This is a genomic window from Cedecea davisae (assembly GCF_044095835.1).
GTDB classification, from domain to species: Bacteria; Pseudomonadota; Gammaproteobacteria; order Enterobacterales; family Enterobacteriaceae; genus Cedecea; species Cedecea davisae.
On sequence record NZ_CP172054.1, the window covers coordinates 171,969 to 229,639 of the forward strand.

The following is a 57,671-nucleotide window of genomic DNA, read 5'->3' on the forward strand; positions in this document are numbered from 1 at the left end:
ATGGGGACTGAATGCCGGAGTGTGGCATAACATTACGGCGGAACTCGGCTCGCATTTCCGGCTTCACCTTGTTGATTTGCCGGGCTACGGCAGGAGCAAAGGTTTTGGCTCGTTAACCCTGGAGCAAATGGCGGAAATCGTGTTGGCTCAGGCGCCGGAGCGTGCTATCTGGCTGGGCTGGAGTCTGGGCGGGCTTGTGGCAAGCCAGATTGCGCTTTTACAGCCGGAGCGAGTGCGGGGTCTGGTGACCGTAGCTTCCTCTCCCTGCTTCACCGCCAGCGGCGACTGGCCGGGGATCAAGCCTGAGGTGCTGGCCGGTTTCCAGCAGCAGCTTAGCGAAGATTTTCAGCGCACGGTCGAGCGCTTCCTCGCGCTGCAAACTATGGGTACGGAAACGGCTCGCCAGGACGCGCGCCTGCTTAAATCGGTGGTGCTTGAGCAGCCGATGCCGGAGGTTGAAGTATTAAACGGCGGGCTGGAGATCCTGAGAACGGCCGACCTGCGAGCCGCTCTGGCTCATTCAACCATTCCACATTTACGCCTGTATGGTCGCCTGGACGGGCTGGTGCCGCGCAAAATCGTACCTTTGCTCGACGAACTTTGGCCGCAGTCGCGTTCGCAGATATTCGCTAAAGCGGCTCATGCGCCGTTTATCTCTCATCCGAATGAGTTTTGCCAGACGCTACTTGAGCTTAATCAACAGCTGGAGGAGTAACCTGTTCATCCGTGGCGAAAAAATCATTTTGTGCCAATACTCAATTATTCACCGTGCAAAGGGTGAATAATTAACCGTTACGGGGTGAATCCCGGTTGAAAAAAACAGATACCTACGGAGAGTGCTGGCTATGAAATTGATAACAGGCATCGTTACGACATTGTTGGTTAGTGCTGTTTCCTTTGGCGCTTTTGCGGCTAAAGAACTTGAAAAAGATAAAGTTGCAGGCATGAAGTTAACTAAAATCGGCACTATCGTGACGGATAAAACCTCCGCGCCGATGGACGCAAGAAGAGATCTAACCAAAAAGGCCGATAAGCTGGGCGGGGACTACTTTGTCGTGACCAGCGCTGAGAAATACACCAAAAACGTGCATGCCACTGCGGACGTGTACAAAATAGCGAAGTAACAAACTCAGGAATGAAGCAAGGCGGGGATGACCCGCCTTTTTTTATCTAGCGTAAGGCCCAAAGCTCCCGCACGCATTTCTTTCCTTCCGGGCAACTTTTGCAGCTCCCCGTCAGGCAGCTACTCGGGTCTTCGCTGATGCGCATCGCTTTGCCCATGGCTTCAAGTCGCCCCAGCATGGCGGTAACCATTGGCAGGGGCGTAGCGAGCTGCTGGCTTATCTGCGAGGCTTCCAGGCGGCCCTGGAGCGCCAACGCGTTGCGGATATCAATCAGGCTCGCCATGATTCGCTCCTTAATGGCAGTCGCCCGCGCTGCTCTGGCAGCAGGTGGACGGCGTTTTTCTGGTTGCCAACAGCGACACGTCAACCCGGCTGCGGGCGCGGCGCAGGCCGCCAAGCAGCAGCACGTTGAAGAGCACCACCGCAAGAATACAGACCAGGCTAAACCGAGGATGGGCGCTGAAGGTGACGCTCTGGTAGTACAGCGTGGAGAGCGAATAGGCGATGTTCAGCCCCCAAAGCACCGAGAAGGTCATCCAGCCGCGGCTGGACTCACGGGCAATCGCACCCATTACGGAGATGCACGGGATATAGAGCAGGACAAAGATAAGGTAGCTGTAGGCCGCGGCTTCGCTGCCAAACTTGCTGCTCATCACGCCCATCGGGCCGGAGGACATCTCCCCGTCGCCTTTGCTGGCCTCTATCGGGTTTGCCAGCACGCTGAGGCTGAAGGTATTTTTCAGGCTCTGCCAGGTTTCATCGGCGGCGGCACCGAGTTCGTCAACCAGATTAAAGCTGGCAGCGTCGAACTCTTCGTTATGAATATCTTCGGCGGTGTAAAGGGTGTTCAGGGTACCGACCACAACTTCTTTTGCCATCGCGCCGGTAAACAACCCAACGGTAGCCTGCCAGTTGTCTTCATGCACGCCGATAGGTTTCAACAGCGGGGTCAACACACGGCTGACGGATGCCAGAGCCGAGTCGTTAATGTTATCTACCGCTTTGCCGCTGAACGAAAAGCTGTTCAACGCGCCGATGAAAATACTGACGATGACAATCACTTTACCGGCACGCAGTACAAAGCCTTTCAGGCGTTGCCAGGTTTGCAGCAGCAGGCTCTTAAGGTGCGGAACGTGATAAACCGGCAGCTCCATAACGAAAGGGGTCGCCTCGCCGCGCATGATGGTGTGTTTCAGCATCAGGCCGGTGAGAATCGCCATCACGATGCCGAGAATATAAAGGGAGAACACAATCAGCGCGCCCTGTTGGCCGAAGAAGGCAGCGGCAAATACCGCGAAAATTGCCAGCCGAGCGCCGCAGGACATAAACGGTGCCATCATGATGGTCATCAGGCGTTCGCGTGGGGCATCCAGAGTTCGTGCGCCCATAACCGAAGGCACGTTACAGCCGAAGCCAACGATTAGCGGCACGAATGATTTGCCCGGCAGACCGAGAGACTGCATCAGGCGGTCCATCACAAATGCGGCGCGAGCCATGTAGCCGGAGTCCTCCAGGAAGGAGAGGAACAGATACATCATGCCGATTTGCGGCACCAGCGGCAGCACGGTGTTGATCCCGCCGCCCACGCCCTGAGCCAGGAAGACGGTGAGCCAGTTTGGGAAATGCAGCGTGTACCCCAGCCACTGAATGCCGTGGATAAAGATAGCGACCGAGCCTGCGTCAAATATTGGCTGTAGCGCGCCGCCGATATTAATCGCCAGCAGGAACATCAGATACATCACCAGCATGAATACCGGCAGCCCGAGATAGCGGTTGAGGATGACTTTGTCCATCGCTACGGTCAGGCGATTTGGCTCCGCCGTCAGGCTGTTGCTGACCGCCTCGCATACCGAAGCAATGCTCTGATAACGCGCATCGGCAATCAGCAGGGCCGGATCTTCAATCGTCTCCGCGAGATGGGCGCGAGCAATTTCCAGCTTGTCGGAAGCGTTGCCAGCGTAAGCCTGGCTGTAGATATCGCCTTCCAACATTTGAAGCGCCAGCCAGCGGCGCTGTTTGGCGGGCATCTCCTGCGGCATGTCTGCGGCCAGGCTGTCTGCCTGCTGCAACAAGACCTGCGGATAATGCACCAGGTCACTTTGTTGGTTGGGCTGTTTGCGGTCGATGGCGAGCTTCAGGCTTTCGATACCGCGACCGCGGGTTGAGACCAGCGGCACGACCGGGCAGCCCAGGCGAGCGGCGAGGGCATCGATATCAATACGGATGGCCTGCTTCTCGGCGATGTCGAGCATGTTAAGCGCGACCACGCACGGAATGCCCAGCTCCAGCAGTTGCAGGGTGAGGTACAGGTTGCGCTCAAGGTTGGAAGCATCAACCACGTTTACCAGCAAGTCTGCATCGCCGCTGAGGATGTAGTGGCAGGCGATTTGCTCATCAAGAGAAGTCTGGGACGAAATAGTGGTGAGTGAATAGGTGCCGGGTAAATCAACCAGCGTCACCTGATGCTCAAGGGTGGAAAACTGACCTTCTTTACGTTCTACGGTCACGCCAGCCCAGTTGCCCACGCGCTGGCGGGCACCCGTCAGCTGATTGAAGAGCGTGGTTTTCCCCGAGTTGGGATTACCGATTAAACCAATGGTTAAGTTTTTCATTTTATTCGTGGACTTCGTTGAGTTTGCAACAAGCGCGAGCGCTCACCTGCCGTTAGAAAACGGCTTCGACATTAACCAGCGCGAGATCTTTCTTGCGCAGCACCAGGCTAACGCGGCGAGTTTCGATATGAATGGGGTCGCCGAGTGGGGCTACGCGTACCACGTTAAACGAGGAACCCGGAAGCATGCCGAGGGACAATAATTTCTGGCGATAAGCCGGACTGATTTCGCGGGCGAAGCCGGTAATTTTCCACGCGCTATTCGGTAAGAATTGCATAGGACCTACTTAGAGCTGGGCTCTGCATTGACTCTGGCTGAATTCTCGTTTCAATGGCGATGTATTCGCACGATGAATGCCAATTAAACTGTCGGAAGAAAGAGAAGAAATAACGTTCAATGCAATGATAATGAGAATGGTTACCGCCCACAATATTTATTTTTGAGGCCGGATTTAACGAATTTAATTATTTTTTTCTGGTGATTAGAGAGGGGGCGTAATGCATTGATGATGGGGGTTGTCTGTAACTATTTGAATAGTTATAATTTATTTTTAATTTGTGGCGTTAAATTATTATTGCGATGTTATTCAGGTATCGCTGATGTTACGAAGGTGATAATTGCTGGTTTCCGCGTTGAGTATTTATTGAGAATTGATTTAGATCAAGCCAGGCTTATTTTTTTCGTTTTTACACCGCAAATGAAAATAACTCCTCTCCCTTTGCAGGAAGAGGAGCATGATTTAACGCTTCTTGCCCATTGCCGCCGCCAGCGCATCCATCATTGCGCTGTTGCCGCCGCTGGCGTTGTCACGCCCGCGCGGTTTCGGCTGTGCCGCAGGGCGGCCTTTCTGCTCGCGAGGGGCGCTGTTACTGCTGCTGCGACGGCTACCGCTTTCGCCCGGCTGCTCGTCAAGGCGCATGGTTAAAGCGATGCGTTTACGTTGCAAATCGACTTCCAGCACTTTGACCTTCACGATATCGCCTGCTTTCACCACTTTATGCGGGTCGTCGATAAACTTGTCGGACAGGGACGAGATATGCACCAGCCCGTCCTGATGAACGCCGATATCCACGAAAGCACCAAAGTTAGTGACGTTGGTCACCGCACCTTCCAGCACCATGCCCGGCGTCAGGTCGTTCATGGTTTCAACGCCTTCAGCAAACTGCGCGGTTTTAAACTCAGGGCGTGGATCGCGGCCCGGTTTTTCCAGCTCTTTGATGATGTCGGTGACGGTTGGCACCCCGAAACGCTCATCGGTAAACTGGCTGGCCTTCAGGTCGCGCAGTCCGTTGCTGTTGCCCATCAGGTCGGCAAGCGCCTGCTGGGTTGCAGCCAGAATACGCTCGACCACCGGGTAGGCTTCCGGGTGGACGGTAGAAGCATCAAGCGGGTTGTCGCCGTGGTTAATACGCAGGAAGCCCGCACATTGCTCGAAGGCTTTTGGCCCCAGACGGCTGACTTTCAGCAACTGTTGGCGGTTCTGGAAGCGGCCGTTTTCATCACGCCAGCTCACGATATTCTGCGCCATCATGCGCGTTAGCCCCGCAACGCGGGTCAGCAGCGGAACGGAGGCGGTATTCAGGTCTACGCCAACGGCGTTTACGCAGTCTTCCACCACTGCATCCAGCTTCTTCGCCAGCTGCGTTTGGCTCACGTCGTGCTGGTACTGGCCAACGCCGATAGATTTAGGATCGATTTTCACCAGCTCAGCCAGCGGGTCCTGCAGGCGGCGGGCGATGGAAACAGCGCCGCGAATAGACACATCCAGGTCCGGGAATTCCAGCGCGGCCAGCTCCGAAGCCGAGTAGACGGAAGCGCCGGCTTCGCTGACGATAACTTTCTGCGCCGTGACCTTCGGGAACTGTTTTTGCACGTCGAGGAAGAAACGTTCTGTCTCGCGGGAAGCGGTGCCGTTGCCGATGGCGACCAGCTCGACGTTGTGTTTCTCGCACAGTGCCGCAACGGCGACAGCCGCTTTGGCCGCCTGGCCGGTATGGGGGTAAATCGTGTCGGTCGCAACCAGTTTGCCGGTGGCGTCAACTACCGCCACCTTCACGCCGGTACGCAGGCCAGGGTCGAGGCCCATTGTGGCGCGCAGCCCGGCGGGAGCGGCCATCAGCAGATCGTGAAGGTTACGGGCAAAGACGTTAATCGCTTCGTCTTCCGCACGTTCGCGCACGCTGCCCATCAGCTCGGTTTCCAGATGCATCAGCACCTTAATGCGCCACGTCCAGCTGACAACCGCTTTACGCCAGCTGTCTGCCGCCGCGTTATTCAGGCGCAGACCGAGATGGTTGATGATCAACTGCTCGCAGTAGCTTTCGCGCGGCGGCTCATCAAACTGCGGGTCGGCGTTGAGCGACAGCTGTAAAATACCTTCGTTGCGGCCACGGAACATCGCCAGCGCGCGGTGTGAGGGTACGGTGGAAATCGGTTCATGGTGGTCGAAGTAGTCGCGGAATTTAGCGCCTTCTTCCTCTTTACCGCTGACAACAACGGAAACCAGATGGGCATTTTTCCACAAATAGTCACGCACTTTGGCCAGCAGCCCAGCGTCTTCCGCGAAGCGCTCCATAAGGATATAGCGTGCGCCATCCAGCGCGGCTTTGACGTCGGCAACACCTTTATCGGCATCAACGAAGCGGGCTGCTTCCTGTTCCGGCTCGTGGGAAGGCTCGTTCCACAGCAAGTCGGCCAGCGGTTCAAGGCCCGCTTCAATGGCGATTTGCCCGCGGGTGCGGCGTTTCGGTTTATACGGCAGGTAGAGGTCTTCAAGCTCGGTTTTGCTTAAAGTCCCGTTAATCGCCCCTGCGAGCTCGTCGCTCAGTTTGCCTTGGTCGGCAATCGACTTGAGGATGGTCTGGCGGCGCTCTTCAAGTTCACGCAGGTAACTAAGACGAGTTTCCAGTTGACGCAGTTGCGTGTCATCCAGACCGCCGGTGACTTCCTTACGATAACGTGCGATAAACGGCACGGTATTCCCTTCATCCAGCAGGCGAACGGCGGCTTCTACCTGTTCGTTTCTGGCGTGAAGCTCACCCGCAATAATGCGGCAAAGCGAATCATTCATCATGGCTTTTCATCTGTGTAATACGGAAAATTCAGCAAACAGTTATACGGATCGGGGCGTAAAATTGCCAGCCGCCGACCGACGAATATCGGGTTTCGGACTGTTCTGCCGCTCGTTATTCTGGCTTAGGGTACTCAATTTCATTGACGTACCACTGCGTCTCCCCGGACGGGGTTTGCACCACGGCCTGGTCGCCGACTTCTTTCTTTAGCAGGGCGCGGGCCATCGGTGAATCGATAGAAATGTAATCCTTGCGGCCAAAAATCTCGTCGTAGCCGACGATACGAAAGCGCAGCAGGTTACCGTCGTCGTTTTCAATTTCGACCCAGGCGCCAAAGAAGACTTTGCCTTCCTGCTGCGGCGAATAATCGACGATTTTCAGCCGCTCAAGGGATTTGGTGATATAGCGAACCCGGCGGTCTATCTCGCGGAGCCGCTTTTTATTGTACTGGTAGTCGGCGTTTTCACTGCGGTCGCCGAGGCTTGCCGCCCAGGTGACTTTTTTGGTCACTTCGGGGCGCTCTTCACGCCACAGATAATCCAGCTCTTTTTTGAGCTTTTCGTAGCCTTCACGGGTGATTAACGGCGTTTTCATTTTTCTGCCCTGCTGCCTGTAAAATCAGAGTGTGATTTAAACCGATGCTCAATGAGGAATGCAACCGCCGTAATTTGGGAAGCAAGTCACCAAATTTTGATTTAAAACGTTGATAACCGACTGTTTAATATGCTTTGTAACAATTTCGACTAGAATGTATACCAGAATTGACTGGTTGTATTAACGCAGTTTTTTAAGAATAGACACTCAACTGTTCGAGCCTTTGGGAGTACTTACGATGCAAGAGAACTATAAAATTCTGGTCGTCGATGACGACATGCGCCTGCGCGCGCTGTTAGAGCGTTATCTCACCGAGCAGGGCTTCCAGGTTCGCAGCGTCGCCAACGCCGAACAAATGGATCGCCTGCTGACCCGCGAATCCTTCCACCTGATGGTGCTGGACCTGATGTTGCCGGGCGAAGATGGCCTTTCTATCTGCCGCCGTCTGCGCAGCCAGAGCAACCCAATGCCGATTATCATGGTGACCGCCAAGGGCGAAGAAGTCGACCGCATCGTTGGCCTGGAAATTGGCGCGGATGACTATATTCCTAAGCCGTTTAACCCACGTGAACTGCTGGCTCGTATCCGTGCCGTGCTGCGCCGTCAGGCCAATGAACTGCCGGGCGCGCCTTCTCAGGAAGAAGCGGTTATTGCGTTCGGTAAATTCAAGCTGAACCTCGGTACTCGCGAAATGTTCCGCGAAGACGAGCCTATGCCGCTGACCAGCGGTGAGTTTGCGGTGCTGAAAGCACTGGTGAGCCACCCGCGTGAGCCGCTGTCCCGCGATAAGTTAATGAACCTGGCGCGCGGTCGTGAATACTCTGCGATGGAACGTTCCATCGACGTACAAATCTCCCGCCTGCGCCGCATGGTGGAAGAGGACCCGGCGCATCCGCGTTATATCCAGACCGTTTGGGGTCTTGGCTACGTCTTCGTCCCGGACGGCGCTAAGGCATGAGGCGAGTCCGCTTCTCACCCAGAAGCTCGTTTGCCCGTACGCTGTTGCTGATCGTCACCCTGCTGTTCGTCAGCCTGGTGACGACCTATCTTGTGGTCCTGAACTTCGCGATTTTGCCGAGCCTGCAGCAGTTCAATAAGGTGCTGGCGTACGAAGTCAGGATGCTGATGACCGACAAACTGCAGCTTGAAGACGGCACCCAGCTTGTGGTGCCGCCTGCATTTCGTCGTGAGATTTACCGCGAGCTGGGGATTTCGCTTTACTCTAACGAGGCGGCGGAAGATGCAGGCCTGCGCTGGGCGCAGCATTATGAGTTTCTCAGCCAGCAGATGGCGCAGCAGCTTGGCGGCCCGACGGAAGTACGCGTTGAGGTTAACAAAAGCTCGCCGGTCGTCTGGCTGAAAACCTGGCTGTCGCCAAATATCTGGGTGCGGGTGCCGCTTACCGAAATCCATCAGGGCGATTTCTCCCCGCTGTTCCGCTATACGCTGGCGATTATGCTGCTGGCAATCGGCGGGGCCTGGCTATTTATCCGAATACAGAACCGACCGCTGGTCGACCTGGAGCACGCAGCGCTGCAGGTCGGTAAAGGCATAATTCCGCCGCCGCTGCGTGAATACGGGGCTTCGGAAGTGAGGTCGGTAACCCGGGCGTTTAACCACATGGCCGCGGGCGTTAAGCAGCTTGCAGATGACCGCACGTTGCTGATGGCGGGCGTGAGCCATGACCTGCGTACGCCGCTGACGCGTATTCGCCTGGCGACGGAAATGATGGGCCAGGAAGACGGCTATCTGGCGGAGTCGATAAATAAAGATATCGAAGAGTGTAATGCGATTATCGAGCAGTTTATCGACTACCTGCGCACCGGGCAGGAAATGCCGCTGGAAATGGCCGATCTTAACAGCGTGCTGGGCGAAGTGATTGCCGCCGAGAGTGGCTATGAGCGCGAAATTGATACCGACCTGATGGACGGGGAAATTCGCCTTAATATTCACCCGCTTTCAATTAAGCGCGCGGTGGCGAATATGGTGGTTAACGCCGCCCGCTACGGTAACGGTTGGATCAAGGTTAGCAGCGGCAGCGAGCTAAATCGCGCCTGGTTCCAGGTTGAGGATGATGGCCCGGGAATTGAGCCGGATCAGCTCCAGCATCTGTTCCAGCCGTTTGTGCGCGGCGACAGCGCCCGCAGCACCAGCGGCACCGGGCTTGGCTTAGCCATCGTACAGCGGATTATCGATAACCATAACGGGATGTTGGACTTAGGGAAAAGCGAGCGGGGTGGGCTGCGTATTCGTGCTTATTTACCGCTGCCAATAGTCCGCGTGGTAGCTCATCGCGAAAGTTAATCGCCAGGCTAAATAAAAAACGAACCCCGAAGGGTTCGTTTTTTTTCGCCTGTATCAGCTAATTAAAGCTTAGGACCGGCCGCAACCAGCGCCGCCCCGGCAGGGGTATCGGTATATTTCTCGAAGTTTTCTACAAACAGTTTCGCCAGCTGCTCTGCTTTTTCCTGCCACTGTTCCGGGGAGCCGTAGGTATTACGCGGGTCCAGAATATGGCTGTCAACGCCGGCTAGCGAGGTCGGAATAGCCAGGTTAAACATCGGCAGGGTGAAGGTTTCGGCATCGTCCAACGAGCCATCGAGGATAGCGTCGATGATGGCGCGGGTATCTTTAATTGAGATACGTTTGCCGGTGCCGTTCCAGCCGGTGTTGACCAGGTAAGCCTGCGCGCCAGCGGCCTGCATGCGTTTAACCAGAACTTCGGCATATTGTGTTGGGTGCAGCGACAGGAAGGCTGCGCCGAAGCATGCGGAGAAGGTGGGTGTCGGCTCGGTAACGCCGCGCTCGGTGCCCGCGAGCTTGGCGGTAAAGCCGGACAGGAAATGATACTGGGTCTGGTTTGCCGTCAGGCGTGAGACCGGAGGCAGTACGCCGAATGCATCCGCCGTCAGGAAGATAACCTTGGTCGCGTGACCCGCTTTCGAAACCGGCTTAACGATATTGTCGATGTGGTAAATCGGGTAAGAGACGCGGGTGTTCTCCGTTTTGGATGCGTCATCAAAATCGATCGTACCATCTGCCCGAACGGTGACGTTTTCCAACAGCGCGTCGCGGCGGATAGCGTGGTAGATATCCGGCTCGGCCTCTTCCGACAGGCGAATGGTTTTGGCGTAACAGCCGCCTTCGAAATTGAATACGCCGTCATCGTCCCAGCCGTGCTCATCATCGCCAATCAGGCGGCGTTTCGGGTCGGTAGAAAGGGTGGTTTTACCGGTGCCGGAGAGGCCGAAGAACACGGCCACATCGCCTTTCTCGCCAACGTTTGCCGAGCAGTGCATAGAGGCAATACCTTTCAACGGCAGCAGGTAGTTCATAATAGAGAACATCCCTTTTTTCATTTCGCCGCCGTACCAGGTGCCGCCGATAAGCTGCATGCGTTCAGTAAGGTTAAACGCCACGAAGTTTTCGGAGTTCAGGCCCTGCTCTTTCCAGTTTGGGTTGGTGCATTTTGCACCGTTCATCACCACAAAATCCGGCTCGAACGTTGCCAGTTCTTCGTCGGTCGGGCGAATGAACATATTTTTAACGAAATGAGCCTGCCAGGCGACTTCGGTAATAAACCTGACCGAGAGGCGCGTGTCGGCGTTGGCGCCGCAGAATGCATCGAGAATAAACAGACGTTTGCCGGAAAGCTGCCCGGTGACGAGGCCTTTCAACTGATGCCAGGTCTCTTCAGAAAGGGGTTTGTTATCGTTTTTGCCTTTGCCGTTATCGGCCCACCAGAGCGTGTCGCGGGTGGTGTCATCGCGAACGATGTATTTATCTTTCGGCGAGCGGCCGGTGAAGATCCCGGTATCGACGGCAACTGCGCCTAAATTTGTCACTACGCCACGCTCGTAACCTTCCAGTTTGGGGTCGAGCTCTTCGCGGTAGAGGGTGTCATAATCGGGGTTGTGGACGACTTCGCTAACATCATTAATGCCATAAGCCTTGAGATCTTGCGGGGTTATGCCTTTAACTCGCATTTCACTGCTCCTTAGCCAATTTATAGTGCCCAATATTGTAGAATTGTTTAGGGGTTGTTAACCGCGACCATCATCATAGATTTGGGGATCCGCCAAAAAATTGATATTTCGAATCAATAAATAAGATTAATTGCAGGCTGAAACGGTTGTGCCTTGCTGTCGTTTTATTGTTCTAATATTTAATTGTATTTAAAAGTATTTAATTGATGTTTGTATTCAAAGTAAATATTAATTTAATATTCTATTTGTTAATGGCGCTGGGCGATTGCTTTTTGTTTATTTTGGGAGGTGGATAGAGAAACTTAATAATTATAATGAATATTTGTTGTTATTGCGTTTTTTTGATGATTATTACATCATGTTTAAATGGAAACTCATTATTTATCAGTGTGTTGACTTGTTTTTTTATTTTTTATTTTTCTGCGATATATTTTTAATGAGCGTTTTTTTATAGTTAGGAATTAATGGCCGGGCTAGATTTCGCCTTCCATTATAAACTCCCTGAAACGTCGCTCTCCGAACATCGTAGCCGGTCTGTAAGATATCATATTTCCCATACGGATGAAGTGCTTACTGCTATAAATAATGACCCATGGAGGGCCGTACTTTCATAAGGACTTAGTGAAGGTTAGCGCAGTGAACAAGCATACAGAAATCCCCATTCCGTTTTATCTTAAATCCTTTGCCTGGCTGCAGATCGGTGTACAGATTTTGTTTCCTCTCGCCTGTACGCTGGCACCCGCATCGGCCGGAGCTGCAGCTCAAAAATCAATTGTTTCTCAAGCGGCTACGGAATTATATATTCTGCAACCGGGTGAGAATGCGGCATCCGTTGCCAGAAAATATAATATGAGCCTGGCGTCATTACGTGTAATGAATCAGTCGCAGGTTTTTGCTAAAGGATTTAACAACGTTAAGTCCGGCGACACCCTCGTCGCTCCTCTTGCGCCGCTTCCGGCAGATAAGTGGCGTTCGGATGAGAGTGCCTCTGCGGAGAAAGAGGCTCAGGTACAAAAGTGGGCCTCTTTGGCGAGCCGTACCGGGGCTTTTTTATCGGCAAATCCTAACGGTGATGCCGCGAGTTCAATGGCGCGCGGTATGGCAACAGGCGAGGCCAGCAGCCATCTCCAGCAATGGCTTAGCCAATTTGGTACCGCTCGCGTACAGCTTAATGCCGACAAAAACTTCTCGCTCGAAAACTCCCAGCTCGACCTTTTGATTCCCTGGTATGAACAGGAAAACAAACTGCTTTTTGCTCAGGGTAGCCTGCATGAGACGGACGACAGGCTGCAATCGAATTTAGGGGCAGGCCTGCGCTGGTTTAACGATGGCTATATGCTGGGGGGTAACACCTTCCTCGACTATGACTGGTCGCGGGCGCATGCGCGCCTTGGCCTGGGGGGGGAGTACTGGCGAGATTTCTTAAAGCTCAGCGCCAACAGCTATCTGCGTTTAACCGGCTGGAAGAATTCAAAAGATATCGAAGATTACGAAGAACGCCCGGCAAACGGATGGGATCTTCGCGCAGAAGGCTGGTTGCCAGCTTTACCACACCTGGGCGGGAAATTGACGTATGAGCAATATTACGGCAAAGAAGTCGCGCTCTTTGGTAAAGATAATCGCCAGAGCGACCCCTATGCTCTCACGGCCGGGCTGAGCTACACGCCGGTTCCGCTCGTCACTTTCAATGTAGATCAGCGGCAGGGTAAAGCGGGTGAAAAGGCGACGCAGTTTGGCGTACAGCTAAATTATCAGTTCGGAATGCCGTGGCAGCAGCAAATCAGTCCGGATGCCGTTGGCAGCATGCGTAGCCTGGCGGGCAGCCGCTACGATCTGGTCGATCGCAATAACAATATCGTGCTGGAGTACCGCAAAAAAGAGGTTATCCGCTTACAAACTGCGGATCTTCTGGCGGGCTATGCGGGTGAGCAGAAGTCGCTAAATGTCTCGGTTAACGCGAAGAACGGGCTGGACAGGATCGAGTGGGCTGCGCCTTCGCTGCTCGCGGCCGGTGGGCAAATTCTCAGGGAAAGCGAAGCCAGCTACAGCGTTATCCTGCCGGGCTGGCAGCCGGGTGAGAGCGGCGTGAACACCTACACTGTCTCCGGGATAGCTTTTGATAAAAAAGGCAATGCTTCAGAGCGTGCCGAGACCCAGGTCACGGTGACCCAGGCGGCGATCAGCGTAAACAGCAGTTCGCTAACGCCAACGGATGCGACGCTGACCGCCAACGGAACGGCGCAGCAGGTGTTTGTCCTGAAGGTAAGCGATAAGGACGGAAGCCCCGTTGACATCGCTGCCGATGAAATAACGGTGAAAACTCAGGCACAACAGACCCGGAGTCCTCAGAAGGCCGGGATTAAGCCGCAGGATAGCGTTGGCCACTCACTGACGGCCTTCACCCGCCGCGCAGCAGGAGAATATGTTGCTACGCTCACCGCCGGGACTATGGCGGAAACGTTCACCATGACCCCCGTGGTGCGCAACATGAGCCTGGCTGCGTCTAGTGTGGCGATTAGCGCGGATAGCACAACTGCCCATGTCGGGGAACTATCCGTCGTGCATGACAACGCTAAAGCTGACGGTAAAGACCAGAATCAGCTCAGCGTTGTGGTCATTGATGGAGAAGGCAATAAAGTCCCGTCTCAAATCGTTAATTTAGCGGCCAGCGATGGGGCGATTATTGCTAAAAGCGTAACTACCGACAGCAAAGGCGAGGCTGCGGTATCGCTGACCCATGTCCGCTCCGGTGAAGTGACGGTAACGGCAGGGTTCGAGGGCAGTGAAAGTAAAACGGCAAAGGTTGTGTTTGTTGCTGATGAGGGAAGCGCGCAGATCGCCAGCGGCAATCTGGCGGTAACGCCGGAGATTTCATCTGCCAACGGCAAAGCGGAAAAAACGGTAAGCGTGTTGGTGACCGATGCAAAAAACAACCCGGTGCCCAATGTTACCGTCGCGCTGAGCGCCAGCAATAACGCAAAGCTGAAAGACGCTTCGCTGAAAACAAATGCGCAGGGAGAGGCCACAACAAGCTTAACCAGCCTGACTGCCGGTGTTTCTCAGGTGACGGTGAAGGTGAACAAACACAGCGTTACGAAAGACACGATGTTTACCGGTAATAGCGACAAGGCCTCGGTGGTTCAGGTGACTCCGGCCAACCCTCCATATACGGCGGATGGAGCATCGGCCGTGACCTTTAGCGCATTGATTAATGACGATAACGGTAATCCACTGCCGAATATCGCGGTGGACTGGAAGTCCGACAGGGACAGCAAAGAAGTTAAATTTAGCGCCCTGCAAACCGTAACTGATGATAAAGGAATAGCCAAAACCGACGTTACCAGCACGCGTGCCTACCCGGTTTCCATCACGGCCTTCACCAATGCCTCATCAAAAACGGCGGACCCCATTACCTTCGTTGCCGACAGCACTAAGGGCCTGATTACCCGCCTGGTAAGCGATAAGCCTGCGATTGTTGCGGATGGTAAAGATAGCGCCACTATTACGGCCAAAATTGCCGATTCGCTGGGGAATCCGCTGCCAAATATCCCGGTCGCGTTGTCGGCTAATGGCGGTGCCACGCTAACGCCGCTTGCGCCGCAGACCGATCAAAACGGGCTCATCAAAGCCACGCTGGTCACAAAAAAATCGGGCAGTATTTTGGTTACGGCCGGTCTGGCAAATGGGCAAAAAGAGACGCTGTCCGTTGAAGCCTCGGCCGATACCAGCAGTTGGAAGATTATCAGCGTGAAGCCAAATACCACTAGCTTTGTGGCCGGTGACGCCAAAGGCGTGACCTACAGCGCGACGGTGACGGACGGATTTGGCAACAAACTTTCTGACGTGGTGGTTTCCTGGCAGTTGAAAGGGGTATCAGAGAGTTTTGAACCTACTTCACGGACTAACTCGCAAGGGGTTGCGGCCACCACGGTGAAAAGTAATACCGCCGGTACGTTGATGATGGAAGCCTGGCTTGATATGGGAAATAACCTTCAGGCGGGGCCTGTGGAAGTCAAAGCTGCGGCCATAGATTTAGCACATTCTTCATTTACCGCAGATAAAACAACGATTGGCGCGGATGGTAAAGAGAAGTCGAGCCTGACGGTGGAGCTGAAAGACAGCTACGACAACGCTATTGTGGGCAAAACGGTAACGCTGGGCGGCGGCTCTGCGCTCTCTGGATTTAACCTGTCTAAAGTGGTCGATAATAAAGATGGGACCTATACCTCGGAGGCAACTTCAACCGCGAAAGGTAAAGTGACGCTGAGCGCCAGCTCGGAGGGCAAAAAAATTGGGTCGCCAATCGACGTAGTCGTCGGCGCTGTAACCCTTGATCTGCGCTTCGACAATGCCCAACAGCAGGCGGTCTATACCCGAAACTTCACCCAGTCGCAGGCCGTACGCGGTATGCCCGGCGGTTTAACGCAGCAGTGGTCAAGTTCGGCCCCCGAAGTAGCCTCCGTCGACGGCCAGACAGGGAAGGTTACGCTGCTGAAATCCGGCGAAGCGAATATTATCGTGACCACTCCCGGCAACGCGCAATATAACCCGGCGATGGCGAGCTATAGTCTGGCCGTAGAGAAAGCGCATCCGCAGCTCAGCGCGAAAAATGGCAGTCTGATAACCGCTGAATGGGCCGACGGAGGGAGCTATAAGGTTTTAGCCCAGTTCGGTAATAGCGATGCCGCCACTGCCCTCACTCCACGCTACGTCAGTAAGAACACCGGCGTGGTAACCGTTGACGGTAGCGGGGTATTAAAGGCGGTAAAACCGGGTGAAACGACAATTACGTTCGACGTGTTGGAAACAGAGCAATTCTACGGTGAGTCGGTGGATGTAAGTTATGTGCTTAAAAAGGCATCTATCAATATTGGGTTTAGTAAATCGGAGGTGAAAACGACGGATGAACAGTCATTTGCGCTTCAGCAGCCCGGCAGAACCATACCTTCCGATGCAAGAACTATCTGGGAGTCCAGCGATAGCAATGTGGTGCGCCTGTCTGAGTCCGGCTCGGTACAGGGGAATGTGGGTAAAGGTAAGTCCCGGCTGACGCTCAATATCGTCGCTAACGATTATTATAACGCCAGCACCGGCTACTATGACGTGCTCATTTACAGTAAGCCTACCATTAGTATGGGCAGCATAAGCTATACCAGTAAGGGGTCATCAAGCAGTTCAGGTGACTGGAAGCCACTGTATACGAACGATAAATTTACCGTGACGTGGAGTGCTGACGCCTCCAATGAATTTACTGCACCAGGCCGAGTTGAGATCATCCTGAAAAACAGCTCGGGTGCATCATTGACGAACCAGATAGCAATTTCTCCGTCAGGAAGTATGACAACTGAATTTACGCCGCGACAAGATTTCTGGGGGCAGACTGTCAAAGTTGAACTCGTAGCCAAAGGATATGGCAACTTAGAAACTAGCGTTGTCGCCGGCAGGTCCGTGTTTGTAGCTACCCCAACGCTGGCCGATATTAAGCCGCTGATCTCAGGTAACAGCTACGTCTATACCACGGACCAGAAAGGTAACTTAACCGATTACTGTAAAAGTACGGCGAGTAATGCGGCAACCGACTGGCGCGGAAGAGGGCGTATCGATTTTAAGCCAGGCGGTAAAAAAATAATTTCGCCTCTTACGGCAACGTTAAAAGGCTACATTTGGGGGTATAGCAGTCAGACCTTTGCTTTATTGAGTGGTGTGACTACGGACAGCAGTAACACTCTCGATCCCTTGAGCTATGATGCATTACAGGAGGACTGCTGGGCAGACCACTCGAGGACGTTCGCCACTGAGCTATTAATCAGTTTTAACGGGGAGTCTGAGACGTTAACCGTCTACAGTGCCTCTCTAAATGGTGGTTCCCATCAGGCTGCTAACAAAGGTGACGACTGGTTTTTGTAAGGTAAAAGCAGAGATAGTTTAGCTAACCTATGGCTTCTGGCGGTGCAAACCGTCAGAAGCTTTTTTATTCCTGCTGGTTAATACGGTGTCTAATAACGCGCCTCTCTACTAACGTACATTTAAATTCCGCACAATGAACTTTGGCTGCCAATAGCCCTCTACAATGAACGCTGAATCTGACTAACAAAGGATTGCTACCATGTTCTTGTCCGAACCGCTGCCCAGGGCGACTCGCTGGGGCATTTTGCTGGCCGGTTTTATTCTCGGCATCGTGCTGTTTCTTACCGATCTGGATCGTACGAGTGGCGCATGGCTGCCGGGGGAAAACCTGGTTCTCTATATCCGTACGCTGTCGGTCGTGCTGGCTACGACGGTGGCGCTGCTTGTGGTGAGATTCAATTCGCTTCGCTTCTGGGGACTGGCGCTGCTCCCTCTGCCTTTTGTGGGGCTGATGAGCGGCTGGGTCAACTGGAACGCCCACGGCCTGGAGCGCTGGGTTCGTCATGATGTTCTTCTTGGCTACCAGTGCGCGCTGGTGGCGATGGTCTTGCTGGCGCTGCCCTGGCTGCAGGGGCGCCTGCGCCCGGGTAACGGCTGGGGAAGCTGGCGTGAGTTTTACAGTCAGCTATGGCGTAACGGGATAACGCTGCTGTTGACCGGGCTGCTGGTGCTCTTTTTCTGGGGCGTGCTGGCGCTATGGGCCGTGCTTTTCAAGCTGGTGGATATCACCTTTTTCGATCGTCTATTTTTCAGCACGCCGGCTTTTGCCTGGATAGCTACCTGTGCGGCGGCGGCGCTCGCGGTTACGCTCTGCCGCGACCAGAAGCGGGCAATTAGCGCTGTCAGGCACTTCTTCAGCGTGTTTGCCACCGGCCTACTGCCGCTGCTGTCGCTGATTGCGTTGATGTTTCTGGCAACGCTGCCGGTGGTCGGCCTGGGGTCCATTTCACAGCACGTTTCCTGCAACGCGCTGCTGAACACCCTGACGCTGATGGTGATGGTTACCGCCGCAGTGGTCTGGCACCCGGAAAGAGAGGCTCGGCCTTACCCGACCTGGCTGGATGGCCTGATTAAGCTCTCGCTGCTGCTTTCTCCGGTTTATGCCCTGCTGGCAAGTTATGCGCTTTGGCAGCGCGTTTCGGCATACGGTTGGACACCTGCCCGGGTATATGCAGCGCTGATAACCTTAGCTGTCTTGGTGTGGGCCTTCGGCTATGCGGTGACTCTTATTCGCCAGCGCCGTGAAGCTATTTTGCAGCCAGGTTATATTAACCGTGCGGTTTTATTGCTGGCTCTTGCCCTGCTGGTTGCCGTTAACTCCCCGTTGCTCGACCCTTATCGCATTAGCGTGAACAATCAAATGGCTCGCTACCACAGCGGCGTGCTGAAGCCGGAGAAACTGAGCTTGTCGATGCTGCAATCCTCCGGGCGACGCGGTTACGATGCAATGCGTGAGCTGCAACAAGACCCGCTATTCAGCGCCAGCCCGGAACGTAAAAGGCAGCTCGCCAGGATATTGAGCGACAGTAAGGCGAACGGCTTTGCCGCCGTGAAGCTTACGGTTGAATCGCTGCGCCAGCGCATTGTACTGGCGGATAAGAACCGCGTACCGGAAAACGCCTGGTGGCAGGCAATGGTAAAAGACGAAAGCTACCAGGCAAGAGAGTGTCTGGACGACGATGACAAATGCCTGCTGGTGGGGATGGATCTTAACGGCGACGGCAAGGACGAATGGCTGCTTTGCCAGCCGGAAATGAGCTACTGCAAAGTGTATGGAAAAATAGACGGCGGCTGGAAGGACATTGGCCAGGCCCGTGACCTGGATAAAAACCAGATGATGGCGGCCCTGAAACAGGCGGCAACGGAAGGTAAGTTAACGGCGGCCCCGAAGGCATGGCAGGACGTGATGGTGGATGGTCAGCGGGTCAAGGTTGATTACTACCGCTAAGGAAAAAACGCCTCCGCTGGCGGAGGCGTTTAACAGATTTAGTGGATCTGAGGGTCAGCCGGAGAGGCATTTTTGCGGATAGCCGCAATATCCATAGCATCAAACACGTAGTGGCTACCGCAGTAATCACAGTTCATGTCTATTTCATTATCTTCCGCGAGAATGCTGTCGATCTCTTCGTCCGGGAGAGTGCGCAGCGCATCCGCACAGCGCTCGCGGGAGCAGGTGCACTTAAACTCTACCGCCTGCGGATCGTACAGGGTGACTTCTTCCTCGTGATACAGGCGCCACAGCACATCATTAGCCGGAAGCGTCAGCAGCTCTTCAGCCTTGATAGTTTCGGTCAGCATTGCCAGGTGGTTAAAGTCGTCGGTCTGGGCATTTTGCGCAGGAAGGACCTGTAACAACATGCCGCCAGCGGCCGCTTTCCCTTCAAATTCGCCGGTGCGAATGAACAGGCGGGTTGGCAACTGCTCTGAACGCATGAAGTAATCTTCAAGGCAGGCCGCCAGCGTGTCGCCTTCCAGGCCTACAACGCCCTGGTAGCGTTCACCTTCGCTCGGGGTGATGGTGATAACCAGATAGCCGTTGCCTACCAGGTCTTTCAGCTCGGCTTCAGCCGGGATTTCACCCTGAACGCGAGCTACGCCGCGCATCTGCTGTTTGTTATTGCCGTTGATCACCGCCAGGGTCATCGGGCCATCGCCCTGCAGCTGAACGGTAATGTCGCCGTCAAACTTCAGGGTGGCCGTCAGCAGGCTGGTCGCAACCAGCAGCTCGCCGAGGATTTTTTTGACCGGCTGCGGATAATCATGGTTTTCCATGATCTGCTGCCAGGTTTCAGAAACCGTCACCAGCTCGCCGCGTACGGCGTAGTTTTCAAACAGATAGCGGTGTAGTTGGTCGTGTTGAGTCATCGTCATCTCTCTTGCTGGTGGGCGGGCTACTCCTCGCCACCGTGTTTAAATTTCATCAAATCCCGGCGCTCTTTTTTATCCGGGCGGCGGTCGGGATGCGGCATGGTCAGCGCATTCATCTTGCGCGCCAGCGCCACTTTTTCCCGTTTGGCGATGCTTTCCGTCGTCTCTTCATAAAGCTGGGTGGCTTCCGTCGCCGGCCTACGCTGTTCGGTAATCGCGAGGATGTTAACGGTGCGCTCGTCGTTACCCTGGCGCAGCGTGAGAACCGCATTCAGCTCCACCAGCTTGCTGGGTTTGCTACGCTGCCCGTTATAATGCACTTTGCCGCCTTCAATCATCTCCCGCGCCACGGCTCGGGTTTTATAGAAACGGGCGGCCCACAGCCATTTATCCAGGCGCACACCTTCGGCCGTTTTGTCTTTCATCACGCCTCCTTGACGGAAAGCGATGGGATCAGAGTTCGGTAATCGCTAAGGCCGGGATGGCGGGTGAAGGTTTTTTCCGCTTCACCGGAATCCGGGTTCAGCACGCCAAAGCAGTAACGAATACCAAAATTTGCCGCGGCATCAAGAATCGCTTCGCTATCGTCGATAAACACCGTTCTGGCCGGATCGAATCCGGTATGCCCGGCCACCGCCTGCCATAAACGTCTATCTTCTTTCGGATAACCAAATGTGTGGGTCGAAAGCAATAAATCAAGGTGCTGGTCTAAACCGGTATGTTCAAGTTTCACCGCCAGGTTGTGCGGATGGGCGTTGGTCAGCAGAATACGGCGTTTTCCGCTGGCTTTTAACGCCTCCAGAAACGGCACCGTATCATCGCGCAGCGCGGCATTTGGCCCCTGTTCCGTTGTCATCTCGCGGATATCCAGCCCGAGCTTTTCGCTCCAGTAATCGAGACAGTACCAGTTTAGCGTATGCTGTACGGCGTGGTACTCATGCGATATGAGCTGATGGGCTTCCTGTAGCGGAATGCCTCGCTTAAGACTGATGGTTTCCGGCACCAGCTTTTTCCAGAAATGGTTATCGAAGGCCAGGTCCAGCAGGGTCCCGTCCATATCCAGCAGCAGGGTGTCAACGTCCTGCCAGGCTATTGTACCAGGCATAGGTTTCAGTCTCGGTAGAGGAAAATTTGCGTACCAGGGTAGCACAACCCGGTACGCAAAGTTTACCCGTAACGGCTACCGCAGAAGGGATGGCGGAGTCAGCGTCGGGTTGATGCAGTTGTCGTAGTAGCGATGAATTTCGGCAAGTCTTGTGCTGGCGCGGCGATAGCGGGTAATAGCCAGCACGGTATTGATGACGAAGCATGCCAGCATCGCTATCAGCATCAGAGAAATGCTGATGTAGCTCCAAAGGCTATGCGTGTCGGAGATACGGTGCAGGGTAACGTGCTGAGTGCCGTTGGCATCGGTATAGACCCCGGTGATTATCCCCTCGGCGTGGAAAGGCGTTTGCAGCAGCATATCCGCCAGGCGAAGGAACTCTGTCCACTGCTCCTGGGCCGGGAAGTCATACAGTGAAACCGGCGGCAGCGGCTGATCGACAAGGTCGCCACCTTCATCATTAATTATCACGTAGCCGCCCGGCGCCGGGCTGTTCAGCGACTGTGCGGCGCGCGCGGTTTCACGAATAAAGAATGGCGCGGTGGACGTCGTGACCAGATTATCCAGCGATTCGGCGCTAACCGGCCGCAGCAGAACGTTCACGCCGGTCAGCTTGCCCGAATCTGCCCGTTTTATCAGCGAGTCCCAGTCTTTGGTGTTGCCCAAATTCACCAGCGCATTTTTCAGGCGTACACATTCATCTTCTGCGGTACACAGCGCCTGTGTCTTTTTCACAATACCGGCGAAATCGTCCAGCAGCACCATGCCCGACTTCTGGATAGCATCCGCCAGCTGCGGGTTAACCTTGCTGTCGGCTTCGTCGCCCTGAGGGTGGATTTGCCCGCTAACCGCCTTCGTCAACGCAACCGCCTTGTCCATGACCTCGGACTCCGGCAGCGGAAGAGGGCGTGCGGTATTCCAGATAATTTGCGAGCAGTCGAACGGGGTGAACGGGAAGCTCTGACGCGAACTGTACCCGCCCGGAGTATGGATGTTGCACATGCCGGTGCCGTTCACTCTCAGCGTGTCGCCAACCTGTAGCTTGTATTGTTCCAGCTCTTTAACGCTGGTTGCCTCGATAGACTGCGCGCCTTTTAACCAGGAAACGCTGAGCTTGATGGGCATCTCCAGCGGCACCCAAAGCGTCATCATCAGCAGAACCAGCAGCGCACCGGAGGCGATCAGCAGGTTGCGCACCCAGTGCTGAAGCGGGAAATTGCGCACCTCGTCATGCAGCGAGAGGAAGCGCCCCTGGCGCACAACGTGGCGGTCGAGGTAGATATCAATATCGGTTTTCTGCCCGAGATCCTGGGTAACAAAAGGCTGCCAGTGCGGCGGATAGATAAGGTCGATAATGCCGAGGGATATATTGTTGACCTGCTCCTGATTGGACTCGCCAAACAGCCCCCAGCGTTTGGGCGTACCGCGCAGGCAGTGGATCTCGCGCAGCGCATTTTTGGCCGGTGGCGCAAACAGCCCCCACAAACCAGCGGCTACCAGCAGCGCTGAACCACCGAGCAGCCACGGCAGAAATACCGGCGGCGTAACCAGGCTCAGGAACAGCATAATGAATGCGACGCAGATAAGTGCGGCCTCGCGGATCCCGTCCGGGCGGCTCAGGGAATACTCTTCCTCGGTTTCCTGACGAATATTCAGCAGCTCAATTTGCTCGCTTTCTTCACCGCGAATCGAGGCCTGCGTGCCGGAATAGCCTTCGATAGCGTATTGCTGGCTGTCCAGAGCGTCATTTTGCAACGTATTGCCGTTGAGAGAGATAACCAGCGGAATAGTGCTGGTGCGGATAAGCTCCACGTCGTTATCGTTGGTAATGTACTGTTCCCAGAACGGCGGCAAATGGACTTCAACCGAGTCCAGATAGTAGCGCCATTTATTGGCGTCGTCGGCAGACAGACCGTAGCGGGTAATCGAGCGGGTAAGTGAGATAACCGTGTTGCTTTGCGCGGTCAGCGTCAGTTTTGGCGGCGGATTGCTTGCACCTGAGGGGCCAATCAGCTCCTGGGTGCGTGAATAGCGCTCAAGATAATTTTCGACGGCAATACGCTCTTCCGGAGTCAGTTTGCGGGTTGTGGCTCCGGGGAACGAATGTTCACGCGGAACCCGGGCGCGCAGCCTCAGGCTCCGCCAGATTAGCCATCCGGCAATCAGGGCGCAGGCCAGCATAGCAGCTAACAGAAATAATAAGGTGCTCATGCTTTCCCCATCAAACAATCGTCTTTTTCATCAAGCGCGGCAAAAGATCGGCCCTTCAAAAGGTTAAGAGATCAGAAATCATTATCGGCAGGTGAGAGTGCTAACTTAAGCTGTTTTTATAATAAACAACCTGCAGTAACACAATGTTAGCAAAGCGACTTCGTCTGAAATACAAGTAAATTCCTATTCCATACTACCTGTCTTGACAGGGGCGCGCATTACGTGTTTTGGAAAAACATCAAGTTGCAAAAATGTAAATAATAGCCAATGCTCGTTGCGCAATATGTGCGGCATGCCGCACAATAACTTACCTCTTTCACTGTTGATCCCAGCCACATGAGCAAATCTCTTAAAAAACCAACGATTTTACATGTAGAAACCGTGGCGCGTTCGCGACTTTTTAACGTCGAAACGGTGGATCTGGAGTTTAGCAATGGCGTGCGCCGCGTTTACGAGCGGATGCGACCTTCCTCGCGTGAGGCGGTGATGATCGTGCCTATTGTTGATGACCACCTGATCCTTATTCGTGAATACGCCGTAGGCACCGAATCCTATGAATTGGGTTTCCCTAAGGGCCTGATTGACCCGGGTGAAACGGTGTTTGAAGCCGCTAACCGCGAGCTGAAAGAGGAAGTTGGCTTTGGTGCAAACCAGCTGACATTCCTGAAAAAATTGACCATGGCGCCGTCCTATTTCTCAAGCAAAATGAACATCGTTATCGCTGAGGATCTCTACCCGGAGTCGCTGGAAGGGGACGAGCCGGAAGAGCTGGTGCAGGAGCGCTGGCCGCTGGCAAAAATGTTGGATTTGCTGAATGAAGAAGACTTCAGCGAGGCGCGCAACGTCAGCGCTCTGTTCCTGGTACGCGAGTGGTTAAAACAACAGGGCAGGCTCTAGTTAACAAAGAGAGAATGAGAAAGGGCTGCGAGAAGCGGCCCTTTTGTTTGGTTTAGAACAGCTCGTGTTCTTCTCCATTGTCGATAATCGTAGTGCCTACTTCATGCACGGCCTGCTGAGTAGGCTGGGTGCCCTCGATAAAGTATTCCTCACGGCTGTTACCGCCGTTGGCTAACTGACCGGAGCTGCGATCGATATTCACGGTGACAATTCCCGGCGGTGGCGTTAGCGGCTCTTCCGGTACGCCGGAAAGGGCGACCTTCATAAAATCGTCCCAGGCTGGTTGAGCGCTCTTCGCGCCGCCTTCGTAACCTGAAATCTGATCTTTGATTGCGCCTGAAGCCGTGGTGCGGCCAAGATCGCGGCGGTGATCGTCAAAGCCAATCCATACCGAAGTCACCACACCCGGTCCGTAGCCGGAGAACCAGGCATCTTTCGAACTGTTGGTGGTCCCGGTTTTACCGCCGATGTCCCGGCGTTTCAGATCACGCCCCGCTCGCCAGCCAGTACCTTGCCAACCCGGTTCGCCATAAATATTACTGTTGAGCGCGCTTTTGATCAGGAACGACAGCGGGGTGTTTATCACGTGCGGGGCATACTCTTCGCCCTGAACTTTTTCCACCAGCGCTTTGTTCGCCTGCTCCAGCTGAGGCATAGGCACGTTGCTGTTTTGCGGCGTCTGCGAAACGGCTACGTCTTCCACATCCTGATTTTCCAGCACCGTTGATTTCGGCGTGTCGCCGTAGATAACCGGCAGGTCGCAGCTGGCACAGGCAACTTTTGGTTTTGCCTCGAACACGGTATTGCCGGTGTCATCGACGATTTTGGTGATGTAGTACGGATCAACCAGGAAGCCGCCGTTGGCCATTACCGAATAGCCACGAGCAACCTGCATTGGCGTAAATGAAGCTGAACCCAGCGCCAGTGATTCGGTGTGAACGATATTTGCCGCCGGGAAGCCAAAGCGCTGTAGATATTCTGCCGCGTAATCTACGCCCATCGCACGCATCGCGCGCACCATCACGACGTTTTTAGACTGGCCGAGGCCCTGGCGCAGTCGAATTGGCCCTGCATATTGCGCCGGGGAGTTTTTCGGCCGCCAGTCGGAGCCTGCACCCGCATCCCAGCGCGAAATCGGCACGTCGTTAAGAATGCTGGCAAGCGTCAGGCCTTTATCCATCGCCGCGGTGTAGAGGAACGGCTTGATGTTAGAACCTACCTGGCGCAGCGCCTGGGTAGCGCGGTTAAATTTACTCTGATTGAAGTCAAAACCGCCGACCAGCGCCAGTACGGCACCGTCGCGTGGGTTAAGCGAAACCAGCGCGGAGTTAACATCCGGCACCTGACCAAGCCACCATGCGGTATCAACTTTACGAACCCAAATCTGTTGGCCGGCCTGAACCACGTCGGTCACTTTACGCGGGGTAGGGCCCTGAGCGGTGTCGGAGCGATAAGGGCGAGCCCAGCGCATGCCTTCCATACCCAGCGAGACGGAGCTGCCGTCCGCCAGTAAAGCCGTGGCTTCTTCTGCCGTTGCGCGGGTAACAACTGCCGGGAACAGCGGACCATAAACCGGCAGGTTTTTCAGAGAGTCGATGATTTTCTTCTCGTCCCACGCGCTTTCACCCACTTTCCACAGCACGTTTGACGGGCCGCGATAGCCGTGGCGCATGTCGTAAGCCATGACGTTATTGCGAACCGCTTCCTGCGCGCCCTGCTGAATTTTACGGCTGACGGTGGTGTAAACCTTATAGCCATCTTCATAGGCTTTATCGCCGTAGCGGGCCACCAGGTCCTGGCGCACCAGCTCGGACAGATAAGGCGCGGAGAAAGCAATTTCCGGCGTGTGGTAGCTGGCGTCGATAGCCTGGCTACGCGCTTCGTCATACTGCGCCTGGGTGATATAGCCTTCGCTCAGCATGCGCGAGAGCACTACGTTGCGCCGCGCGACGGCACGATCCATGGAGTAAAGCGGGTTGAATGTCGAAGGCGCCTTAGGCAGCCCGGCAATCACCGCAATCTCGCTCAGGGTCAGTTGATCGACAGTCTTGCCGAAGTAGACCTGAGCGGCGGCGCCTACGCCGTAAGCGCGGTAGCCGAGATAGATTTTATTCAGATACAGCTCAAGGATTTCATCCTTACTCAGCATCTGCTCAATACGCACGGCGAGAAACGCCTCCTTGACCTTACGCATCAGAGTGCGTTCAGGGCTGAGGAAGAAGTTACGCGCCAGCTGCTGGGTGATGGTACTCGCCCCCTGAGAAGCATGGCCGGAGAAGAGCGCTACGCTGGCGGCGCGGAAAATCCCCACCGGGTCAACGCCGTGGTGTTCATAGAAACGGCTGTCCTCGGTGGCGATGAACGCTTTTACCATAATCGGTGGGATTTGGTTCAGGGTCAGCGGAATACGACGTTTCTCGCCGTATTGGGCGATAAGCTCTCCGTCAGCGCTGTAAACCTGCATTGGAATTTGCAGCCGCACGTCTCTTAACGTCGCGACGTCGGGAAGCTGCGGCTCAATGTATTTGTATAGGCCGAATATCGAGCCAGCTCCCAGCAGAACGCAACAGACTGCAAGGATTAATAAGTACTTTACGAACTTCACCTTAAATTTCCCATTAGGTTTCAATTGGGCAGTTTCTAATCAACCGCGCGGTAGTATAAAGGCAAGCCAGGAGCTTTGATATACCCGTTGCCGTTTCGGGATCAGAGCCTTTCATCACTAGCTTGATAAGGAGATCGAAACCATGATGTTTCCTGGTTGGCGGATTGGCCTGGACATCCAGGCGGAGGGCGTACGCGCCGCGGCGGTGCAATGGCACCGGCAAGGATGGCAATTGCGGCATTGGTGGTTTTTACCCTTCCCGGAACAGGGACTTGCGGACGGCATGTTACCCGAACCCGGCACGCTGTGCGAGGCGCTTAGCGCATGGCGCAAAGAGATCCCGATACGCCATCACTTGCGGGTAGGCTTTCCCGTTCAGCGGACTTTGCAGCGGCAGGTTCCCGCGCCGGACAGCCGCCTGCAGGAGTCGGCACAAGAGAAGTATATCGCCGGTGCTACCGCTCGCCAGCTGCAAATGCCCGCCTCACAGCTTTGCTATGACTACCCGGATTACGGCGAGCCGCTGAACGTAACGGCTGCCCGCCAGCAGGATCTGAAAAATCTGCTGGCGAGCCTGGCAAACGCCAAATTATTTCCCGCATGCATTACGCCCGGAGACAAGGCGCTTAGCGCTTTGCCAGCGGCATGTTATCCGGCGGATTGCCGCTTTTTAGCTCATGAAGAAGAACGATACTGGCTGTGGGCATCGGTTCTGGAACCGGGGCGCTCCGGCTGGCTTGATAAGCGGCAGGTGGCTGATTTTGCGGCGCTCTGCCTGCAACTGGGCGTAAGCGCAGGGGAGGTAGCGATTAGCCGTGCGAACGGTACCGGTGCTATGCCCGCCGATGCAAAAATCCTGAATGCCTGGCAGCCGATTATACGCCATCAGCCGCCGCTGCCGGTTCACGGCGGGCTATATACCATCGTGCTGGGTCTGGCGCTGGGGCTCAGTCGCTAATGGCGGCGCTTATCAACCTGCTGCCGTGGCGCAGCCAAAGGCGGCAGCGGAGATTGAGACTGTGGGGCGGAACCACGCTGCTCGGCATGCTATTGGTCCTTACCCTGGCGGCCTGGCATACGCAACTGCTGAAGCTGGAGGTTAGCCTGCTGCGTGTTCAGGCCAGCAGTATGGCTTTACAGCAGCAGACGTTGCAGGTGCTGCTGCAAAGCCGCCAGCGTGCGCTTAAAGAGTCTCAACAGTCGCGGGAGCGGCTGCGGGTCGCAGAGGCTGTAAGGGCAAATATTTCCCGCTGGGAAAAGGTGCTTAACGCGCTGGCGGCCGGGCTGCCGGAAAACAGCTGGCTTAGCAGCCTGAGCTGGCGCAACAGCAAGGTCTCCGTACAGGGCGTAGCGGGGGATGCCGGCGAGCTGAGCCGGTTCGAGGCGAGTCTTAGCGCTTTGCCGGGGAATTTTACGATTAAACCCGGGGAGTTACGCGACGAGGAAAATAAGGGCGTTTCCTTTAATTTCATCTTAGAGCCGGAAGGAGAAGCGAGTGAACCGCTACCTTAAACGGCTTCCCGGCAGGTATTTCGGCCTGCGTATCTCCGCCCTGCTGGTTTGCCTGCTCACCGTGGCTTTTATCTGCCAATGGCTGCTGGTTCAGCCCCAGCGGCACTTGAGGCTTGAACTGATATCGCAATGCCAGCAGGCCGCGCAGCAGACTGCGGCGCTGCAAAAAAGCATTGCAACATTACCAGGCATTGACCCCCTGCCTGCCGCTGCTCCGGCAAAGCCGTTTTCAGCAATGGAGGCGGTCAGGCAGTCGGGAGGGAGATTGGTGAAATGGCAACCGGGCATAAAACACTCTTTGCTGGAGATTTTGCTGCCGTGGCGAAAAGTCCCGGCACTCTTTCAGCAACTGGCGGGCTACCAGCGGCTAAGGCTGCCTGCTTTCGAATTAGGCGCAGCCGGAGAGCGGGTCAGAGTCGTGCTGGCGCTGGAGTTCATCGATGAAAGCAGCTAGCGGGCTTTTGGTTCTGCTCCTGTGCTCGGTTTCATATGCGCAGCCACGAAATCCATTTATCGCACTTTCATCCCCCTGTGAGGCGCTGTTGAAGCGCCTTGACCGCTGGCAATTACGCGGCGTGTTTTATCAGCCGGGAAACAGTATGGCGCTGCTTGGCCTGCCAGCGCAGCAATGGCGCAGAGTGCGCACGGGGCAGGAGCTTGAGCCGGGCGTTCGGGTTTTGGCGATTGCCGGGAAGCGGGTAACCGCATCCCTGAGCGGACCGTGCGAAGCAAGTTACTACCACTGGAGTTTACCGGGAGGAATCAATGATAAGGATCGTCGCAGTATTCGCGCTGGCGCTATTGCCGCTGGCGGGCTGGGCAAATAAAACCGTGACGCTCATGATTGATGAAGCTCCGGTTGTTCAGGTGTTGCAGATGCTGGCAGAGCAGCAGAAGCTGAACGTCGTGGTAGCCCCTGGCGTGCAGGGCAAGCTCTCTCTGCACCTGGTTGAGGTTCCGTGGGAGCAGGCGTTTCAACTGATGCTCAAGCTGGCAGATCTTAGCGCTTCAAAAGTGGGAAATGTGTTACAGATCCAGCCAAAGCAGGACCCGGCTATGCTGCGGGCCCAGCAGGAGGCGACACGCAAACAGAGAGCACTTGAGCAGCCGTTAGTGCAACAAGTTTATATGCCACGCTATGCGGACGTTGTGGAACTGGCGGCAGGGCTCAAAGGCAGCGGCGAAAAATTGCTTGGGCCGCGCGGCAACGTAACCGTTGATAAGCGCACCAATCGGCTGGTTGTGAGGGACAACAAGCAGGCGCAAAAGCAAATTGCCGCCTGGGTAGCCGACATGGACGTGCCGATGGGGCAGGTGGAGCTGTCGGCGCATATTGTCACCATCAATCGGGAGAAGCTGCGAGAGCTTGGCGTGAAGTGGAGCGCAGCCGAGGCAGAAAGCGCGCCCGGTCTGTATCAGCCGACAACCGTCTCCAGCAACCTGGCGTTTGCGGCGGCAACCACTACGCTTGGTTTTAACATCGGGCGGCTGAATGGCCGCATGCTGGAGCTGGAGCTTAGCGCACTTGAACAGCAGCATCAGTTGGAGATTATTGCCAGCCCGCGTCTGCTGGTTGCGCACCAGCAGTCGGCCAGTATTAAGCAGGGTACCGAAATTCCCTACCAGGTCTCAAACGGTAAAAATGAAGCCACTTCAGTGGAATTTAAAGAAGCGGTGCTGGGGATGGAGGTGACGCCGACCATTAGCCAGCACGGCAGTATTCGCCTGAAATTACGCATTAGCCAAAATATGCCAGGCCGCAGCATCCAGCATGTGGATGGCGAAGTGCTGACTATCGATAAACAGGAAATTGAAACACAGGTGGAGGTGCAGGATGGCGAGACCCTGGCGCTGGGCGGGATCTTCCAGCAGCAGAGCAATAACACCCGTGATAGCGTGCCGCTGTTGGGCAATATTCCCCTTATTGGCCAATTGTTCCAGCATGAGGGTAAAAAACGCCAACGTCGGGAATTAGTGGTGTTTATCACCCCAAGACTGATTGCCGCGCCCTAGCGCGTTTCTTCTCCAGTCCGGGTATTTTTCTGCTAAACGGACGCCAGGTGTTTGACGGCAGAGAGGAATTAGCTTACAAGGTGTACCGTTTCGGGAGGCAGGGTAAAGAGAACCTGCGGCCGGGAAGCCGAAGCACGCTTTTCGCCCCGAGCCGGGCGGTGGTGATTTATTCGGTTGCCAAACCCCCTTGAGTGTTGAGATAATTTTTAGTCTGATTCTCGCACTCACGCTTATGAGGTTTCAGTTCATGTCCCGCCACAGCAGGTTGTTATCGGGCGGGTTTATCATCAACGAATTGTCTTAGTAGTACCGAAAAAATGGCAGAGAAACGCAATATCTTTCTGGTTGGGCCTATGGGTGCCGGCAAAAGCACTATTGGGCGTCAGTTAGCTCAGCAACTCAATATGGAATTTTTCGATTCTGATCAAGAGATTGAGAAACGTACCGGAGCTGATGTGGGCTGGGTATTCGACGTTGAAGGCGAAGAAGGCTTCCGCGATCGCGAAGAAAAAATCATCAACGAACTCACTGAAAAACAGGGCATTGTGCTGGCTACCGGTGGCGGCTCTGTGAAGTCTCGCGAAACCCGTAACCGCCTTTCCGCCCGTGGCGTAGTGGTTTACCTTGAGACCACTATTGAGAAACAGCTTGCTCGTACTCAGCGCGATAAAAAGCGTCCGCTGCTGCAGGTTGAGACTCCACCTCGTGAAGTTCTGGAAGCGCTGGCGCACGAACGCAATCCTCTGTACGAAGAGATTGCCGATGTGACGATTCGCACTGACGACCAAAGCGCCAAAGTGGTTGCCAACCAGATTATTCATATGCTGGAAAGCAACTGATTCTGGCTTAATCAAGTAACGCCTGCGGGCAAAGCAACATAAGGTGGGCTCCGCGTAATGGAGAGGCTGACAGTCACTCTCGGGGAACGTAGTTACCCTATTACCATTGCCGCCGGGTTATTTAATGACCCGGCTTCCTTTTGGCCGCTAAAAGCTGGCGACCAGACTATGCTGGTCACTAACGAAACTCTGGCACCGCTGTATCTGGACAGGGTTCGTGGTCTTCTGGAACAGGCAGGCGTTAAAGTCGATACCGTCATTCTTCCGGATGGCGAGCAGTTTAAAAGCCTCTCGGTGCTCGATACCGTGTTTACGGCGCTGCTGGAAAAACCTCACGGTCGTGATACCACACTGATTGCCTTAGGCGGCGGCGTGGTGGGCGATCTGACCGGTTTTGCTGCGGCGAGCTATCAGCGCGGGGTGCGCTTTATTCAGGTTCCAACCACGCTGCTGTCGCAGGTGGACTCTTCCGTAGGCGGCAAAACGGCCGTCAACCATCCCCTGGGTAAAAATATGATTGGCGCCTTCTACCAGCCGGCTTCGGTTGTGGTTGATTTGGACTGCCTTTCTACACTGCCTAAGCGGGAACTGGCTTCTGGCCTGGCCGAAGTCATTAAATACGGCATCATTCTCGACGGCGAGTTCTTTGACTGGCTGGAAGAGAATATCGACGCGCTGCTGAAGCTTGACGGCAAGGCGATGGCTTACTGTATTCGCCGTTGTTGTGAGCTGAAAGCCGAAGTTGTCGCTGCCGACGAGCGCGAAAGCGGCTTACGTGCTTTACTGAATTTGGGTCATACTTTTGGCCATGCCATTGAAGCCGAAATGGGCTATGGCAACTGGCTGCACGGTGAGGCCGTTGCAGCCGGAATGGTGATGGCGGTGCGTACCGCTCAGCGCCTTGGTCAGTTCAGTGAGGCTGAAGTTCAGCGAGTTATCGCGCTGCTGCTGCGTGCCGGGTTGCCGGTTAACGGGCCGCAGGAAATGTCGCCTGACGCGTATATGCCCCACATGATGCGTGACAAAAAAGTATTAGCCGGTGAGCTGCGTTTAATCCTGCCGCTGGCGATAGGGAAGAGTGAAGTGCGCGGTGGAGTACCGCACGACGTTGTTCTGTCAGCCATTGCTGATTGCCAGCAGGCTTAACAATTAGAATCTTATAGTTTTTAACTTCGGGCGCTATGCGGACATGGGCATGCGTCTTTGAGTGGGGTGTTAAATGGATGAGTTCAAACCAGAAGACGAGCTGAAACCCGATCCGAGCGATCGTCGTCCTGGGCGTTCCCGCAAACCTGACGAGTTTGATAAAGAGCCGCAGATCAACGTTGATGACGTCGATCTTGACGCTGACGAACGTCGTCCTTCTCGTTCACGCCGCGAGCGTGAAGAAGAAGTTGAAGACGAGTACGAAGGTGATGACGGCATGGCCGCAGAACCTCGTCCTGCTCGTGGACGCAAAAAGGCAGCAAAACAGAAGGTGCCCGTTTCACGTCAGCATATGATGATGGGGATTGGTATTCTGGTTCTGCTACTGCTGATTATTGGCATCGGTTCTGCCCTTAAAGCACCTTCATCCAGCCCTGATAGCGCCGAGCAGAAGCCGGGCGCTGAAAAGAGCATCGATCTCTCCGGCTCCAGTTCTGCGGCTCCGGCGGACCAGGCTAACGGCGCGCAGCCTCAGCCGGGCACTGCTCCAGCCTCTGGTCAGCAGAACCCGCAGGATGTTTCCCTGCCGCCGATTTCTTCTACCCCGACCCAGGCCCAAAACCAGCCGCAGCCGGAAGGCCAGCAGCGCGTTGAAGTCCCGGGGAATCTGAATAATGCGCTGACTCAGCCTCAGCAGCAGGGTCAGATTGATAACGTGGTCAGCAACTCCACGCTGCCAACCGAGCCTGCGACCGTAGCGCCGATTGCCGGTGTCAAAACCGAGCCGCGTAAGCTGGCCGGGACTCAGGAGCCGACCCGTAACGTTGAGTCGCGTCCTGAACGTAAGAAAACGGTCATTGAGCCGGTGCGCAAAGCTGAGCCTAAGCAGCAGGTTAAAGCCGAAAGCAAGCCTGTAGCAACCGCTAAGCATAGCGAACCTGCTCCGGCGGTATCTGCTCCGGTGAAAGCCCCATCCACCAGCGCAGCGGCTCCGACTCAGGCACCGAAAGCCACGGCTTCTGTAGCGCCAAAAGCTGAAGCCAAGGCCGAGCCTAAATCTGCTGCAGCGGCACCAGCGGGTGCCAGCGTGACCGGCGATGCCAGCGCGATTAAAGGCGCTCCGGGTAGCCATTACACTCTGCAACTTAGCTCCTCTTCCAACTCGGCTAACCTGAATGCCTGGGCGAAGAAAGAGAACCTGCAGCACTATGTGGTTTATCAGACTCAGCGTAACGGCCAGCCGTGGTATGTCCTGGTAAGTGGTGTTTATGCAACCAAGGATGACGCTAAACGCGCGGTTTCTACGCTACCGGCAGACGTGCAGGCGAAAAACCCGTGGGCAAAACCTATTCATCAGGTGCAGTCTGACCTCAAGTGAAAATAAGCGCAGTCGCTGTCGGAGCCTTTCCACAGCTGGATAAGGTGTAAATAGTAAGACAGCATGAAAAAAAATCGCGCTTTTCTGAAATGGGCAGGGGGGAAATTCCCCCTGCTGGACGATATAAAAAAGCATCTGCCGGAAGGCGACTGTCTGATCGAGCCCTTTGTTGGTGCGGGCTCGGTATTCCTCAATACCGACTATCAGCGCTATCTCCTCGCGGATATCAATAGCGACCTGATTAACCTCTACAACATCGTAAAAAACCGCGCGGACGAATACGTGCGGGAGTCTCGCCTGCTATTCACCAAAGCGATGAATGAAGAGGCCACCTACTACGGTTTTCGCACCGAATTTAATCAATGCCGGGATGAATTCCGCCGTGCAGTGCTGTTTTTGTATCTCAACCGCCATTGTTACAACGGTCTGTGCCGTTATAATCTGCGCGGTGAATTTAACGTTCCGTTTGGCCGCTACAGCAAGCCTTACTTCCCTGAGGAGGAGCTGTACCACTTTGCCGAACGGGCCAAAAATGCCACTTTTCTCTGCCAGTCTTATGACGTCAGTATGATAAACGTTGCCGCAGGTTCGGTAGTGTATTGCGACCCGCCTTATGCGCCGCTTTCCGCTACCGCCAACTTTACCGCTTATCACACCGACAGCTTCAGCATGGTGCAGCAGAAACATCTGGCGGACCTGGCTGAAAAACTGCGCGAGCAGAGCATCCCGGTGGTGATTTCCAATCACGACACCGAACTCACTCGCGAGTGGTATAAGAATGCTACCGATTTCCGCAAGCTGCAGGTAAGACGCAGCATCAGCCGAAACGGTGGAGCCCGTAACAAGGTGGACGAACTTCTGGCGCTTTATAAAGTAAAGCTTGCCTGAGCCGTTTCGCCCGCCGCCGAAAGATGAATGACTCATGGAGAAGCGGATGAAACAGTATTTGATTGCCCCCTCAATCCTCTCTGCCGACTTCGCCCGCCTGGGCGAGGACACGGCTAAAGCGCTGGCCGCAGGTGGCGACGTCGTCCATTTTGACGTCATGGACAACCACTATGTTCCCAACCTGACGATGGGGCCGATGGTGCTCAAAGCGCTGCGCGACTACGGCGTGACCGCCCCTATCGACGTGCATCTTATGGTGAAACCGGTCGATCGCATCATTCCCGATTTTGCCGCCGCCGGTGCCAGCATTATCACCTTCCATCCGGAAGCCTCCGAGCACGTTGACCGCTCCCTGCAGCTGATTAAAGAACACGGCTGTAAAGCTGGCATGGTCTTGAACCCGGCGACGTCGCTCTCCTGGCTTGACCACGTTATGGATAAGCTGGATGTTATTCTGCTGATGTCCGTTAACCCGGGCTTTGGCGGCCAGTCGTTTATTCCCCACACGCTTGAAAAACTGCGCCAGGTACGCGAGCGCATTGACGCCTCCGGGTATGATATTCGCCTCGAAGTAGACGGCGGCGTGAAGGCCGATAATATCGCTGAAATCGCAGCGGCGGGCGCAGACATGTTCGTTGCCGGCTCTGCTATCTTCGGCCAGCCTGATTATAAAGCGGTTATTGACCGCATGCGTTCTGAACTGGCTAAGGTAAGTCATGGATAAGTTTCAAAAAATTCGCGGTATCGCCTTCGACCTTGACGGCACGTTAATCGACACTGCACTTGGCCTGAGTCAGGCGGTGGATCTGGCGCTTTATGCGCTTGAACTGCCGACGGCGGGAGAAGAGCGTGTCGTGACCTGGGTGGGTAACGGCGCGGATGTCATGATGCAAAGGGCGCTGAAGTGGGCGCTGAAAGATAAAGAACCCGATCTCGCTCAGCTGAATATTGCGCGCAAACTGTTTGACCGCTATTACGCCGAAACGGTTGAAGAGGGGAGTTTCCTGTTCCCGGGCGTAGCGGATACGCTGGCGGCCCTGAAGCAGAAGGGGCTACCGCTTGGCGTGGTGACCAACAAACCGACGCCGTTTGTGGTGCCGATGCTTGAAGATCTCGGCATTGCGCAGTACTTCCAGGTCATCATCGGCGGCGACGATGTGAAAGAGAAAAAACCGCATCCGGAAGCCCTGTTCAAGGTGATGGAAAACATGGGGCTGGCCGCGGACGAATTGCTTTTTGTTGGCGATTCCCGCAATGATATCCAGGCCGCGCAGGCGGCAGGCTGCCCGAGCGTCGGGCTGACCTGGGGTTATAACTATGGCGAAGCGATTGAACTGAGCAAACCGGACGTTGTGTTTGACCGTTTCGATGAATTACTGCCCGCTTTCGGGCTACCACCATTAGCAAATCAGGAAGCAGAACATGAGTAAGCCCATCGTCTTTAGCGGCGCACAGCCTTCAGGTGAATTAACCATCGGTAACTACATGGGTGCGCTGCGTCAATGGGTGAATATGCAGGATGATTATCACTGCATTTACTGCATCGTTGACCAGCACGCTATCACCGTTCGCCAGAACCCGGCCGCGCTGCGTAAAGCCACGCTGGATACGCTGGCGCTGTATCTTGCCTGCGGTATCGACCCGAAGAAAAGCACCATTTTCGTTCAGTCTCACGTACCGGAGCACGCGCAGCTGAGCTGGGTGCTGAACTGCTACACCTACTTCGGCGAGCTGAGCCGCATGACTCAGTTCAAAGACAAATCCGCACGTTATGAAGAAAACATCAACGCCGGTCTCTTCGACTATCCGGTGCTGATGGCGGCAGATATCCTGCTGTACCAGACCACTCAGGTGCCGGTGGGCGAAGACCAGAAGCAGCATCTGGAGCTGAGCCGCGATGTTGCCAGCCGCTTCAACGCGCTGTACGGCGATATTTTCAAAGTGCCTGAGCCGTTTATTCCTAAGTCCGGCGCCCGCGTAATGTCCCTGCTGGAGCCGACTAAAAAGATGTCCAAGTCGGACGATAACCGCAATAACGTTATCGGCCTGCTGGAAGATCCGAAGTCGGTGGTGAAGAAAATTAAACGTGCGGTAACCGACTCCGAAGAGCCGCCAGTGGTGCGTTATGACGTGAAGGAAAAAGCCGGCGTTTCTAACCTGCTTGATATCCTCTCCGGCGTGACCGGCAAGCCGATTGCCGAGCTGGAAGCCAGCTTCGAAGGTAAAATGTATGGTCACCTGAAAGGCGAAGTGGCGGAAGCCGTATCCGGCATGCTGACCGAGCTTCAGGAGCGCTATCACCGTTATCGTAACGACGAAGCCTTCCTGCAGCAGGTGATGAAAGAAGGGGCTGAGAAAGCCCGCGCTCGCGCCAGCGAGACGCTGAAAAAGGTCTACGAAGCGATAGGTTTCGTCGCCCAGCCATAACTTTTCCCTATGCATAACCCGTCGCCAGGCGGGTTATTTCTATTGATGTCAAACAGCCAAAAAACGTGGTTTTTGGCTGTTTGGGGTAAGTCAGAGAACAGTATTCATTGTTTTTATTAGCATGGTGTTCATGTCTTTTAAGCACAATGGGTTTGGTCTGCAGTTCCTCGTAACCCGCCAGGCGGGTTATTTCTTTTTTGTGACCCCATTCTCCTTTTGTCATTTTCCCCTTTGCCATCTATATTCAATTTTATGAAGATATATTCATTCAATAAATTGAAGATAACCAATGAGCCGCAGCTTTATAAAAAAAGAGGGCGTAGCCCAATCCAGTCTGGCCCGTTATTTACTGGGTGAAAAATGTGGTAACCGACTGAAAACCATCGATGAACTGGCGGGTGAGTGCGGTTTCTCCGTTGGCCTGACGCAGGCGGCTTTAAAGACGCTGGAGAAGGCAGGAGCGGTAGCCGTTGAGCGCCGGGGGCGCAACGGTAGTTACCTGATGAGCATGGATAACAAAGCCCTATTAGCGTTCGCCGATATCGGCAATGTAGTGTGTGCTATGCCGCTGCCGTACACCCGGCTTTATGAAGGGCTGGCCAGCGGCCTGAAGGCGCAGTTTGACGGCATTCCGTTTTACTACGCCCATATGCGAGGGTCGGATGTGCGCGTGGAGTGCCTGCTGAACGGCGTTTATGACCTGGCGGTGGTCTCCCGGCTGGCGGCGCAAAGTTACCTCAGCAACCCTGAGATTTTTATCGCGCTGTCCCTCGGGCCGCATACCTATGTCGGCGAGCACAAATTGATTTGCCGAACCGGGCAGAAGGATAAGATTCGCCGCATCGGCATTGACCCGCGCTCTGCCGACCAGCGCATCATGACGGGCGTTTATTTTGCCGGGCAGGATGTTGAATTGCTGGATGTTTCTTACCACGAATGCTTGCACCGGATTGCTAAAGGCGACGTGGATGCGGTGATTTGGAACGTCAGCAATGAGTCGAGCCTGGAGGTCCAGGGGCTAACCGCGCTGCCGCTCAGCGGCGATGCCTGTTTCCTTGAGGCTTCAGAGGCGGTAGTGCTGACGCGAAGCGAAGATATCCCTATCCAGCAGTTGCTGAGAACGGTGGTGGATAAGAATGAACTGCTGGCCCATCAGCAAAGCGTGCTGAGCGGCGAACAGGAACCGAGCTATTGACAGAGGTAATCAGTATGGAAGACCGGCTCAACCTGCTATGTGATGCAGGCGTCATCGACCGGGATATTTGCGATGGCATGAAACAGGTGGTGGCGCAGCTGGAAACCCGCTGGGCCATTCCGCTGCAAAATGACCAGGGCACGATGGCCATCACCCATATGGCGAACGCGCTGATGCGCAGCCGTCGTGGAGAAGAGGTTGGCCCGCTGGATCCCGAGCTGCTGGCGGAGATTAAAGCCGACAGCGTGTTTGGCGAAGTTGAACAGGTACACCACGCTTTGCTGACGCCGTTTAGCGTTCAGCTGCACCCGAGTGAAGAGGGTTACCTGCTGGCAAACCTGTTCAGCCTGTGGCTGATCCACAAGAGCTAACGGATGTTGTTTGCGGCAGTATCTCTTAATTTAAATATTCAAAAAAATGATTATTTAGGCTGATTTGTTTCCCAGGTCGCGAGGCAAGGCATGTTTATTGAGGCACTCAAGGCACAGAATCCGGCGCTAATTAAGGCGGCTCAGGCCCTCTGGCAGCGGGGCGAAATCCTGCCGGACACTTATGTTATCGACGTCGATAGACTGCTGGATAACGGGCGTAAGCTGCTCGCCGCCGCGCAGCGCCACGGCATCACGCTCTATTTTATGACCAAGCAGATTGGGCGTAACCCGTGGCTTGCCGGGAAACTTATCGAGCTGGGGTTTCACGGGGCGGTGGCGGTGGATTTCAAAGAGGCCAGAACCCTGCGTGACGCCGGGATAGCGGTTTCCCATGTCGGCCATTTAGTACAGGTTCCCGTGGCGCAGGTGGAAGAAAGCGTCAGCGGTTCGACGGAAATTATCACGCTGTTCTCGCTCGAAAAAGCACGCGAAGTTTCTGCCGCCGCGCTGGCCTGCGGGCGGGTTCAGCCGGTGATGCTGAAAGTTTTTGCCGAATATGACCGCCTTTATCCAGGCCAGGAAGCGGGGTTCCCGCTAAACGAGCTGGACGATGTCGTGCGTGAAATCCTTGCGATGCCGGGAATTCGGCTGACCGGCCTGACGCATTTTCCCTGCTTGCTGTGGAACGATGAGCAACAGCAGACGCAGCCGACCCGCAACCTGATGACGCTCTTAAAGGCTCGTGACCTGCTGAAAGAGCGTGGGATTACGGTTGAGCAGATTAATGCTCCCTCGGCTTCAAGTTGCAGCACGCTGCCGATTCTGGCGCAGTACGGCGTTACCCATGCCGAACCGGGCCATGCGCTGACCGGCACAATTCCGGCTAACCAGCACGGCGACCAGCCTGAAGCCATCGCCATGCTTTATCTGACCGAGGTTTCTCACCAGTTTCAGGGCAAGAGCTACTGCTTCGGCGGCGGCTATTATCGCCGGGGGCACGCCCGGCACGCGCTGGTGTTTACCGCCCCCGATACGCCGATTGAAGCACGCCTGCTGCCGATAGACGACACCAGCATTGATTACCATCTGGCGCTCGAAGGTAGCTATCCGGTGGGCAGCCCGGTGGTGATGTGTTTCCGCACCCAGATTTTTGTTACCCGCAGCGACGTAGCGTTGGTTTCCGGCATTCAGAGCGGAAACCCGGTGCTGGAAGCGCTGTACGACAGCCTTGGGCACCCCATTTCGGGAGGGCAGCATGAGTAAGTTTTTGGTTCTGGTGATAGACAGCTTCGGCGTGGGGGCGATGGACGATGTGCCTGAAGTCCGCCCCCAGGATGTTGGAGCGAATACCTGCGGGCATATTTTGCAGCACTTCCCGCAATTGCGCCTGCCGACCCTGGAAAAGCTGGGGCTGATCAACGCTCTGGGCTTCGCGGCTAACGTAATGCAGCCAAACGCCGACGCGGTTTATGGCACCGCAGCGCTACAGCATGAAGGCGGCGACACCTTTATGGGGCACCAGGAAATTCTGGGTACGCGCCCACAAACGCCTCTGCGCATGCCGTTCTCAGAAGTTATCGACCAGGTTGAGCAAGCGCTGCTGGCCGAGGGCTGGCATACGGAACGAAAAGGCGAGGAACTGCAATTCCTCTGGGTGAACCAGGCGGTGGCCGTGGGCGATAACCTCGAGGCCGATCTCGGCCAGGTCTTTAATATCAGCGCCAATCTTAACGCCGTGCCGTTTGAGCAGGTGCGGGCGATTGGCGAAGTGGTGCGCCGCTGCGTCAAAGTCGGGCGGGTGATTGCCTTTGGCGGCCTGCTTGAGAGCAGCGAACAGTTGATTCAAGCCGCTGAAGAAAAACAGGGCCGTTATATCGGCATTAATGCGCCGCGTTCCGGGGTATATAAAAGCGGGTTCCAGGTCGTGCATATGGGCTATGGCGTTGACGCCAGCGTTCAGGCTCCGCAGCAGCTGCATCAGGTCGGGGTAAAAACGGTATTGGTCGGCAAAGTTGCCGATATCGCGATTAATCCGCATGGCATCAGCTACCAAAACCTGGTCGACTCGCAGGCGATTCTCGATATCACGCGGGATGAGCTGAATAAGCCCGGTAACGTCTTTATTTGCACCAATATCCAGGAAACCGACTTGGCGGGCCATGCCCAGGACGTCGAACGGTACGCCGAGCGGCTGGAGCTGGTCGATAAAAATCTGGCTCTGCTGATGGCGGATATGCAGGCCGGAGACTGCCTGGTGGTGATGGCCGACCACGGCAACGACCCGACCATCGGCCACAGCAAACACACGCGTGAAAACGTCCCGCTGCTGGTGTGGCAGCCGGGCATCGTCGGCGCTCATCTTGGGGCACGCGCTACGCTTTCTGATGTAGGCGCGACGGTTTGTGACTTTTTCCGGGCGGCAGCGCCGCAGAACGGCGTTTCGTTCCTGCCGCTGCTGAATCTCTCTTCTGCAAGTGGAGTCAATCATGACGGGGCATAAGCATATCGATCCATCGGGCTATACCTATGCCCATGAGCATCTTCACATCGACCTTTCCAGCTTCAAGGACAACATTGATTGCCGCCTCGATCGGTATGAGCTGATTTGCGGGGAAATGAAGGTGCTTTACCAGCGGGGCGTGCGCAACATCATTGAGATGACTAACCGCTATATGGGGCGTAACCCTCAGTTTATGCTGGATATCATGCGTGATACCGGCATCAATGTGATGGCCTGCACCGGTTACTACCAGCACGACTTCTTCCCGCCGCATGTGGCGACGACGCCGGTAAAGGTGCTGGCTCAGGAGATGATCGACGAGATTGAAATCGGTATCGACGGCACGGAATTAAAAGCCGGGATTATCGCGGAAATTGGCTCCAGCGTGGATGTCATCACGCCCGTTGAAGCCCGCGTTTTCCAGGCGGCGGCTATTGCTCATCACGAAACAGGCAGGCCGATTTCGACCCATACCTCTTTCAGCACCATGGGGCTTGAGCAGTTGGCGCTGCTGAAATCGTGGTGCGTGGATCTTTCCCGCGTCACCGTCGGCCACTGCGACCTGAAAGATAACCTCGACAACATCCTGCGGATGATTGACCAGGGAGCCTACGTTCAGTTCGATACCATCGGAAAAAACAGCTATTACCCGGACAAGAAGCGCATCTGGATGCTGAGCGAGCTAAAGAATCGTGGGCTGCTCGACCATGTCATGCTGTCGATGGATATTACCCGCCGCTCTCATCTGAAAGCCAACGGCGGTCCCGGTTTTGAATATTTGCTTACCACGTTTGTGCCGATGCTGCTGGAGGCCGGTTTCAGCCAGCCAGATATCGATTTGATGTTGCGTGACAACCCCTCTGTCTTCTTTAAGTAAGGATTTTCCATGAAAAAGATCGGTGTCGCTGGCTTACAGCGCGAACTCATCAAACAAACCATCGAAACGGCCGCTCCGGGCTGCTTCGAAGTGTTTATCTATAACGACATGGATGCCGCGCTGAAGGTGAAATCCGGCCAGCTTGATTACTACATTGGCGCCTGCAATACCGGGGCAGGTGCGGCCTTGTCGATTGCCATCGCGGTGATTGGCTATAACCGCAGCTGCACCATTGCCAAGCCCGGCATTAAAGCAAAAGAGGAGCAAATTGCCCGCCTGGTGTCCGAAGGCAAGGTGGCATTTGGCCTCTCCGTCGAACATATCGAGCATGCCATTCCGCTGCTGGTTAACCATTTAAAATAAAGGCATCCGTATGGAATTTTACCTTCACCTTGTAGTTGTTGCCTTGCTCACCGGGATGACGGCGCTGCTGGCGCATCGCTCTGCGGCGGTATTTCACGACGGTATTCGTCCGATCCTGCCGCAGCTGATTGAAGGCAATATGAACCGCCGCGAGGCGGGGAGCATCGCCTTTGGCCTGAGCATCGGCTTTGTGGCTTCGGTGGGTATTTCTTTCACCCTGAAGACCGGGCTGCTGAATAGCTGGCTGCTGTTCCTGCCTACCGATATTCTCGGCGTGTTGGCGGCAAACAGCCTGCTGGCATTCGGGCTTGGGGCCATCTGGGGCGTGCTGATCCTCACCTGCCTGGTGCCGGTTAACCACCTGCTTACCGCGCTGCCGGTGGACGTTCTCGGCTCGCTAGGCGAGCTAAGTTCTCCGGTTGTTTCGGCTTTTGCTCTCTTCCCGCTGGTGGCGATTTTTTATCAGTTCGGCTGGAAGAACAGCCTGTTCGCGGCGGTTGTCGTGCTGCTGACCCGCGTGCTGGTGGTACGTTTCTTCCCGCTGCTTAACCCGGAGTCTATCGAGATTTTCGTCGGCATGATTATGCTGCTGGCTATCGCCATTGTTCAGGATCTGCGATCTCGCGGCGAGAATGAACATGACGCTCACGGGCAGTCGGTATTCGAGGAGCGAACCTCCAGGATAATTAAAAATCTGCCTTATATCGCCATCGTTGGCGGGCTGATCGCCGCCGTTGCCAGCATGAAGCTGTTCGCCGGTAGCGAGGTGTCTATCTTCACGCTGGAGAAAGCCTACAAAATTGGCCTCGATCCTGCGCAATCTCAGAGCCTGATAGACCAGGCCGCTTTGGCTGAGTTTATGCGCGGGCTGGGCTTTGTGCCGATGATTGCTACCACGGCGCTGGCGACCGGCGTTTACGCGGTGGCGGGCTTCACCTTCGTGTTTGCCGTTGGCTACCTGATTGCTAACCCGTTGATTGCTTTTGTGGTCGGGGCGCTGGTTATCTCCGCCGAGGTGCTGCTGCTGCGCTCCATCGGAAAATGGCTGGGACGCTATCCTTCGGTGCGTAACGCTTCGGATAATATCCGTAACGCCATGAATATGCTGATGGAGATGGCGCTGCTTATTGGCTCTATTTTTGCGGCCATTAAGATGGCGGGTTATACCGGCTTTACCATCGCGACGGCGCTCTACTTCCTGAACGAGTCGCTGGGGCGTCCGGTGCAGAAAATGGCCGCGCCGGTTGTGGCGGTGATGATAACCGGCATCGTGCTTAATATTCTGTTCTTCTGCGGCCTGTTTATCCCGGCCTGAGGGAGGTAGTGTGAAAAGCTCGCCATTGCAAAGCCTGAGCATGGAACAGGCCCGGCTAAAACAGTTTCGCCTGGTGGATATTATCTGCCGCCATTTTCCGGGGGCGGATTTCCTTACCCTGGGCGATGTTGGGCTGGCGACCGGCCTTAACCAGCCGCATATGACCCGGCGGGTTGAGGCGGTGCTGGCGGACTTCTTTTCTGCACCGGCTGCCGCGCTGGTGCAGGGGGCGGGAACCGGGGCAATTCGCAGCGGGTTAGCTGCGTTGTTAAAGGCGGGCGATAGGCTGCTGGTGCATGATGCCCCTCTGTATCCTACAACGGCGGTGATTGCTGAACAGATGGGGCTTGAGCTGGTGCGGGCTGATTTTAATACGCTAAGCGAGGTGGAAAAATCCATCGTCGCGCATCGCCCGGTCGTGGCTTTAGTCCAGCATACCCGTCAGCAGCTCGACGATGCTTATCATCTGGCTGACGTTATCGCCTGTTTTAACCGTCACGCTTTGCCGTCGCTTACCGACGATAACTATGCGGTGATGAAGGTCGATAAAATCGGCTGCGAATGCGGAGCAACGCTTTCAACTTTCTCCAGCTTCAAGCTGTTTGGCCCGGCTGGCGTTGGCGTGGTGGTGGGTGAAGCGAGCGCGGTGAAGGCCGTGCGCCAGAGCCTGTATTCCGGCGGCAGCCAGGTTCAGGGGTTCCAGGCGATGGAGGTGCTGCGGGGACTGGTGTTTGCACCCGTGATGCATGCGGTTCAGGCTCAGGTTAACGATGAGCTGGTGGCGGCACTGAACGCAGGGGCAATACCGCAGGTGAAGCAGGCGCTTATCGCCAACGCTCAGTCGAAGGTATTGCTGGTTGAGTTTCATCGGCCGATTGCCGAACAGGTATTGGCCGAGGCCCACAAGCTTGGCGCGCTGCCTTACCCTGTTGGGGCCGAGTCTAAATATGAAGTCCCGCCGCTGTTTTATCGCGTTTCCGGCACGTTCCGGCAGTCCGACGCGAGCCTTGAGCAGCGGACTATCCGTATTAACCCGAACCGCAGCGGTGCCGGGACGGTGCTAAGAATCTTACGGGAAAGCTGTGCGGCGGTAGAAAAGTAAAAAGGAAGGCCGGAGCCTCCCTTTCCATTAGTGATTTGAGAACCAGTTGAGCTTATCACGCAGGGCAACCACGCGCCCGACGATAATCAGCGCCGGGCTGCCAACCTGGGTCGCCAGCTCGCCGAGCTGGTTCAGGCTTCCGCTCACCACACGCTGATTTACCGCAGTGCCGTTTTCCACCAGCGCCACCGGCATATTCTCTTCCATACCATGAGCAATCAGCTGCTGCTGAATGGTCGCGGCCTGATTGAGGCCCATATAGAACACCAGCGTCTGTTTTTCCGCAGCCAGATTGGCCCAGTCCAGTTCGCCGCCGGTCTTTAAATGGCCGGTGACCAGGCGCACGCTTTGAGCATAGTCGCGGTGGGTCAGTGGAATGCCCGAGTAAGCGGAGCAGCCCGAGGCAGCGGTAATTCCCGGCACCACGGAGAACGGGATCCCTCCGTTGCACAGGGTTTCCAGCTCTTCGCCGCCGCGCCCGAAGATAAACGGATCGCCGCCTTTCAGGCGCACAACACGTTTGCCTTTTTGCGCTTCGCGCAGCAGGATTTGGTTAATCTCTTCCTGCGGTACGCAGTGGTAGCCCGCTCGTTTACCGACGAAGACGCGATCGGCATCGCGGCGTACCAGATTCATAATGTCGTCAGATACCAGGCGGTCGTAAACCACTACGTCCGCCTGCTGGATCTGCTGCAAACCTTTCAGAGTCAGTAAACCCGCATCGCCAGGCCCGGCACCGACAAGCACGACTTCGCCGCGGTGATCGAGCGGGGTAGAAAACAGCGTTTCCGTCTCTTTCTCAACGGCAAGCTGGTCTTCATTGGCCAGATACTGTGCCAGTCTGTCGTTGGTGAAGAACTTTTCCCAGAAACGACGGCGTTCGCCCATAGAGGCGAAGGTTTGCTTTACGCGCCCGCGCAGGGTTCCCGCATAAGCGGCAATTTTGCCGAGATGCAGCGGCAGGGTGGCTTCCAGCTTTTCACGCAGCAGGCGTGCCAGCACCGGAGAAGTGCCGCCGGAAGAGACCGCGACCATCAGCGGAGAGCGGTCGATTATCGAAGGCATAATGAAACTTGCCTGTTTTGGAGCGTCGACAACGTTGCAGAAGATTCGGCGAGCCTCTGCGGCGTCGCTAACCTGCTGGTTTACAGCATCGTCATCGGTGGCGGCGATGGCCAGCCAGCTCTCGTCCAGCAGAGTGGGTGAGAATGCGCCTTCGGCCAGAGTCAGCATGTCCTGTTCGGCCCACGCTTTAAACTGTGGGCTGAACTCAAGGGCGTTAACGGTGATGCGCGCACCTGCCTCCAGCAATAAACGCGCTTTGCGTTCAGCAACGTCGCCACCGCCTACCAGCAGGCAGGCACGGCCACGTAACTGACAAAATATCGGCAGGTGATCCACGGTCAATCCTCAATTAATTACGGGCGGTTTCCGGCGCGCTTACGCGCTCAGGCTGCGGGCGCTCGGCTTTCGGCGTAGCATACCAATAACCCAGACCCATGAATACTATGCCGGAAAGGGTATTCCCCAGCGTGACCCACAGCAGATTGTGGCCGATACCGGACAGGGTATAAGCCTCGCTATGGTTGCCAAACCAGGAGAGAGCAAACAGCGTCATATTGGCGATGGAGTGCTCGTAGCCGGAGGCGATAAACGCCAGCAGGCACCACCAGATGGCGATAAACTTCGCCGCGCCTTCGGTACGGACTGCCATCCAGATAGCCAGGCAAACCAGCCAGTTACACAGCGCGCCTTTGAAGAACAACACCATCGCCGGAGCGGTGGTTTTTGCCAGCGCGGCGCTATGAATGAGGCTGGTATCAACCGGCAGCAGGCTTCCGCCGCCCCAGCTGTAGAGTAGGGCAACGAAAACGGAACCCAGCAGGTTACCAAGCCAGGTCTGCGGCAGAATTGCCCACATGCGCCCGTGCGAAATAGTGCCCGCTTTTACGCCGAAGGTCAGGAACATGGTGTGGCCGGTAAACAGCTCTGAACCGGCGATAATTACCAGCGTAAGGGCTATACCGAAGGTGGCACCCATGACCAGCGGCCGCACGGAAGGGTCGAGCAAGTTACCGAGGATAAATATCAGGATGATGCCGAGGCCGACATAGGCCCCCGCCATGGCGGAACTGACCCAGAAACCGAGAGGATTGCTCTGCGAGAGCCGGTTAATACGCGCGGCATTCGCCGCACACTTATTGATGGTATCGGTGAACATTTTTGTTATCCCAAATGAAGTTAAAAAAGAAAAAGTAAAAATGAATTTCCCTCACCCCAACCCTCTCCCAAAGGGAGAGGGGGAAACCGTCGTCGCTATTTTTGCTCGATCGGTTCCCTCTCTCCCGAGGGAGGAATACTTTCGGCACTCTCCCTCAGTTCGAGGGGAGAATACCGACGATGCCCTCTCCCTCAGTCCGAGGGGAGAATACCGACGATACCCTCTCCCTCAGGGAGAGGGCAGGGTGAGGGTTGTTTTAAGAATTACTCTTTTACCTGCACCAATCCGTCCTGCACGCGGGCTTCATAGTGCGGTACGGAGCGGCTTTCATCTTCCAGGCAAAGCCCGTCGCGCAGGCGAAAGTGTTGTTTTTTCAGCGGGCTGGCAACCCATAGCTCGTCCTGGTGTTCGGCAATCAGCCCGCGTGAAAGCACGCTTGCTTCAAAGAACGGGTCGATATTGCTGATGGCGTACACCTGCTCATCTTTGCGCGGGCGGAAAATCGCAACCTGAGCATTGCCCACCAGGGCGCAAACGCCGGTCGCGGGCAGGATGTCGTTTAGCTGACAAACGGTTGTCCACTGGCTCATGCGTGTTCCTCCACTTCTACCAGAGTGACCGGGATACGCTCGTATGGCGTAGCCGGACGATGTTGTTCGCGCTCGCTCACCACCTGCACATTCGGGTCACGCAGCGGGCTGTTGATAAAGTGCTTGAAGCGGACCTGCGCCTGCGGCGTATTTACCGTTTCGGTCCACTCGCAAATGACTTTCTCACGCAGGCGGGCCAGTTCGGCTTCCAGATGCTCATTGAGGCCAAGCTTGTCGTCGATGATAACGCTGCGCAGGTAGTCGATGCCGCCTTCAAGGTTTTCCAGCCAGACGGAGGTACGGGTGAGTTTGTCCGCGGTGCGGATGTAGAACATCATAAAGCGGTCGAGATACTTGATGATGGTTTCGCGGTCGAGGTCGGCTGCCAGCAGGTCCGCATGGCGTGGTTTCATGCCGCCGTTACCGCAAACATACAGGTTCCAGCCTTTCTCGGTGGCGATAATACCGACGTCTTTGCCCTGGGCTTCCGCACATTCGCGGGTACAGCCGGAAACGCCAAACTTCATTTTGTGCGGCGTGCGGATGCCTTTGTAGCGGTTTTCCAGCTCGACGCCGAAGCCCACGCTATCACCCACGCCATAGCGGCACCAGGTGCTGCCCACGCAGGTTTTCGCCATGCGTAGCGCTTTTGCGTAGGCGTGGCCGGTTTCAAAGCCAGCCTCAATCAGCTGACGCCAGATTTCCGGCAGATCGTCTTTTTGCGCGCCGAACAGGCCGATGCGCTGAGAGCCGGTTATTTTGGTGTAGAGGTTATATTCGCGGGCGATACGGCCCACTTCCATCAGCCCTTCAGGGGTAATTTCGCCGCCTGCGGAGCGCGGGATGACCGAGTAGGTGCCGTCTTTCTGAATGTTGCCGAGGAAGTTGTCGTTGGTGTCCTGTAGCGGGGTCAGCTCCGGCTCCAGCACATACTCATTCCAGCAGGAAGCCAGCAGCGAGCCAACGGTTGGTTTGCAAACTTCACACCCGTAGCCCTTGCCGTACTTCTCAAGCAACTGGTCGAAGGATTTGATGCCTTCAACGCGGATCAGGTGATACAGCTCCTGGCGTGAGAAAGCAAAGTGTTCGCAAAGGTTGTTGTTAACTTCGATCCCGGCTTTAGCAAGCTCGGCGTTCAGCACCTGAGTGACCAGCGGGATACAGCCGCCGCAGCCCGTACCGGCTTTGGTTTCCGCTTTCAGCGCCGCAACGGTATGGCAGCCTTTATTGATAGCTTTGATCAGGTCGCCTTTGGTGACGTCAAAACATGAGCAGATTTGCGCGCTTTCCGGCAGTTTGTCGACGCCGATAGAAGGCTTGCCGCCGCTGGCATGAGCCGGGAGGATCAGCGAGTCCGGATTTTCCGGCAGCTCAATGGCGTTTAGCACCAGTTGCAGCAGGTTGCCGTAGTCGCTCGTATCGCCAACCAGCACCGCGCCGAGGAGGGTTTTGTTGTCTTCGCTTACGATCAGGCGTTTGTAGATTTCTTTGCTTTCGTCCAGATAGACATAGCTGCGTGCGTTTGGCGTGCGGCCGTGCGCGTCGCCAATGCCGCCTACGTCAACGCCGAGCAGCTTCAGCTTGGCGCTCATATCCGCGCCTTCGAAGGCATTTGCGGTGCCGAGCAGATGGTCCGCGGTGACCTGCGCCATTTTGTAGCCGGGGGCGACGAGACCGAAAACGCGGTTTTGCCAGCTGGCGCACTCGCCGATGGCGTAAATATCCGGGTCCGAGGTCTGGCAACTGTCGTTAATCACGATACCGCCGCGCTGGGCGGTTTCAAGCCCGCACTGGGTCGCGAGCTTGTCCTGAGGACGAATACCGGTAGAGAACACGATAAAGTCGACTTCAAGATCGCTGCCGTCGGCAAAGCGCATGGTTTTACGCGCTTCGTTACCCTGCTGCACGATTTCTTGGGTGTTTTTGCCGGTATGTACGCGAACGCCCATACGTTCGATTTTGCTGCGCAGCTGCTCGCCGCCCATGCGGTCAAGCTGTTCGGCCATCAGCATTGGGGCAAATTCGATAACGTGGGTTTCCACGCCGAGGTTTTTCAGCGCGCCTGCGGCTTCCAGACCCAGCAGGCCGCCGCCGACTACCGCGCCGCGTTTGCTGCGGCGTGCGCAGGACTCGATAGCGTTAAGATCTTCGATGGTGCGGTAAACGAAACAGTCCTGGGTTTCAGAACCCTTAATCGGCGGGATCCACGGATAGGAGCCGGTCGCCATGACCAGCTTGTCGTAATACACCGTGCGGCCGGTATTGGAGTGGATAACCTTTTCCTGGCGGTTGATGGTAATGGCGCGTTCGCCAACCAGCACTTTCACGCCGTGTTTTTCGTAATAGCCGTCGCGGACCAGCGAGAGTTCTTCAGCAGTATGATGGGAGAAATAAGACGAGAGGTGCACGCGGTCGTAGGCTTTGCGTGGCTCTTCACAAAATACGGTGATATCGAACTGGTCGGGCTGGGCTTTATCAAGTAAGTCTTCGATAAAGCGATGGCCAACCATGCCGTTACCGATAACTGCGATTCTGACTTTGCTCATAATTGCCTCAATTTCTTTTTTATTACCGCCTACCTTAACGATTCAGCTACGGTGATTATTGATGCAAATCAAATACGTCTTTATATACCCCTTAATGGGTATATGGTTGATTTTGATGGGGTTTTGTAAGTTATGGAATTGGCTGGTTTTTCGCCAGATAAAGCAAGATGTCGCCGTTAAGCGGTGTATGCTATGAAGCAAACTGCGACACGAAGAAGAGAGGACTTATGGAGACGATGGCGCTACAGGTGATTCAGAATGTGCGGCTGGCCGGGCGAGAAGGATTGTGGCAGTTGTCGATTGCCGACGGAAAATTTCAGGGCATCACGCCGATGGGCGATGCCCTGCCAGAAGGCGGGCAGGTTCTGGACGGTAACGGTGGGTTAGCCATTGCCCCGTTCGTCGAGCCGCATATTCACCTCGATACCACACAAACTGCCGGGCAGCCGAGCTGGAACCAGTCCGGCACTTTATTCGAAGGTATCGAGCGCTGGGCGGAACGCAAGGCTCTGCTTAGCCATGAGGATGTAAAAAACCGGGCGTGGCAAACGCTGAAGTGGCAGATTGCCAACGGCATCCAGTATGTGCGTACCCATGTGGACGTTTCTGACCCGACGCTGACCGCCCTGAAAGCAATGCTCGAGGTGAAGCAGGAAGTGGCTCCCTGGGTTGAATTGCAGCTGGTGGCGTTCCCGCAGGAGGGCATTCTCTCTTATCCGAACGGTGAAGCTCTGCTGGAAGAAGCGCTGCAACTTGGTGCCGACGTTGTGGGCGCTATCCCGCATTTCGAGTTCACCCGCGAATATGGCGTTGAGTCGCTGCATAAAGCCTTTGCCCTGGCGCAAAAATACAATCGTCGGCTGGATATTCACTGCGATGAAATTGATGACGAACAGTCGCGCTTTGTAGAAACGGTCGCCGCTCTTGCCCATCGTGACGGCATTGGTGCGCGTGTCACCGCCAGCCACACCACGGCAATGCACTCCTACAACGGGGCCTATACTTCACGATTGTTCCGCCTGCTGAAGCTTTCCGGGATTAACTTTGTCGCTAACCCGCTGGTCAACATTCATTTGCAGGGGCGCTTTGATGACTACCCTAAACGCCGGGGCGTAACGCGGGTGAAGGAGATGCTGGGCGCGGGCATCAACGTGTGCTTTGGTCATGACGATGTCTTCGACCCGTGGTATCCGCTGGGAACCGCCAATATGTTGCAGGTGCTTCATATGGGGCTGCACGTTTGCCAACTGATGGGCTACCGGCAAATAGATGAGGGGCTAAAGCTGATTACCGATAACAGCGCCCGAACCTTTGGCGTGGAGGATTACGGTATTACTGAGGGCAACACGGCGAATCTGGTGATCCTGCCTGCTGAAAACGGGTTTGATGCGGTGCGCCGCCAGGTGCCGGTACGTTGGTCGATTCGTGCCGGGCGGGTAATTGCGACTACGCAGCCTGCTGAAACGAAGATAATGCTGGGTGATAAAGCAGAAGAAATTCAGTTTGCAGGACCCTCTCCCCGCTAAGGGAGAGGGGGAACAGCAAGATGATTAGTGCGCGGCAGCCTCAGCGCCATGGCGACGGTGTTTGGTCACGAAACCAAGCACCAGACACATGACGAAGACAACAGCGTACAGACCGTTAGCGGTATGCAGAGCGGCCAGAGGGCCGCTGTGGGCAACGATTGGGCCGGTGACGATAAAGGTCAGCATGGTGCCCACGGTGCCGCAGGTCAGCACAAAGTTAACCAGCTTCGGCGAAGAAACTTTGGTCTGCTGTGAGCCCAGGGTAATGATGGTGGTATAAATCGCGCTGGAGAAGAAGCCAAGCGCCAGAATAAACCAGGCCAGATGAGCCGGGTCACCGTGGTTGAACAGGTACATCAGCACGGTAGCCGCACCCGCCAGAACCGTCAGGATGCGCTGCAAGTCGAAGAAGCGCAGGATGAAGCTGAAGGCCCACATGCCGAACATGTAAGACATCCAGAAGTCGCTTACCAGTTTACCGGCGTCGTTGATGCTCATGCCCAGGCCTTTGGCGTATTCCGGTACCCAGGAGATAAAGCCCAGCTGGCCCAGGATGTAGCAGAGTGCGGCGATGGACAGGAACAGCACGCCGATGCCCCACTTCTCTTTGGTAACCTGGGTGTTTTCCTGTTTTGCATGTTTGCCGAGCGCCGGGAATTCGCAGCCCAGGGTCAGCAGGAAGATGGCAACGTACACCAGGCCGATGCAGACGTAGACCCAGTACCAGTTGATGCTGCGGGCCAGCAGGATAGCGGCAACCATCGGGAAGATCATCCCGGCCATGCTGAAGAAGGAGTCGGTAAACAGCAGGCGTGAACCGCGCTGGCGTCCTTCATACATGTGGGTTATCAGGAACGTACCGATGGACATGGTAATCCCGCTTACCAGGCCCAGAACGAACATAGAGGCCGAGAAGATAGCGAGGTTATGACCAAAGATCAGGCCCGCAACCGCCAGCACCATCAGCAGGAAGCCGAAGCGCAGCTGGGTTTTCAGCGGAACGATTTCCATCAGCCAGGCGTTCAGGAAGATGGAGATAAGGATCCCGGCGTTCAAAAAGGTGAAGGTGTTACTCATGCTGGATACTGGCAGATTGAAGTACTCTGCGATATTCCCCATCACCATGCCGGTGACAATTACCAACGCACCGGTCAGGGCGTAGGAGAAGAAGCTAATCCATAAAAGCTTGGTTCGGTTGCTGTTAGTCATAACGAGCCTGTGCAAGGAAGTGTAAAGCGCATTGACAGCGCGGCGGACGGGCAGATTTTAGTCATTTGCGTGATCTATTTAAATGAATTATGAATTTATTACAGAAATAAACTGATCGATTCATGAAGTGCGTCACATATTTCAATCTGTTTCAGCCCCGGAGCGCTGCAACTTGTTGATTTGCGTAAAAGTAAAAAACCGTAAATGGCTGGCGTCGATAGCGGCGCCTCTTTACAATCAAGCCACTTGCTTCACTCACTGCCTTCGTAAGGAATTGTTCATGCTCAAATCAACACTGGCGGCCGTTGCAGCTGTATTCGCCCTCTCCGCGCTTTCCCCTGCCGCGCTGGCTGCAAAAGGCGACCCGCACGTTCTGTTGACCACCTCGGCTGGCAATATTGAGCTTGAGTTAAATAGCCAAAAAGCACCTGTTTCGGTGAAAAACTTCGTTGACTACGTCAACAGCGGTTTTTATAACAACACCATCTTCCACCGCGTTATCCCGGGCTTTATGGTTCAGGGCGGCGGTTTCACCGAAGATATGAATCAGAAGCAGCCTAACCCGCCTATCAAAAATGAAGCGGACAACGGCCTGCGCAACACCCGCGGCACTATTTCTATGGCGCGTACCGCAGACAAAGACAGCGCGACCAGCCAGTTCTTCCTCAACGTTGCCGATAATGCCTTCCTCGACCACGGCCAGCGTGACTTTGGTTATGCCGTATTCGGTAAAATCGTGAAGGGCATGGACGTTGCCGATAAGATTTCCCAGGCGCCGACTCACGATGTTGGCCCGTACCAGAATGTTCCGTCCAAACCTATCGTCATTCTGTCCGCGAAAGTTCTGCCATAAGAATCCGGCGCGGGCTTTCAACCCGCGCCGCCCTTCGTTTTAGCATCCGAGATTTTTGTGAGCTTCGTGCCGGAAAGCGTCTAGAATAGCGCGGTTATTTTTTTGCACCGGAGCCGCCATGTTACTGCTTATCGACAACTATGATTCCTTCACCTGGAACCTGTACCAGTATTTTTGCGAGCTGGGTGCGGAAGTGGTGGTTAAGCGTAACGACGAAATAAGCCTGGCGGACATCGAGCAACTGGCCCCGGAAAAGCTGGTCATCTCCCCCGGCCCCTGCACGCCAAATGAAGCCGGTATTTCGCTGGCGGCGATCAACCATTTCGCCGGGAAGCTGCCCATCCTGGGGGTTTGCCTGGGTCATCAGGCTATTGCTCAGGCCTTTGGGGCGACTATCGTTCGCGCAGAACAGGTGATGCACGGTAAAACCTCGGCGATTACTCATAGCGGCAGCGGCGTATTTCGCGGGCTGAACAATCCCCTGACCGTGACCCGCTACCACTCGCTGCTGATTGCCCCCGAAACCCTGCCCGACTGCTTTGAGATTACAGCGTGGACGGATAAGCAGGAAATAATGGGGGTCCGTCATCGCTCTCTGGCGCTGGAGGGCGTGCAGTTCCACCCGGAAAGTATTCTCAGCGAACAGGGGCATGCGCTGCTGGCGAATTTCCTCAACGGGTAAATTCCTGCTTGCCTGGGTTTGGTTTTTTATGCATATTTCGTGATTATATTTTCATTCATGATTGACACATAAAAACGGGTGGGGAATAAATGGCAACTGAACAATCAGCGGTAACGCGGGCTACCTTCGATGAAGTGATTCTGCCGATTTATGCACCAGCAGAGTTTATTCCCGTGAAAGGGAAGGGCAGCCGCGTGTGGGACAGCACGGGCAAAGAGTACGTTGATTTTGCCGGCGGCATCGCCGTTATCGCATTAGGCCACTGCCACCCGGCGTTGGTGGATGCCCTGAAAACCCAGGGCGAAACGCTGTGGCACACCAGCAACGTATTTACCAATGAACCCGCTCTGAAGCTCGCCCGTAAGCTGATTGACGCCACTTTCGCCGAGCGCGTGGTGTTTATGAACTCCGGGACGGAAGCCAACGAAACGGCGTTCAAGCTGGCGCGTTACTACGCCTCCACCCGCCATAGCCCGTACAAAAGCAAAATCATCGCCTTCTATAACGCCTTCCATGGCCGCTCGTTGTTTACCGTGTCGGTTGGCGGTCAGGCGAAGTATTCCGATGGTTTTGGCCCGAAACCGGCCGATATTATCCACGTCCCTTATAACGATCTCGCTGCGGTGAAAGCCGTCATCGACGATCATACCTGCGCGATAGTGGTTGAGCCTATCCAGGGCGAAGGCGGCGTAACGGCGGCCACGCCTGAGTTTCTGAAGGGGCTGCGCGAGCTGTGCGATGAGCACCAGGCGCTGCTGGTGTTTGACGAGGTGCAGTCCGGCATGGGCCGCACCGGGGAGCTGTTTGCCTACATCAACTACGGCGTGACGCCGGATATTCTTACCAGCGCCAAGGCGCTCGGCGGCGGATTCCCGGTGAGCGCGATGCTCACGACCAACGATATTGCCTCGGCGTTCCACGTTGGCAGCCACGGTTCAACCTACGGCGGCAATCCGCTGGCCTGTGCGGTGGCCGGGGCGGCATTCGACATCATCAATACGCCAGAAGTTCTGCAAGGCGTGGCGGTGAAGCGCCAACTGTTCGTTGAACAGTTGCAGAAGATTAACGACCAGTTCGATCTGTTTAGCGATATTCGCGGCATGGGACTGCTGATTGGCGCAGAGCTGAAAGAGCAATACAAAGGCCGCGCGCGTGAGTTCCTGTATGCGGCCGCTGCCGAAGGCGTGATGGTGCTGAATGCCGGGCCTGACGTCATGCGATTCGCACCGTCGCTGATTGTTGAAGAGGCGGATATCGAAGAAGGCATGCAGCGCTTTGCCAAAGCCGTTGCCCGGGTTGTGGCAGGCTAAGTTTAACCCGAGCGCCGCAGGCGGCGACTCAGCCAAATCCCGTGATGAGGCCGCTGACGCCAGGCAACCGACGAAATGGTATGCATGGTGTTAAGGTGGCCCAGAATCCGCTGTAAATGCTGCTCCATGGTGCTTAACGGTCCCGTGGGCAGCGTGTCCGTGTCCAGAATATTGGCATCGTTCGAACTCCCCGGCCCGTCATATTCCAGCCTTTGCTGGCAGCGCTGAAGCGCTATTTCACAGGATTGCAGATATTTCTGCGCCAGATCCGGCGTCAGCATGTTGTGCTCGCGCGCCAGGGTGGTCATGGCGTTGATATGCTCGACGATAAACTGGCTGTGCGTCACCCAAAGCTTCATATCCGCCAGATAATGAGAATTGAACCCCGGCTCCTGCATCGCCTGGTTGAGCGAGTTAAACAGCGCGTTGTGTGCCTGATTTACCCGCATTCGCTGCCAGGCAAGCGGGGTGGGCTCCGGGTCATTACTCAGGATCAGGCGAATTGCGTCCTGGTCGGTTTCCAGCGCGTCGTGGGCGTTCTGGCGCAGCAGGCCGGTTTGCCACTGCGGCCAGAGCCAGACCATGCCGCCGAAGGCTATCAGGCAGCCGAGCAGGGTGTCTATCAGCCTTGGAATGATGTAGCTCTCGGCGCTCAGCGTAATCAGCTGGAGGGTGTATACCGCCGTGACGGTGAAGCCGATGGTCGCCCAGCCGTAGCTTTTGCGGATAAACAGGTAACTTACCAGGGTAATCGCCAGCATTGCCAGCAGCGTGTAGCTGTCCGGGACGTGGAAGTGCAGGGTTATCCCGGCGATACACAGGCCCGCCATGGTGCCTGCCGCCCTGTGGACGATGCGTACCCGCGTTGCGCCGTAGCCGTTTTGGGTGACGAACATGACCGTCATCAGGATCCAGTAGGGCTTTGGCAGATGTAAAAACGAGCCGAGCAGGCTGGCGATAGTCAGCATTACGCCGAGGCGGGCGGAGCTGCGCAGCGCGGAGGATTTGAACGAGAGGTAATTCCTGAGCGCCGGGAAGAACGGCAGGCGGCGCTCCCTGTCCTCCATCAAATCCCGGACGTAGAGCGGGCGCTGGGTTTTCAGCACCCGGGCAATGCGGCTGAAGTGATAGTGGCAAAACTGCCCGACCGGGTTATCAGGGTTCTGGCGCGCAATCTTTTCCAGGGCGTCTATCTGTTTTTCCATGGTGAAGCGCGTGGGATAGCGGTGATAAAGGATGTCATCCGCCAGTACCCGCAGGCGGGCGGCAATAGTTTGTGCATTCCAGCGGATAACGGCCTCGGCGTGGCTTTGCTCCACCAGCTTTTGAACCTCTTCCGGCTGATGCAGGCTAACCGAAATATGCTCCTGTAAATCGAGCGCGACCTGAAAGGCACGCAGCAGCCGCTTATAGCCGTTCTGCTGATTGGCCGACAGCATGTGGAGCTGCTGGTAACAGGTGGTTATCAGATCCACGGCTTTTTGCTGGCGAACCAGCAAAGGCGGCAGCGCCTTTTCCGGATCGGTGTGCTGGGTCAGCATGCTGTATTTCGCCTCGCAGTAATCCGCCAACTGCCGGTAGAGCAGGCTCAGCGACTCCCGCAGCGGCTGCTCGCGCCACATCCTGAACCAGAACCAGTTGAATGCGCCGTACCAGATGGTGCCGGAGATATACAGCAACATCGGCTTCCAGATGGGCATATTCCCGGCCATGCTAAGCGTGAAAATGGCGGCAATCAGCGAGGCGGGCAGCAGGCGGGCGTGCAGCGAACTTATCTCCGCCGTTACGCCCAGCAGCAGGGCCATGACGATGAGTATCGCCGGCAGCG

49 protein-coding genes (2 of these 49 cut by a window edge) are annotated in these 57,671 nt (G+C 55.5%); 31 read left to right on the forward strand and 18 right to left on the reverse strand.

What is annotated here, in order from left to right; all coding sequences use genetic code 11:
• Both bioH and ACG1VR_RS01195 read left to right on the forward strand, forming a co-directional pair.
• Positions 1–715, forward strand: the 3' portion of a protein-coding gene (bioH, locus tag ACG1VR_RS01190) for a pimeloyl-ACP methyl ester esterase BioH (RefSeq protein WP_395489996.1). The gene continues 62 nt to the left of window position 1, outside the view; the window shows 715 of its 777 coding nt (coding positions 63–777); its start codon lies off the left edge, out of view; it ends in the stop codon at positions 713–715.
• 130 nt (positions 716–845) lie between these two features.
• The gene (locus tag ACG1VR_RS01195; RefSeq protein WP_016538539.1) at positions 846–1,124 is read left to right on the forward strand and encodes a YdgH/BhsA/McbA-like domain containing protein; all 279 of its coding nucleotides are present in this window, start codon (positions 846–848) and stop codon (positions 1,122–1,124) included.
• A 46-nt stretch (positions 1,125–1,170) separates the two neighbouring features.
• On the opposite strand, the gene feoC is transcribed toward ACG1VR_RS01195, so the two are convergent.
• From feoC to greB, 5 genes are all read right to left on the reverse strand, one after another.
• A complete protein-coding gene (gene feoC, locus ACG1VR_RS01200; protein WP_016538538.1) occupies positions 1,171–1,407 on the reverse strand; it encodes a [Fe-S]-dependent transcriptional repressor FeoC in 237 nt (78 codons plus the stop codon).
• A 10-nt stretch (positions 1,408–1,417) separates the two neighbouring features.
• Positions 1,418–3,736 (reverse strand): Fe(2+) transporter permease subunit FeoB, encoded by a 2,319-nt coding sequence (gene feoB / locus ACG1VR_RS01205; protein ID WP_016538537.1) that lies wholly within the window; start codon positions 3,734–3,736, stop codon positions 1,418–1,420.
• A 52-nt stretch (positions 3,737–3,788) separates the two neighbouring features.
• Complete coding sequence (gene feoA / locus ACG1VR_RS01210; RefSeq protein ID WP_016538536.1) at positions 3,789–4,013, reverse strand: ferrous iron transporter A; 225 nt, start codon at positions 4,011–4,013, stop codon at positions 3,789–3,791.
• A 462-nt stretch (positions 4,014–4,475) separates the two neighbouring features.
• Positions 4,476–6,809, reverse strand: coding sequence for a Tex family protein (locus ACG1VR_RS01215; RefSeq protein WP_395489998.1), 2,334 nt, complete (start codon positions 6,807–6,809; stop codon positions 4,476–4,478).
• Between the two features lie 112 nt (positions 6,810–6,921).
• A complete protein-coding gene (greB, locus tag ACG1VR_RS01220; RefSeq protein ID WP_016538534.1) occupies positions 6,922–7,401 on the reverse strand; it encodes a transcription elongation factor GreB in 480 nt (159 codons plus the stop codon).
• 238 nt (positions 7,402–7,639) lie between these two features.
• On the opposite strand from greB, the gene ompR reads away from it, so the two are divergent.
• Complete coding sequence (gene ompR, locus ACG1VR_RS01225) at positions 7,640–8,359, forward strand: two-component system response regulator OmpR (protein WP_006177890.1); 720 nt, start codon at positions 7,640–7,642, stop codon at positions 8,357–8,359.
• Positions 8,356–9,705, forward strand: a complete 1,350-nt coding sequence (gene envZ / locus ACG1VR_RS01230; RefSeq protein WP_016538533.1) for a two-component system sensor histidine kinase EnvZ — start codon at positions 8,356–8,358, stop codon at positions 9,703–9,705. The genes ompR and envZ overlap by 4 nt, the downstream gene beginning before the upstream one ends.
• A 62-nt stretch (positions 9,706–9,767) precedes the next feature.
• Here envZ and pckA read toward each other — a convergent pair whose 3' ends face one another.
• Positions 9,768–11,387, reverse strand: coding sequence for a phosphoenolpyruvate carboxykinase (ATP) (pckA, locus tag ACG1VR_RS01235; RefSeq protein ID WP_172568849.1), 1,620 nt, complete (start codon positions 11,385–11,387; stop codon positions 9,768–9,770).
• An 849-nt stretch (positions 11,388–12,236) separates the two neighbouring features.
• Between pckA and ACG1VR_RS01240 the strand changes: the two genes are divergently transcribed.
• Together ACG1VR_RS01240 and ACG1VR_RS01245 are read left to right on the forward strand one after the other, a co-directional pair.
• Positions 12,237–17,294 (forward strand): inverse autotransporter beta domain-containing protein, encoded by a 5,058-nt coding sequence (locus tag ACG1VR_RS01240; protein WP_395490000.1) that lies wholly within the window; start codon positions 12,237–12,239, stop codon positions 17,292–17,294.
• Between the two features lie 199 nt (positions 17,295–17,493).
• On the forward strand, positions 17,494–19,242 hold the full coding sequence (locus tag ACG1VR_RS01245) for a DUF4153 domain-containing protein (RefSeq protein WP_395490001.1): 1,749 nt from the start codon (positions 17,494–17,496) through the stop codon (positions 19,240–19,242).
• Between the two features lie 38 nt (positions 19,243–19,280).
• Here the strand turns inward: ACG1VR_RS01245 and hslO are convergent, their stop codons facing one another.
• The 4 genes from hslO to ACG1VR_RS01265 all read right to left on the reverse strand — a co-directional run bounded on the left by hslO (position 19,281) and on the right by ACG1VR_RS01265 (position 23,478).
• The gene (gene hslO, locus ACG1VR_RS01250; protein WP_083478404.1) at positions 19,281–20,159 is read right to left on the reverse strand and encodes an Hsp33 family molecular chaperone HslO; all 879 of its coding nucleotides are present in this window, start codon (positions 20,157–20,159) and stop codon (positions 19,281–19,283) included.
• A gap of 26 nt (positions 20,160–20,185) precedes the next feature.
• Entirely contained in the window at positions 20,186–20,587 is a 402-nt protein-coding gene (gene hslR, locus ACG1VR_RS01255; protein ID WP_395490003.1) for a ribosome-associated heat shock protein Hsp15, read from the reverse strand.
• On the reverse strand, positions 20,587–21,267 hold the full coding sequence (gene yrfG, locus ACG1VR_RS01260) for a GMP/IMP nucleotidase (protein WP_016538526.1): 681 nt from the start codon (positions 21,265–21,267) through the stop codon (positions 20,587–20,589). Before yrfG ends, hslR begins: the two co-directional genes overlap by 1 nt.
• Before the next feature lie 75 nt (positions 21,268–21,342).
• Positions 21,343–23,478, reverse strand: coding sequence for an intracellular growth attenuator family protein (locus tag ACG1VR_RS01265; protein WP_016538525.1), 2,136 nt, complete (start codon positions 23,476–23,478; stop codon positions 21,343–21,345).
• Between the two features lie 336 nt (positions 23,479–23,814).
• On the opposite strand from ACG1VR_RS01265, the gene nudE reads away from it, so the two are divergent.
• Positions 23,815–24,375, forward strand: coding sequence for an ADP compounds hydrolase NudE (nudE, locus tag ACG1VR_RS01270; protein WP_016538524.1), 561 nt, complete (start codon positions 23,815–23,817; stop codon positions 24,373–24,375).
• A 52-nt stretch (positions 24,376–24,427) separates the two neighbouring features.
• On the opposite strand, the gene mrcA is transcribed toward nudE, so the two are convergent.
• On the reverse strand, positions 24,428–26,980 hold the full coding sequence (mrcA, locus tag ACG1VR_RS01275) for a peptidoglycan glycosyltransferase/peptidoglycan DD-transpeptidase MrcA (RefSeq protein ID WP_395490004.1): 2,553 nt from the start codon (positions 26,978–26,980) through the stop codon (positions 24,428–24,430).
• A gap of 142 nt (positions 26,981–27,122) precedes the next feature.
• On the opposite strand from mrcA, the gene ACG1VR_RS01280 reads away from it, so the two are divergent.
• The 12 genes from ACG1VR_RS01280 to trpS all read left to right on the forward strand — a co-directional run bounded on the left by ACG1VR_RS01280 (position 27,123) and on the right by trpS (position 37,183).
• Positions 27,123–27,938, forward strand: a complete 816-nt coding sequence (locus ACG1VR_RS01280; RefSeq protein ID WP_395490005.1) for a pilus assembly protein — start codon at positions 27,123–27,125, stop codon at positions 27,936–27,938.
• Entirely contained in the window at positions 27,938–28,492 is a 555-nt protein-coding gene (locus ACG1VR_RS01285; protein WP_395490006.1) for a PilN domain-containing protein, read from the forward strand. The genes ACG1VR_RS01280 and ACG1VR_RS01285 overlap by 1 nt, the downstream gene beginning before the upstream one ends.
• The gene (locus ACG1VR_RS01290) at positions 28,476–28,946 is read left to right on the forward strand and encodes a hypothetical protein (RefSeq protein ID WP_395490007.1); all 471 of its coding nucleotides are present in this window, start codon (positions 28,476–28,478) and stop codon (positions 28,944–28,946) included. The genes ACG1VR_RS01285 and ACG1VR_RS01290 overlap by 17 nt, the downstream gene beginning before the upstream one ends.
• Positions 28,933–29,319, forward strand: coding sequence for a HofP DNA utilization family protein (locus ACG1VR_RS01295; protein WP_395490008.1), 387 nt, complete (start codon positions 28,933–28,935; stop codon positions 29,317–29,319). Before ACG1VR_RS01290 ends, ACG1VR_RS01295 begins: the two co-directional genes overlap by 14 nt.
• Positions 29,258–30,505: a type IV pilus secretin PilQ gene (pilQ, locus tag ACG1VR_RS01300; protein WP_395490009.1), complete on the forward strand. Its 1,248-nt coding sequence runs from the start codon at positions 29,258–29,260 to the stop codon at positions 30,503–30,505. Before ACG1VR_RS01295 ends, pilQ begins: the two co-directional genes overlap by 62 nt.
• 317 nt (positions 30,506–30,822) lie before the next feature.
• On the forward strand, positions 30,823–31,344 hold the full coding sequence (aroK, locus tag ACG1VR_RS01305) for a shikimate kinase AroK (protein ID WP_016538517.1): 522 nt from the start codon (positions 30,823–30,825) through the stop codon (positions 31,342–31,344).
• A 57-nt stretch (positions 31,345–31,401) separates the two neighbouring features.
• On the forward strand, positions 31,402–32,490 hold the full coding sequence (gene aroB, locus ACG1VR_RS01310; RefSeq protein WP_016538516.1) for a 3-dehydroquinate synthase: 1,089 nt from the start codon (positions 31,402–31,404) through the stop codon (positions 32,488–32,490).
• Positions 32,491–32,563: 73 nt separating this feature from the next.
• Positions 32,564–33,868 carry a cell division protein DamX gene (damX, locus tag ACG1VR_RS01315; protein ID WP_172568860.1) on the forward strand — a complete coding sequence of 435 codons (1,305 nt, stop codon included), beginning with the start codon at positions 32,564–32,566 and terminating at the stop codon, positions 33,866–33,868.
• A gap of 63 nt (positions 33,869–33,931) precedes the next feature.
• A complete protein-coding gene (gene dam, locus ACG1VR_RS01320; RefSeq protein ID WP_016538514.1) occupies positions 33,932–34,756 on the forward strand; it encodes an adenine-specific DNA-methyltransferase in 825 nt (274 codons plus the stop codon).
• 46 nt (positions 34,757–34,802) lie between these two features.
• Positions 34,803–35,480 (forward strand): ribulose-phosphate 3-epimerase, encoded by a 678-nt coding sequence (gene rpe / locus ACG1VR_RS01325; RefSeq protein ID WP_395490011.1) that lies wholly within the window; start codon positions 34,803–34,805, stop codon positions 35,478–35,480.
• Complete coding sequence (locus tag ACG1VR_RS01330) at positions 35,473–36,186, forward strand: phosphoglycolate phosphatase (protein ID WP_227318512.1); 714 nt, start codon at positions 35,473–35,475, stop codon at positions 36,184–36,186. The genes rpe and ACG1VR_RS01330 overlap by 8 nt, the downstream gene beginning before the upstream one ends.
• Positions 36,179–37,183: a tryptophan--tRNA ligase gene (gene trpS / locus ACG1VR_RS01335; RefSeq protein WP_016538511.1), complete on the forward strand. Its 1,005-nt coding sequence runs from the start codon at positions 36,179–36,181 to the stop codon at positions 37,181–37,183. Before ACG1VR_RS01330 ends, trpS begins: the two co-directional genes overlap by 8 nt.
• A 7-nt stretch (positions 37,184–37,190) precedes the next feature.
• Here trpS and ACG1VR_RS01340 read toward each other — a convergent pair whose 3' ends face one another.
• The gene (locus ACG1VR_RS01340) at positions 37,191–37,406 is read right to left on the reverse strand and encodes a hypothetical protein (protein ID WP_395490014.1); all 216 of its coding nucleotides are present in this window, start codon (positions 37,404–37,406) and stop codon (positions 37,191–37,193) included.
• A 66-nt stretch (positions 37,407–37,472) separates the two neighbouring features.
• Here ACG1VR_RS01340 and yhfZ point away from each other — a divergent pair, with 66 nt between their 5' ends.
• The 8 genes from yhfZ (at position 37,473) to ACG1VR_RS01380 (ending at position 44,906) form a co-directional block, all read left to right on the forward strand.
• Positions 37,473–38,378 carry a GntR family transcriptional regulator YhfZ gene (gene yhfZ, locus ACG1VR_RS01345; protein ID WP_395490015.1) on the forward strand — a complete coding sequence of 302 codons (906 nt, stop codon included), beginning with the start codon at positions 37,473–37,475 and terminating at the stop codon, positions 38,376–38,378.
• Positions 38,379–38,392: 14 nt separating this feature from the next.
• Positions 38,393–38,749 (forward strand): PRD domain-containing protein, encoded by a 357-nt coding sequence (locus ACG1VR_RS01350; RefSeq protein WP_395491144.1) that lies wholly within the window; start codon positions 38,393–38,395, stop codon positions 38,747–38,749.
• Between the two features lie 90 nt (positions 38,750–38,839).
• On the forward strand, positions 38,840–40,012 hold the full coding sequence (locus ACG1VR_RS01355; RefSeq protein WP_395490016.1) for a YhfX family PLP-dependent enzyme: 1,173 nt from the start codon (positions 38,840–38,842) through the stop codon (positions 40,010–40,012).
• Entirely contained in the window at positions 40,005–41,249 is a 1,245-nt protein-coding gene (locus tag ACG1VR_RS01360; protein WP_395490018.1) for a phosphopentomutase, read from the forward strand. The genes ACG1VR_RS01355 and ACG1VR_RS01360 overlap by 8 nt, the downstream gene beginning before the upstream one ends.
• Positions 41,236–42,126, forward strand: a complete 891-nt coding sequence (locus tag ACG1VR_RS01365) for a phosphotriesterase-related protein (RefSeq protein ID WP_395490019.1) — start codon at positions 41,236–41,238, stop codon at positions 42,124–42,126. The genes ACG1VR_RS01360 and ACG1VR_RS01365 overlap by 14 nt, the downstream gene beginning before the upstream one ends.
• A gap of 9 nt (positions 42,127–42,135) precedes the next feature.
• Complete coding sequence (locus ACG1VR_RS01370; protein WP_016538505.1) at positions 42,136–42,489, forward strand: DUF2620 domain-containing protein; 354 nt, start codon at positions 42,136–42,138, stop codon at positions 42,487–42,489.
• 10 nt (positions 42,490–42,499) lie between these two features.
• On the forward strand, positions 42,500–43,804 hold the full coding sequence (locus ACG1VR_RS01375; protein ID WP_016538504.1) for a YhfT family protein: 1,305 nt from the start codon (positions 42,500–42,502) through the stop codon (positions 43,802–43,804).
• Between the two features lie 10 nt (positions 43,805–43,814).
• Positions 43,815–44,906 (forward strand): aminotransferase class V-fold PLP-dependent enzyme, encoded by a 1,092-nt coding sequence (locus ACG1VR_RS01380; protein ID WP_395490022.1) that lies wholly within the window; start codon positions 43,815–43,817, stop codon positions 44,904–44,906.
• A gap of 27 nt (positions 44,907–44,933) precedes the next feature.
• Here ACG1VR_RS01380 and cysG read toward each other — a convergent pair whose 3' ends face one another.
• The 4 genes from cysG to nirB all read right to left on the reverse strand — a co-directional run bounded on the left by cysG (position 44,934) and on the right by nirB (position 50,263).
• Entirely contained in the window at positions 44,934–46,307 is a 1,374-nt protein-coding gene (cysG, locus tag ACG1VR_RS01385) for a siroheme synthase CysG (RefSeq protein ID WP_016538502.1), read from the reverse strand.
• 13 nt (positions 46,308–46,320) lie between these two features.
• Complete coding sequence (nirC, locus tag ACG1VR_RS01390) at positions 46,321–47,127, reverse strand: nitrite transporter NirC (RefSeq protein WP_395490023.1); 807 nt, start codon at positions 47,125–47,127, stop codon at positions 46,321–46,323.
• A 263-nt stretch (positions 47,128–47,390) separates the two neighbouring features.
• Complete coding sequence (nirD, locus tag ACG1VR_RS01395) at positions 47,391–47,717, reverse strand: nitrite reductase small subunit NirD (protein WP_395490024.1); 327 nt, start codon at positions 47,715–47,717, stop codon at positions 47,391–47,393.
• Complete coding sequence (gene nirB / locus ACG1VR_RS01400) at positions 47,714–50,263, reverse strand: nitrite reductase large subunit NirB (protein ID WP_039898895.1); 2,550 nt, start codon at positions 50,261–50,263, stop codon at positions 47,714–47,716. The genes nirD and nirB overlap by 4 nt, the downstream gene beginning before the upstream one ends.
• A gap of 227 nt (positions 50,264–50,490) precedes the next feature.
• Here nirB and ACG1VR_RS01405 point away from each other — a divergent pair, with 227 nt between their 5' ends.
• Entirely contained in the window at positions 50,491–51,789 is a 1,299-nt protein-coding gene (locus tag ACG1VR_RS01405; protein WP_395490026.1) for a cytosine deaminase, read from the forward strand.
• A 24-nt stretch (positions 51,790–51,813) separates the two neighbouring features.
• Here the strand turns inward: ACG1VR_RS01405 and tsgA are convergent, their stop codons facing one another.
• Entirely contained in the window at positions 51,814–52,998 is a 1,185-nt protein-coding gene (gene tsgA, locus ACG1VR_RS01410; protein WP_016538495.1) for an MFS transporter TsgA, read from the reverse strand.
• 280 nt (positions 52,999–53,278) lie between these two features.
• On the opposite strand from tsgA, the gene ppiA reads away from it, so the two are divergent.
• The 3 genes from ppiA (at position 53,279) to ACG1VR_RS01425 (ending at position 55,843) form a co-directional block, all read left to right on the forward strand.
• The gene (ppiA, locus tag ACG1VR_RS01415) at positions 53,279–53,851 is read left to right on the forward strand and encodes a peptidylprolyl isomerase A (RefSeq protein WP_016538494.1); all 573 of its coding nucleotides are present in this window, start codon (positions 53,279–53,281) and stop codon (positions 53,849–53,851) included.
• A 118-nt stretch (positions 53,852–53,969) separates the two neighbouring features.
• Positions 53,970–54,533 carry an aminodeoxychorismate synthase component II gene (locus ACG1VR_RS01420; protein ID WP_395490027.1) on the forward strand — a complete coding sequence of 188 codons (564 nt, stop codon included), beginning with the start codon at positions 53,970–53,972 and terminating at the stop codon, positions 54,531–54,533.
• Between the two features lie 89 nt (positions 54,534–54,622).
• Positions 54,623–55,843, forward strand: coding sequence for an aspartate aminotransferase family protein (locus tag ACG1VR_RS01425; protein ID WP_395490029.1), 1,221 nt, complete (start codon positions 54,623–54,625; stop codon positions 55,841–55,843).
• Positions 55,844–55,845: 2 nt separating this feature from the next.
• On the opposite strand, the gene ACG1VR_RS01430 is transcribed toward ACG1VR_RS01425, so the two are convergent.
• Positions 55,846–57,671, reverse strand: partial view of a YccS/YhfK family putative transporter gene (locus ACG1VR_RS01430; protein ID WP_395490030.1) — the 3' portion only. 259 nt of this gene lie beyond the right edge of the window; only the last 1,826 of its 2,085 coding nucleotides appear in the window; its start codon lies off the right edge, out of view; it ends in the stop codon at positions 55,846–55,848.

Coding starts and splice junctions, on each gene's coding strand:
- nirC (WP_395490023.1), bottom strand. CDS start 47,127: ATGTTCACCGATACCATCAATAAGTGTGCGGCGAATGCCGCGCGTATT.
- hslR (WP_395490003.1), bottom strand. CDS start 20,587: ATGAAAGACAAAACGGCCGAAGGTGTGCGCCTGGATAAATGGCTGTGG.
- aroB (WP_016538516.1), top strand. CDS start 31,402: ATGGAGAGGCTGACAGTCACTCTCGGGGAACGTAGTTACCCTATTACC.
- ACG1VR_RS01405 (WP_395490026.1), top strand. CDS start 50,491: ATGGAGACGATGGCGCTACAGGTGATTCAGAATGTGCGGCTGGCCGGG.
- ppiA (WP_016538494.1), top strand. CDS start 53,279: ATGCTCAAATCAACACTGGCGGCCGTTGCAGCTGTATTCGCCCTCTCC.
- nirD (WP_395490024.1), bottom strand. CDS start 47,717: ATGAGCCAGTGGACAACCGTTTGTCAGCTAAACGACATCCTGCCCGCG.
- ACG1VR_RS01280 (WP_395490005.1), top strand. CDS start 27,123: ATGATGTTTCCTGGTTGGCGGATTGGCCTGGACATCCAGGCGGAGGGC.
- ACG1VR_RS01285 (WP_395490006.1), top strand. CDS start 27,938: ATGGCGGCGCTTATCAACCTGCTGCCGTGGCGCAGCCAAAGGCGGCAG.
- ACG1VR_RS01375 (WP_016538504.1), top strand. CDS start 42,500: ATGGAATTTTACCTTCACCTTGTAGTTGTTGCCTTGCTCACCGGGATG.
- hslO (WP_083478404.1), bottom strand. CDS start 20,159: ATGACTCAACACGACCAACTACACCGCTATCTGTTTGAAAACTACGCC.
- pckA (WP_172568849.1), bottom strand. CDS start 11,387: ATGCGAGTTAAAGGCATAACCCCGCAAGATCTCAAGGCTTATGGCATT.
- ACG1VR_RS01330 (WP_227318512.1), top strand. CDS start 35,473: ATGGATAAGTTTCAAAAAATTCGCGGTATCGCCTTCGACCTTGACGGC.
- tsgA (WP_016538495.1), bottom strand. CDS start 52,998: ATGACTAACAGCAACCGAACCAAGCTTTTATGGATTAGCTTCTTCTCC.
- feoC (WP_016538538.1), bottom strand. CDS start 1,407: ATGGCGAGCCTGATTGATATCCGCAACGCGTTGGCGCTCCAGGGCCGC.
- yrfG (WP_016538526.1), bottom strand. CDS start 21,267: ATGCCTGGTACAATAGCCTGGCAGGACGTTGACACCCTGCTGCTGGAT.
- ACG1VR_RS01370 (WP_016538505.1), top strand. CDS start 42,136: ATGAAAAAGATCGGTGTCGCTGGCTTACAGCGCGAACTCATCAAACAA.
- ACG1VR_RS01420 (WP_395490027.1), top strand. CDS start 53,970: ATGTTACTGCTTATCGACAACTATGATTCCTTCACCTGGAACCTGTAC.
- ACG1VR_RS01215 (WP_395489998.1), bottom strand. CDS start 6,809: ATGATGAATGATTCGCTTTGCCGCATTATTGCGGGTGAGCTTCACGCC.
- ACG1VR_RS01265 (WP_016538525.1), bottom strand. CDS start 23,478: ATGAGCACCTTATTATTTCTGTTAGCTGCTATGCTGGCCTGCGCCCTG.
- ACG1VR_RS01425 (WP_395490029.1), top strand. CDS start 54,623: ATGGCAACTGAACAATCAGCGGTAACGCGGGCTACCTTCGATGAAGTG.
- ACG1VR_RS01295 (WP_395490008.1), top strand. CDS start 28,933: ATGAAAGCAGCTAGCGGGCTTTTGGTTCTGCTCCTGTGCTCGGTTTCA.
- ACG1VR_RS01195 (WP_016538539.1), top strand. CDS start 846: ATGAAATTGATAACAGGCATCGTTACGACATTGTTGGTTAGTGCTGTT.
- envZ (WP_016538533.1), top strand. CDS start 8,356: ATGAGGCGAGTCCGCTTCTCACCCAGAAGCTCGTTTGCCCGTACGCTG.
- nirB (WP_039898895.1), bottom strand. CDS start 50,263: ATGAGCAAAGTCAGAATCGCAGTTATCGGTAACGGCATGGTTGGCCAT.
- ompR (WP_006177890.1), top strand. CDS start 7,640: ATGCAAGAGAACTATAAAATTCTGGTCGTCGATGACGACATGCGCCTG.
- aroK (WP_016538517.1), top strand. CDS start 30,823: ATGGCAGAGAAACGCAATATCTTTCTGGTTGGGCCTATGGGTGCCGGC.
- trpS (WP_016538511.1), top strand. CDS start 36,179: ATGAGTAAGCCCATCGTCTTTAGCGGCGCACAGCCTTCAGGTGAATTA.
- ACG1VR_RS01240 (WP_395490000.1), top strand. CDS start 12,237: ATGAGCCTGGCGTCATTACGTGTAATGAATCAGTCGCAGGTTTTTGCT.
- damX (WP_172568860.1), top strand. CDS start 32,564: ATGGATGAGTTCAAACCAGAAGACGAGCTGAAACCCGATCCGAGCGAT.
- yhfZ (WP_395490015.1), top strand. CDS start 37,473: ATGAGCCGCAGCTTTATAAAAAAAGAGGGCGTAGCCCAATCCAGTCTG.
- pilQ (WP_395490009.1), top strand. CDS start 29,258: ATGATAAGGATCGTCGCAGTATTCGCGCTGGCGCTATTGCCGCTGGCG.
- feoA (WP_016538536.1), bottom strand. CDS start 4,013: ATGCAATTCTTACCGAATAGCGCGTGGAAAATTACCGGCTTCGCCCGC.
- ACG1VR_RS01245 (WP_395490001.1), top strand. CDS start 17,494: ATGTTCTTGTCCGAACCGCTGCCCAGGGCGACTCGCTGGGGCATTTTG.
- ACG1VR_RS01365 (WP_395490019.1), top strand. CDS start 41,236: ATGACGGGGCATAAGCATATCGATCCATCGGGCTATACCTATGCCCAT.
- dam (WP_016538514.1), top strand. CDS start 33,932: ATGAAAAAAAATCGCGCTTTTCTGAAATGGGCAGGGGGGAAATTCCCC.
- ACG1VR_RS01355 (WP_395490016.1), top strand. CDS start 38,840: ATGTTTATTGAGGCACTCAAGGCACAGAATCCGGCGCTAATTAAGGCG.
- ACG1VR_RS01360 (WP_395490018.1), top strand. CDS start 40,005: ATGAGTAAGTTTTTGGTTCTGGTGATAGACAGCTTCGGCGTGGGGGCG.
- feoB (WP_016538537.1), bottom strand. CDS start 3,736: ATGAAAAACTTAACCATTGGTTTAATCGGTAATCCCAACTCGGGGAAA.
- ACG1VR_RS01350 (WP_395491144.1), top strand. CDS start 38,393: ATGGAAGACCGGCTCAACCTGCTATGTGATGCAGGCGTCATCGACCGG.
- ACG1VR_RS01340 (WP_395490014.1), bottom strand. CDS start 37,406: ATGACAAAAGGAGAATGGGGTCACAAAAAAGAAATAACCCGCCTGGCG.
- nudE (WP_016538524.1), top strand. CDS start 23,815: ATGAGCAAATCTCTTAAAAAACCAACGATTTTACATGTAGAAACCGTG.
- greB (WP_016538534.1), bottom strand. CDS start 7,401: ATGAAAACGCCGTTAATCACCCGTGAAGGCTACGAAAAGCTCAAAAAA.
- rpe (WP_395490011.1), top strand. CDS start 34,803: ATGAAACAGTATTTGATTGCCCCCTCAATCCTCTCTGCCGACTTCGCC.